Genomic DNA, 46,010 nt, shown 5'->3' on the forward strand with positions numbered 1-46,010 from the left:
TTTGAACCCCCGTCCGCCAGTACTCCGCTTTCGGGACTACATGCTTAGCCGTGTCTATTAAGTTAACCCTCTGCGACCCGACTGGCAGGGTGCGTTGGGCGAGCTGTGTAAGTTTTAGCCGATTCGTCCACAGCGTACTGCACGGCGATCCTGTTCTATATGACAATCACTTTGGGTTTACAGGCATCCCCTGGTGATTGCTGGAGCCGAAGCTACCAGAAGGAAGGCTAGCACCGCTTACGCGGCGAGAGCTTGTTCCCCGTAGGTTTCGTCATTGGCAACTATAGAAAGTTGCAACAGTGGATTTACGAGTTCTGTTACCAACTCGGCATGCCCCTAGAGTTTCATCACCGGCGTCGAATCCTAATCGGCCCCAATTCTGCTGCTCTAGCAGTCAGGCGGCGGAGTGTACCCGAGTCAATGAGATACGTCGACCATCGTGCTCGGTAGAGAGTGCTGGCTGGCCGCTGACTGACCAATCCCCGTCTTACTTGACACCACCGCCATCGCTACCCGATCCCAGCGTTTTAAGCTGAGTGATCGCTTTTTCGGTGAGGGCGATACATTCTTTGTCGTTGCCCGCTTTTTGAGCGGCTACGGCATCAGCCTGGGTTTTTTCTAGCTCCGCCTTGGTATCGGCGCTCAGGTTGGTACCCGAAGAAACCTGTGCGTCTTTTATGGTTTGCAAGTTGGCGCCACAGAGGTCTTCAGCGGCGAATGCCGGGGAACCCAGTAGTGCTGCGGTAAGGAATAAACCAGTGAGTGCAGTGCGCTTCATGTTGTATCTCCTTTAGCCTGGGGCCTCGGCGCGGCGGCTATGGAGAGCCGATGTCCGAGAACGTCAATAAGCCTCGTTATTGCGGCGGGCTTAAACAGATGGACTGTCCTCAAACGCAGGGGTTCTATCTTTTTTCAGCGATCCTATGAAAAAACCATGTCGCACATTGCGTCACAAAAAGGGGCGAACTTCGCCCCTGTGTTGCGATCAGGCGCTTTTTGGTTGAGTGACTCGATCCACCAGGTACACCAGCCCGTGGTAGTTGATGCCGCCATGTTGGGTAAGGCCGATCTCGCATGTGCGGCTTGTGGAAATACCTTCATTGCAGTACTGGACAGCGTCTTTGAGCGTGCGCAACGAGTGGGCATTAAGTTCTGGCGTGGTGAAACCTTTATCGCCCGCAAAGCCGCAGCAGTGGATGCCTTCGGGGATTACCACGTTGACGCTGCACAGCCGCGCCAGCTCAATCAACGCTTGGCTTTCGCCCAGATGTTGCGTGCTGCAGGTGACATGCACTGCGATGGCCTCCTGCTCTGGCGTGAACACCAGTTTGTCGAGCAGATGAGTACGAATAAACCGAACCGGATCATAGAGATCCAGGCGCGTGTCTTTGAGGTCTTGCACCAGCCGCAACGTGCAGGGGCTGGTGTCGCAGTAGATGGGATCGAGACCGCCACGACTGGCCTTGGTTAACGCCGCAAGCAATTGCTGGCGCTTCTCTTCGGCTTGCTCGGCGTAGCCTTTTGAAGCGAACGGTTGCCCGCAGCATAGGCTGTCCTGATCTTCCGGGAAGACCACTTGATAACCGGCTTTTTCCAACAGGCCACGGGTTTTATCCAGCAACGACATTTGTTCACGATCACCGGCCGCCGGGCCCATCACACGGGACACGCAGGCTGCGAGATAGACCACCCGTGGCCGCTGGTCTTCCACTGGAGGCGTAAAGCGAATGGCGCTTTCTGCCTGCGGCATTGCAGACGTCCATTGTGGGATGCGTCCTGCTGAAGCCTTGCTCAGCGCCGATGAAAGCTTCGCCAGCCTTGGCGCGCCGAGCAACATGCGTGCGCCGTTGGCCGCGTGCAGCGTGAAGCGTGCGCCCTGCAAGGCGGCGGTAAAGTGATGCGCCAACCAGCTGGCTGTTTTGTCATGAGTGGCGTCGCGAGCGCGAAGCTTCCTCACCAGTTCACCGGTATTAATTCCGACCGGGCAACGCTGTGCGCACAATCCGGTCGCGGCGCAGGTGTCTATGCCTTGGTAGTGATAATCGCGTTCCAGTTCGGAGGTGTCAGTTCCGGCGCGCTTTTTCGCCTGGATATCGCGCCAGATGACGATGCGCTGACGCGGGCTCAGCGTCAGCCCTTTCGACGGACACACTGGCTCGCAGAAACCACACTCAATGCACTTGTCGACGATTTCGTCGGCTGCTGGCATTGGCTTCAGGTGTTTGAGGTGGATCTGCGGATCTTCACTGAGCACCACGTTAGGGTTGAGGATCCCGTTGGGATCGAGCAGGCGTTTGAGTTGCCACATCAATTGATAGGCGTCGCTGCCCCATTCCAGCTCGACGAACGGCGCCATGTTGCGACCTGTGCCGTGCTCGGCTTTCAACGAGCCGTTGAACTCCACAGCCACCAGTTGTGTGACGTCGTCCATGAACGCCTGATAACGCGCCACCTCTTGCGGGTCATTGAAACCCTGGGTGAAAACGAAGTGCAGGTTGCCTTCCAGCGCGTGGCCGAAGAGGATCGCTTCGTCGTAATGGTGCTTGTCGAACAGCTCGATCAGGCGCCGCACACCCATCGCCAATTGCTCAACGGGGAAGGTCACATCTTCGATGATCACGGTGGTGCCGGTCTCGCGCACTGCCCCCACCGCAGGGAAAGTGTCCTTGCGGATGGCCCACAGACGAGCGTTTTCCAGCGGGTCTTCGGTGAAATCAATTTGTTTGTCGACCGGGAACTGTGCAATCGACGCCATGATCTGCGCCAGTTGTTCATGCAGCAGCGGTCGAGTCGCGGCGCGCGCTTCGATCAACAGCGCACAGGCGTTTTCCGACAGCTCGCGTACGAAAGACGGCATCCCCGGTTTGTTCTGCACCGAACGCATGCTGCGCCGGTCCAGCAGTTCCACTGCCGACACGGGCTGGGTTTTGAGCACGGTCACGGCGTTGCAGCAGGTTTCAACATCCGGAAACACAATGAGTGCTGACGCTTTGTGTGGGTGATCGACCACCGTGTCGTAAGTCACTGCGCTGATGAAGCCCAGCGTACCCTCCGAGCCCACCAGCAAATGGCTGAGAATATCCAGCGGCTCTTCGAAATCGACCAAGGCATTTAGAGATAGGCCGGTGGTGTTTTTCAGTCGGTATTTGTGGCGAATCTTGGCGGCCAGTTCGGTATTGGCGTGGGTGGTTCGGCCGAGTTCGGCAAGGCGCTCCAATAAATCGGCGTGGCTGGTGCGAAAGGCTGCGACGCTGCTGGCGTCTTCGGTGTCGATGCGGGTGCCATCGGCCAGCACCAAACGAATCCCGGCCAGTGTGTGGTAGGTGTTTTGCGCGGTGCCGCAGCACATGCCGCTGGAGTTATTGGCGACGATACCGCCGATTTTCGCAGCGTTGATCGAGGCCGGGTCAGGGCCGATCTTGCGCCCGAACGGCGCCAGCCAGGCGTTGGCCTGAGCGCCGATCACGCCGGGTTGCAGGCGAATCTGACCACCTTGCTCACGCACTTCGCGGCCGTTCCAGTTATCGCCCAGCACGATCAACACCGAATCACTAATGGCTTGCCCGGACAGGCTGGTGCCGGCGGCGCGGAAGGTCACCGGCACTTTGTCGGCTTGGGCCAGTTTGAGCAGTGCGACCACTTCGTCTTCGGATTCGACGCGGATCACCAGCTTTGGAATCAACCGATAAAAGCTGGCGTCGGTGCCGAATGCGAGCGTGGACAGTGGGTCGTCGAAGCGGCGCTCGATGGGGATCAGGCGCTTCACATCGGTCAGGAAGGAGGCGGGCAGGCTCATGCGGTCTTCCTCATGCGGTCATTCTCGTAGCGCCGCGGCATCTGGAGTGCCGCGTGCGTTATGTAGGGGGTGTGCTCAGGCGCCAAGTTCACCGACTGGAGAGGCACGGACCAGCGAGTCGCGAGTGATTTCGCTGATGGATTTGGCGCCGGTCAGCACCATGGCCACCCGCATTTCCTTCTCGAACAGATCGAGCAGGTGCTTTACCCCGGCTTCACCGTGGGTAGCGAGGGCATAAATGAACGCGCGGCCGATCAGCACAGCGTCGGCACCAAGGGCGATCATGCGCACCACATCCAGGCCGCTGCGGATGCCGGAGTCGGCGAGGATCTTGATGTCGCCCTTCACCGCGTCGGCGATGGCTGGCAGAGCGCGAGCGCTGGACAGCACGCCATCGAGCTGACGGCCACCATGGTTGGAAACGATGATGCCGTCGGCGCCGAATTTCACCGCATCGCGGGCATCTTCGGGGTCAAGGATGCCTTTGATGAGCATCGGGCCGTCCCAGAACTCGCGAATCCACTCCAGATCTTTCCAGGAAATCGACGAATCGAAATTGGCCCCCAGCCAGCCGATGTAGTCGGCCAGGCCAGTGGGGTTGCCTCGGTAGGCCGAGATGTTGCCCAAGTCATGAGGGCGGCCGTTCACGCCCACATCCCAAGCCCATTGCGGATGAGTCACGGCTTGCAGGATGCGGCGAATGGGGCCGTTCTTGCCGCTCATGCCGGAATGGAGGTCACGGTAGCGGGCGCCGGGCACCGGCATGTCGACGGTGAACACCAGAGTCTTGACCCCGGCGGCCTTGGCCCGCTCAAGGGCGTTACGCATGAAGCCGCGGTCCTTGAGCACGTACAGTTGGAACCACATGGGACGGTCAATGGCCGGAGCGACTTCCTCTATCGGGCAGAGCGACACCGTGGACAAGGTGAATGGAATGCCCTTGGCCGCTGCCGCGCGGGCAGCCTGTACTTCGCCTCGGCGGGCGTACATCCCGCAGAGCCCAACCGGGGCCAGCGCCACCGGCATGCTCAGGGTTTCGCCGAACAGCGTGGTTTGCAGGCTTAGTTCGGACATGTTCTTCAGGACGCGCTGGCGTAGGGCAATGCCAGCGAGGTCCGAGACGTTATGGCGCAGGGTGTGCTCGGCGTATGCACCACCGTCAGCGTAATGAAACAGGAACGGCGGCAGCTTGCGTTGCGCTGCGGCGCGATAGTCTGTGGCGGCAGAAATGATCATGGGGTCTCGCTACGTTGAGTGAGCGGGGGTAGCGGCCAGGCGCGCATGAGCGCACCCGGCGCTCGTCTCGTTAATGCACCAGCATACCGGTGAGCCAGTACGCTTGGACGTAGGTGATACAGCCGACGATGGTGGCAAAGAAGATGCTGTGTTTGAGGGTGAAGCGGAACAGGTCCGATTCTTTACCCACCAGACCAGTGGCCGCACAGGCGACTGCGATTGATTGTGGGGAAATCATCTTGCCAGTCACGCCGCCGCTGGAGTTGGCCGCCACCATGAGAATGTCACTGACACCCACTTGGTGCGCGGTGGTCGCTTGCAGCGAGCCGAACAGGGCGTTGGACGAGGTGTCGGAACCGGTCAGGAACACACCCAGCCAGCCAAGGAATGGCGAGAAGAACGGGAATGCCGCGCCTGTCCCCGCCAGGACCAATGCCAGTGTCGAGGACATGCCCGAGTAGTTCATGACGAAGGCAAACGCCAGCACCATGCCGATGGACACGATGGCCCAGCGCAGCTCGATCAGCGTCTCTTTAAAGGTGGTAAGACCCGTTCGTGGCGCAATGCGCAATACGATCATTGCCAGGATTGCCGAGAACAGAATCGCACTGCCGGACGCAGCGATCAGGTCGAACTTGTACACCGCGGGCATCGGCGTCGCCGCTGCTACGATGGGGGCGCCTTTAATCACCAGGTTGTTCAGCATTGGGACGGCAAAGTTCATGGTCCACGCCTCAAGCGCACCGCCCGCAGCGAACAGCGCCTTGAACGGCTTCAGCGTCCAGATCGTCACCACAACGGTAAGGATCAGGAACGGAGACCATGCCTTGAAGATAGTGCCTATTGAGTGTGGAGATTTTTGGGTCGTGCGCGGCTGACCAAAACCACCAGGGCCGCCACCGACGATCACGGCAGCGCCGCCAGCAGTGCCTGCGACTTGGATTTCACCAGCGCGCGCCGGTTGCCAGACCTTCAGGAACAATGTCAGCGAGACCAGGCTGACCAGTGCCGAGGTGATGTCGGGCAGTTCTGGGCCAATGTAGTTAGAGGTCAGGAATTGCACGACCGCGAAGCTGCCGCCAGCCACCAGTGCTGCTGGCCAGGTTTCTTTCACACCGCGTAGGCCGTCCATCATGAACATCAGCCAGAAGGGTACGAAGAGCGACAACAGCGGCAGTTGACGACCTGCCATTGCACCGATCTTGAACGCGTCGAGCCCTGATACCTGGCCGGCAACGATGATTGGAATCCCCAGTGCGCCAAACGCCACCGGTGCGGTGTTGGCAATCAGGCACAGACCCGCAGCATAGAGCGGGTTGAGTCCCAGACCTACCAGCAGCGCGGCCGTGATGGCAACCGGCGCGCCGAAACCTGCAGCACCTTCAAGGAATGCACCGAAGCAGAAACCGATCAGCAGCACCTGAAGGCGTTGGTCATCGGTGATCGACATGACGGAGCTGCGGATGATCTCAAACTGACCGCTTTTGACGGTGAGTTTGTAGAGAAACACTGCCGCGACGATGATCCATGCAATGGGCCACAAGCCATAGAAAAACCCATAAAGGGCCGATGCGATGGCCATGTCTGCCGGCATTTGGAAGGCGAAGATGGCAACCAGCAACGCAAGTACCAATGTGATGGTGCCGGCGATGTGCCCTTTGAGCCGGAACACGGCCAGAGCGAGGAAGAAAAACACGATGGGAATAATCGCAGCGAGGGCAGATAACCCAAGACTGCCGAGCGGTGTATAGAGCTGTTGCCATGTTTGCATGTGGGTGGCCCCTAGTTGTTGTTGGGTAGGCCCGGTGTCCATGTCGTACGTGCGCGGCTCCTGTAGGTGACGTCAGTTGCACTGTCATCCTGCGGGTGCTGACGAACAAGTCGCACAGCTCACCAGCTCAAGTCTTTGCCGTCGCGAGAGACTTGCGGCGAGGATGGAGGTTGACCATCAAACACCGGCATCGCAAAATTGGTAATACCAATTTACAATGTCTTGGCGCTAGGTTAAAAGCCTTGGTTTGTTGTGTCAATTTGTGGTTATAGAACTTTTGTCTCGGTCCGGCTGTTTTTTTGCTGAAGCGCCGTTTTGCGTCGTATCTGCGGCGTGAATGTATGACCGCAATCAGCCAGAATATGCACCCCCGAAAACGTTCGGCGGATGTGGAGTGATGGGGTATGGGCTTTGATCAGGTGCGTCAGCGCCGCTTGTCTGACGATATCGTTGAACAGCTCGAGCGAATGATCCTTGAGGGCACGCTCAGGGCTGGCGGGCGTTTGCCCGCTGAACGTGCGCTGGCTGAGCAGTTCGGTGTGTCGCGTCCATCCCTTCGCGAGGCGATCCAGAAGCTCACCGCCAAGGGACTGTTGATCAGCCGGCAGGGTGGCGGGAACTATGTTGTTGAAAGCCTGGGCTCGACTTTCAGCGATCCGCTTCTGTATCTGTTGGAGAGCAGCAACGACGCGCAGCGGGATTTATTGGAATTTCGCCACACCCTTGAAGCGTCTTGTGCGTATTACGCGGCCATTCGCGCGACCGATGTTGACCGCGCTCGCCTACGCGAGGCGTTCGAAACGCTGCAGGATTGCTATAACCGGGTCGATGAGGTCAGTCGAGCGGAGGAGGGCGCGGCCGATGCGAGCTTCCATTTGGCGATTGCCGAAGCCAGCCACAACGCCGTGTTACTGCATACGATCCGCGGTCTGTTCGATCTGCTGACGCGTAACGTCGTGACCAATATTGGCGGGATGTACAAGCAGCGTACGGAAACCCGTGACATGTTGATCAGTCAGCACCGCGAGTTGTATCTGGCGATTATCGAAGGCCGCGCGGATGAGGCGCGCGAAGTGTCCAGCCGGCATTTGCTGTATGTGCAGGAAGTGCTGGAGGAAGTCCGGCAGCAGGTTCAGCGCACGGCGCGGGCTGAGCGGCGTAACGGGATTTGAACCGCTACACATGGGTGCTGTAGGAGCCAACTTGTTGGCGAGAGCTTGACGCTGTGGGTCAGATCCGGCGTCTCGCCAACAAGCTCGCTCCAGAAAAATGCAGGGCGGTTCAGATCAAGGCTCTTTTCAGAGCCTAATCATCCTTGCCTTTACTGCGCACAGCGCGCTGCAGCTCACGATCCGAATCACGCTCGCGTTCGGTGTGGCGCTTGTCGTATTCCTTCTTGCCTTTGCCCAAAGCTATTTCGCACTTGATCAAGTGCTGCTTCCAGTAAAGGGAAAGAGCCACGCAGGCATAGCCTTTTTGCTGCACCGCCGTGGTGAGTTTTTCAAGCTCGCGCTGGTTGAGCAGGAGTTTACGGGTACGTGTCGGGTCAGCGATGACGTGAGTACTGGCTGTCGTCAGGGGTGAGATATGGCTACCCATCAGCCATGCCTCGCCGTCCTTGAGCAGCACGTAACTGTCCACCAGCTGCACCTTGTTGGCACGCAGGCTTTTTACTTCCCAGCCAGCCAGGACCAGACCGGCCTCGAACTTGTGTTCGATGAAGTAATCGTGACGCGCCTTTTTATTTTGCGCGATGGTCCCTGTGGGATGTTTCTTGAGCTTAGCCATAGGCGACGCATTATAGGGACTCGCCGCGTTGTCGGCTACGGTGAACCTGCGTGCTTGAGCACGTTGATTGAATCCCGGACAATGCGCGATCTTTTTTGCGTGCTGGACGTGTCAACGATGTCGACGGACAAGGTTTCTGTCCATGGTAGCTGGGCGAGTCGCTGGGTGTTCATCCTGGCCGCTACAGGTTCTGCGGTAGGCTTGGGCAGTATATGGAAATTCCCCTACATGGTCGGCGTCTATGGCGGCGGTGCTTTTGTGCTGGTGTTTCTCGCCTGCATCGCCTTAATCGGTATCCCGGTGATGATTGCCGAAACGCTGATCGGGCGTCGCTCACGGCAGAGCCCGGCCAATGCGCTAAAGGTTCTGGCCCGCGAAGCGGGGCGTTCGACCCAGTGGTCATGGGGCGCCTTTGCCGGGATGATCACGGCGTTGCTGATCCTTTCTTTTTACAGCGTGGTTGGTGGTTGGTCCCTTGAATACATCCTCGATGTGGGCAAAGGCGACTTTCAGGGCTTGTCGCCGGACAACGTGGGTGCGTTTTTCGGCGCGATGATTGCCGACCCCTGGCGGCTGGTGGGTTGGCATACGCTGTTCATGCTGTTGTCGGCGATGACCATCGACAAGGGCGTCAATGCTGGTCTGGAACGCAGTCTGCGTATTCTGATGCCACTGCTGTTCATCCTGATGGTGGTCTTGCTTGGCTACAGCCTGACCACGGGGCACTTCATGCAATGCGTGCATTTCATGTTCGACTTCAGCCCTGAGAAACTGCTGGACGGATTACTGCCAGCAATGGGGCATGCTTTTTTCTCGCTGAGTGTCGGTGTCGGATCGATCATGATCTATGGCGCGTACATGACCAGAGAGGCATCGATCAGTGCGACGGTGGTTGGCGTGGCATTGATCGATACATTTGTATCGCTGTTGGCCGGGTTGGCGCTGTTTCCAATTGTCTTCGCTGCGGGACTCAATCCGGGTGAAGGGCCGGGGCTGATGTTCGTCACGCTGCCGGTAGCGTTCGGCAACGTGGCATTTGGTCAGCTGATGGGCGTAGTGTTCTTCGTGCTGGTGGCGGTAGCGGCCTGGAGTTCAGCCATTTCGCTGCTTGAGCCAATGGTGGCTTACCTTGTTGAGCGAACCAGGGTGCGGCGCGGCTGGGTGACATTCGGGTTGTCGTTCATTTGCTGGTTCGTTGGGTTGGGCACGGTTTTCTCGTTCAACATCTGGCAGCAGGCCAAATTCTTTGTGAGCGATGGTGGCGCGTTTCATCTCTACCAGTGGGGCGCGGCCGGTGGCCTGGACTTTTTTGGGGTGATCGATTTCTTCACTTCGCGCATTATGCTGCCGCTCGGTGGCTTGTGCTTTGTGGTTTTCGCAGGTTGGGTGATGGGCCGTGAGGCGGTACGCGACGAGTTGTCGATCCGCAGCCCGGTACTTTTCGCTTTGACGTTCTTTTTGATGCGCTATGTGGCGCCGCTCGGCATTTTGATTGTATTTGCCGCTCAGCTTTGGAAATGACGCTGACATGACTACGCATATTCAACGTTCGGCCTTGCTGCCGTACCCCGCCCAGGCGCTTTATGACCTGGTCAATGACGTCTCTCGCTATTCAGAGTTTTTGCCCTGGTGTTCGGGCGCCACGGTGCTGGAGAGCGATGAAGCACAGATGCGCGCACGGGTCGAAGTGGCCAAGGGCGGTCTTAGTCAGCACTTCATCACACGCAACACGCTGACGCCTGGACACATCATCGAGATGAATCTGGAAGAGGGGCCGTTTAGCCAGTTGCACGGCATCTGGACCTTCAAGGCATTGGGAGAGAAAGCGTGCAAGATCAGCCTTGACCTGTCGTTTGATTATTCCGGGCCTATCGTTCGTGCCACCCTTGGACCGCTGTTCAATCAGGCGGCGAACACGTTGGTCGATGCATTTTGCCAACGAGCCAAAGAGCTGCATGGCTGAGGCGATGATTAGCGTCGAAGTCGTGTACGCGGCAGTCGACCGTCAGGCGCTGCTCAGCGTGGACGTTCCTGTTGGCTCGACTGTGCGTGAGGCGTTGGCGGCTAGCGGTATTGGCGCGGCCTTTCCTGAGCTGGACCTGCAACAGTGTCCGGTGGGGATTTTTGGCAAGCGCGAGAGCGATCCTCAAACACGTGTGCTGGAGAATGGCGACCGGATAGAGATTTATCGCCAGCTGCTGGCGGACCCCAAAGAGACGCGTCGTCTACGCGCAGCGAAGGCTGCTCAGGCCAAAAAAGACCAACGTGCGATTTAAGTTTTTCGTCAGATTGACATAATCAATAAAAAACCCCGGCATGCCGGGGTTTTTATGACGCTGCTTTTTACAAGGAGCAGGGTGCGGATTAACGCGGATTTGTGTCCAGTGGCTCTTGGGTCGGTACCGGAACGGTCTCGACTTTATCGACGTCATTCTGGATTTGCTCAAGCAGTGAGCCGGGCTTTGGTGGCGCTTCGGTTTTTGGCTGCTCGCCTTGATTCTCGGGAGTGGTGGCGTCACTTCCTTTGCCGAGAATCGCTTCATCGCGACTCACGCCAGGTTTGAAGTCACCGGAAAGGCTCGCGAGTTGGTCATTGCCGTTGAAGAAAAGGGCAATGCGCTCTTGCTGGCGTTCACCGCCACCAGGCTGCAGGCTGTATAGGTAATCCCAGCGATCAGCGTGAAACGTATCGGCCAGTAAAGGGTTGCCCATGATAAACCGTACTTGCCGCCGGGTCATTCCGGGCCGTAACTGGTCTATCATGTCCTGTGTCACGACATTTCCCTGCTGGATGTCGATTTTGTAAACCCCGGGGAATGAACAACCGGCGAGTGCGAGCAGTCCCACGAGGGTGAAACTGGTTAGCAGGAGCTTGGTGTTTTGCATCGGTGGGCGACTTCCACTATCTTGGCTGGGACAACGTAAACCCCGATCATACCTGCATTAAGAGAAGCTGCGAAGCAGCGTCTGCGAGAAAGCTGACCATGGTAGAAAATAGCGAACTACGCAAAGCTGGACTTAAAGTGACCCTGCCGCGGGTCAAAATCCTTCAAATGCTCGATTCTGCCGAGCAGCGTCACATGAGTGCGGAAGACGTTTACAAGGCGCTCATGGAGGCCAGCGAAGACGTCGGTCTTGCGACGGTATACCGTGTTTTGACCCAGTTTGAAGCAGCCGGATTGGTGGTTCGCCACAACTTCGACGGCGGTCATGCTGTGTTCGAACTGGCAGATGGCGGCCACCACGACCATATGGTCAACGTAGAGTCCGGAGAAGTCATCGAATTCTACGACGAAGAAATCGAGAAGCTGCAGAGGGCCATTGTCGTCAAGCACGGCTTTGAGCTGGTGGATCACAATCTGGTGCTCTACGTACGCAAGAGAAAGACGTAAGTCTTTTTTGACGCAAAACAAAGGCGACTTCGGGTCGCCTTTGTCGTTTACCGCAAAAACCTTAAGACTTTGCGGCGACGACCATCTTTTTCGCGTGCGCCAATGATTCTTTCGTCAGGTCGATGCCGCCGAGCATGCGCGCCACTTCTTCGACACGCTCATTCTTGCCAAGCTTGGACACCGCAGTGCGCGTTGCCTCCTTGTCTCGCACCTTGTGTACGAACAAATGCTGATGACCTTGTGCGGCGACTTGCGGAAGGTGGGTAACAGTCATCACCTGACCGCGCTCGCCAAGGCGGCGCAATAGTTGCCCGACGATCTCTGCGGTCGGGCCACCGATGCCAACATCAACTTCGTCGAACACCAACGTCGGGACGCGAGAGGTTTGTGCGGTGATGACCTGGATCGCCAGGCTGATGCGTGACAACTCTCCGCCGGATGCAACTTTGGCCAGCGCCTTGAGTGGCTGTCCAGGGTTGGCGCTCACCAGTAACTCGACTTGCTCCAATCCGTTCGGCAGAAGGTCCTTATCACTATTGGCGCGCAACTCAATGGTGAACCTGCCGCCAGGCATGCCCAGGCGTTGAATCTCCTGCTCGACGGCCATCGCCAGTTCAGGGGCGCAACGATGACGCAGATCGCTCAGCTCTCGCGCTTTTTCCTGATAATGACGGGCGTAGGATGATAATTCGTTTTCCAGGCGCTCAATCGCTTCGTCGTTGGCGTTGAGCGTCTCTATTTCGTCCAGCAGCTTTTGGTGCAGCGCTGACACTTCCATGGGCTGAACCCTGTGTTTGCGTGCAAGGGTGTAGATTGCATCCAGGCGTTCTTCTACTTGCTGTAGGCGGGCGGGGTCGGCATCGAAACGATCAAGGAAGCGATTGATCTCGCCGACCGCTTCCTCCACCTGGATTTGTGCGCTGGACAGCAGGTTGGTCGCTTCACTCAGGGCATCCGGTGTGTTGTCTACGCTGCTGAGGCGATTCAGGCTCGCTGTCAGTGCATTGAGCACATTGCCTGAGTCGCTTTCGCTGCATTGCTCGACGACCTGTCGGCAGATGCTCAACAGGCTTTCGGCATTGGTCAGGTTTTTTTGTTCCTGTTCCAGACGCACCAGCTCATCTTCACCCAGGCTCAGGCTTTCCAGCTCTTCCAGTTGATAGCTCAGTAACTGATGTTTTGCCCGCTGTTCATCGCCCGAGTTGGCGAGGCGCTCCAACTCCTGGCGCGTCTGACGCCAGCGCTGTGCGGCCAGTTGCACCTGACGCGCCAAGTCGTTGGCACCTGCATAGGCGTCGAGAAGGCGACGATGGGTATCGGTCTTTAGCAGCGATTGGTGCTCATGCTGGCTGTGGATGTCGATCAGCAGTTCGCCGAGGGATTTCAAGTCTCCCTGAGGGCAAGGCGTGCCATTGATATACGAACGCGAGCGACCTTCTGCGGTGATGACCCGGCGCAGGATGCAGGGACCGTCGTGGTCGAGGTCGCGTTCTGCAAGCCATGTGCGTGCTTCAGGGATATCGCTGAGGTCGAAAGTGGCGAGGATGTCCGCCTTGTCTGCGCCGGGTCGTACAACGCCGCTGTCGGCGCGATCACCCAGGGTAAGGCCAAGGGCGTCGAGCATGATCGATTTGCCCGCACCGGTTTCACCCGTGATAACACTCATACCGCGATCCAGTTCCAGATCGAGATGCTCAACGATGGCGTAATTATGTACGGACAGGTGAACCAGCATAAAGGCAGCCCCCAAACGATTTGTCTGGTTATTTATACAGTGTTTTGGATCTTGCTGGCAATGCTCGCGCTGGGCTGAATTTTATTTGCCGACATTGTTTTCTAGCACCCCTGGCGATTGCATGCGCTTTTCTTCTGGATAGAGATATGTCAGAAAATTTGTAGGGGTATTGACTCGATCCTTAAGTCGATCCCCTTGAAGCCAAAAATTACGGCCCCATATAGCCGAACAGAAGCGTGAGTTGAGCTCGCGGGCGTTATTAGAAGGAGATAACTATGGCTGACGAACAGAATTCGGATACGCAAACTCAGGATCAGGCTGGCGGAGCGTCCACTGGCGCGGAAGATTTGGCTACCCGCGTGCAGGTGCTTGAAGAGCAATTGGCTGCTGCGCAGGACCAATCTCTGCGTGTTGCTGCGGATTTGCAGAACGTGCGCCGTCGCGCCGAACAAGATGTAGAGAAGGCGCACAAGTTCGCATTGGAGAAGTTCGCCGGTGACCTGCTGCCGATCGTTGACAGTCTTGAGCGCGGTCTGGACCTCTCCAACCCTGACGACGAAAGTATTCGACCGATGCGTGAAGGCATCGAGCTGACCTTGAAGATGTTTGCAGACACACTCAAGCGTTATCAGTTGGAAGCCATTGATCCGCATGGTCAGCCGTTCAGCGCTGATCATCACCAGGCCATGGCGATGCAGGAAAGCACTGATGTCGAACCGAACAGCGTACTGAAGGTGTTCCAAAAGGGATATCAGCTCAACGGTCGTTTGCTGCGTCCGGCCATGGTCGTGGTCAGCAAGGCGCCGTCGTCTGTTGCACCGTCAATTGACGAGCAGGCTTGAAATCAGCTGAGTGGCCCCCATTTAAAGGCCATGCGTTTAAAGAGCTACCGCAATTTGTAAACGCAGTTGCGGCAACCTAATCAAAAAGTTTCAGGAGAGTCATGATGGGCAAAATTATCGGTATCGACCTGGGAACCACCAACTCCTGCGTCTCCATTCTTGAAAACGGTAACGTCAAGGTTATCGAGAACGCCGAAGGCGCACGCACTACCCCGTCGATCGTCGCTTATGCAAACGATGGCGAAATTCTGGTCGGTCAGTCGGCCAAGCGTCAGGCCGTTACCAACCCGCACAACACGCTGTATGCGGTAAAGCGTCTGATCGGTCGTAAGTTCGACGAAGAAGTCGTACAGAAAGACATCAAGATGGTTCCCTACAAAATCGCCAAGGCTGATAACGGCGATGCCTGGGTCGAAGTCAATGGCAAGAAAATGTCGCCTCCTCAGATTTCCGCTGAAATCCTGAAGAAAATGAAGAAAACCGCCGAGGATTACCTGGGTGAGACGGTGACTGAAGCCGTTATCACCGTTCCGGCCTACTTCAACGACAGCCAGCGTCAAGCCACCAAAGATGCCGGTCGCATCGCGGGTCTGGACGTAAAACGCATCATCAACGAGCCGACTGCAGCCGCTCTTGCCTACGGTATGGATAAAGCGAAAGGTGATCACACTGTCATCGTTTATGACTTGGGTGGCGGTACCTTCGACGTATCGGTTATCGAAATCGCTGAAGTGGATGGCGAGCACCAGTTCGAAGTGTTGGCGACCAATGGCGACACGTTCCTGGGTGGTGAAGACTTCGACATTCGTCTGATCGACTACCTTGTTGACGAATTCAAGAAAGAAAGCGGCATGAACCTTAAGGGTGACCCGCTGGCGATGCAGCGTCTGAAAGAAGCTGCTGAAAAAGCCAAAATCGAGCTGTCTTCGAGCCTGCAGACGGACGTTAACCTGCCGTACATCACTGCAGATGCGACCGGTCCGAAGCACTTGAACGTAAAAATCTCCCGCGCCAAGCTGGAGTCGTTGGTTGAAGACCTGGTTCAGCGCACCATCGAACCTTGCCGCATTGCCTTGAAAGACTCCGGTATCGAAGTTGGCGCGATCAACGACGTCATCCTGGTCGGCGGTCAGACCCGTATGCCGCTGGTTCAGCAGAAGGTGACCGAGTTCTTCGGCAAAGAAGCACGTAAAGACGTCAACCCTGATGAAGCGGTTGCCATGGGTGCTGCTATTCAGGGCGCGGTTCTGGCTGGCGACGTGAAAGACGTTCTGCTGCTGGACGTCAGCCCGCTGACTCTGGGTATCGAAACCATGGGTGGCGTGATGACTGCGCTGATCGAGAAAAACACCACGATCCCTACCAAGAAATCGCAAGTGTTCTCGACCGCCGATGACAATCAGGGCGCAGTGACCATCCACGTTCTGCAAGGTGAGCGTAAGCAAGCTGCTCAGAACAAATCGCTGGGCAAGTTCGATCTGGCCGAGATTCCACCGGCTCCACGTGGCGTGCCACAAATCGAAGTCACCTTTGACATCGACGCCAACGGCATCCTGCACGTCGGCGCGAAAGACAAGGCCACCGGCAAGACTCAGTCGATCGTCATCAAGGCTAACTCCGGTCTGACGGACGAAGAAATTCAGCAAATGATCCGCGACGCTGAAGCCAACACTGAAGAAGATCGCAAGTTCGAAGAGTTGGCGTCGGCCCGTAACCAGGGTGATGCGCTGGTCCACTCGACTCGCAAAATGGTCGCAGATGCTGGCGACAAAGTGACTGCCGAAGAAAAGACCTCTATCGAAGCCGCGTTGGTCGCTCTGGAAGCCGCTATCAAAGGCGACGACAAGGCCGTCATCGACGCGAAAGTCGAGGAGCTGTCGAAAGTTTCTGCACCAGTTGCTCAGAAACTTTACGCCGAGCAAGCTGAAAAACCTGAAGGCGCTGCCCACGCCGCTCAGGAAGAAGGCAAGCCCGCAGACGACGTCGTCGACGCAGAGTTCGAAGAAGTAAAAGACCACAAGTAAGCGCAGGCTCACTTGAGGGCCAGTTGGCCGCTCTTGGGCGGTCGCTGGTAGGATGTCGCCGCGCGGGAGCTTGCTCCCGCGTTGGCGTGTCTGGAACAAGCGAATCTAAGGCTCGTGGATAACGTCCGCGAGCTCCGCGGCAAAGCCGGACGCCCCTGCGCTCCGGCTTGTTCTGCCGCTTTTCTCGGTCGATAAAAAGACCGACGAACGAAAACCAGGATCGTTGAATTGACGTGAGTTGGGTCCGGGCCTGAGTGGGGTCCAACGAGTTCGGCAATCTCAGGAGGGTTTTGTCGGACGTCCTCAAGAGTGCAGAAAACATATGGCAAAGCGTGACTATTACGAAGTATTGGGGGTGGAGCGTAGCTCCAGTGAGACGGACCTGAAAAAGGCCTATCGTCGTCTCGCGATGAAATATCACCCGGACCGCAATCCGGGTGACAAGGTTTCTGAAGACTCTTTCAAAGAGGCTAACGAGGCTTACGAGATCCTTTCCGATGCCAGCAAGCGCGCGGCGTATGACCAATATGGTCATGCAGGCGTGGATCAGAGCATGGGTGGCGGCGGTGCCGGTTTCGGTGGACAGAACTTCTCTGACATTTTCGGCGATGTGTTCAGCGACTTCTTTGGCGGTGGCCGCAGCGGTGGTGGTCGTAGTGGTGCGCAACGGGGCAGTGACCTGCGCTATACGCTGGAGCTGAACCTTGAAGAGGCGGTGCGTGGCACGACGGTTAATATTCGTGTCCCGACACTCGTCAACTGCAAGCCATGCGACGGTACGGGTGCGAAAAAAGGCTCGGCGCCTGTCACCTGCCCAACCTGTGGCGGTATTGGTCAGGTTCGTATGCAGCAGGGCTTCTTTTCTGTGCAGCAGACGTGCCCTCGATGCCACGGCAACGGCAAAATCATCTCCGACCCGTGCGATTCCTGTCATGGCGAAGGTCGTGTCGAAGAATACAAAACCCTGTCGGTCAAAGTGCCGCCTGGTGTTGACACTGGCGACCGTATCCGTCTTTCCGGTGAAGGCGAAGCCGGTGCTCATGGTGGCCCAACCGGCGACCTGTATGTCGTGATCAATGTGCGTGAACACGCCATCTTCCAGCGTGACGGCAAGCATTTGTTCTGCGAGGTGCCGATCAGCTTCACTGACGCCGCGCTGGGCGGAGAGCTGGAAGTGCCGACGCTGGATGGTCGTGTCAAACTGAAAATCCCTGAAGGTACTCAGACAGGTAAGCAGTTCCGCCTCAAGGGCAAGGGTGTGGCGCCGGTTCGGGGTGGTGGTGCGGGCGACTTGATGTGCCGCGTGGCAGTAGAAACCCCGGTGAACCTGGGTCGTCGTCAGCGTGAATTGCTCGAAGAGTTTCGTGCCTCGCTGGACGGTGATAGCTCTCATTCGCCCAAGGCAAATGGCTGGTTTGAAGGCGTGAAGCGTTTCTTCGGCGATCTCTAAGGAGCAAGGCATGCGACGTATTGCTGTGATGGGGGCTGCCGGGCGTATGGGCAAAACCCTGATTGAGGCGGTCCAGGCGACGCAAGGCGCGGGCTTGACCGCCGCCATTGATCGTCCTGATAGCACTCTGGTCGGGGCGGATGCTGGCGAATTAGCTGCACTGGGTCGTATTGGTGTGCCGCTGTCGGGTGATCTGGCGAAAGTGGCCGATGAGTTCGATGTGCTGATTGATTTCACTCATCCGTCCGTGACTCTGAAAAACCTGGCGTTTTGCCGCAAGGCGGGCAAAGCCATGATCATTGGCACGACAGGCTTTAGTGCTGACGAAAAGCAGAGTCTGGTGGAGGCGGGCAAGGAAATTCCAATCGTCTTCGCGGCCAACTTCAGCGTCGGCGTTAACCTGTGCCTGAAGCTGCTCGACACCGCTGCACGGGTGTTAGGCGATGATGTCGATATCGAAATCATGGAAGCGCATCACCGGCATAAGGTTGATGCACCTTCGGGGACGGCGATGCGGATGGGAGAGGTCGTTGCCAAGGCACTGGGGCGTGATCTGAGCAAAGTGGCCGTTTATGGTCGTGAAGGCCAGACCGGCGCACGTGATCGTCAGACCATTGGTTTTGCGACGGTGCGTGCTGGCGATATCGTCGGCGATCACACCGTGCTGTTCGCAGCCGACGGCGAGCGTGTGGAGATAACCCACAAGGCATCCAGCCGCATGACCTTCGCCAAGGGTGCTGTCCGTGCCGCGCTGTGGCTAGACGGCAAAGAGCCAGGGCTGTACGACATGCAAGACGTGCTTGATCTGCGTTAAGCGCGGTGGCGATACACGCAACATTGCGGGCAGGTCAGGCGTTTTACCTGTATCCTGCCCGCAGTTTTGAACCGCTACGCGATGTCCTGTCGCATTCCCCTGCCTTTAAGGCGTTTTAGCGGTGGATTAAAAAAGCCTTTTTCTGTAAGCTACAGCTTTAGTGTGTCCACTAAAAGCGCGCAGATAATTCGATGAAAAAAGCGGGGTGACGTGTCCATACGTCATTCCGCTTTTTTACAACCTGCGAACGCCCTTTCAGGCTTTACTACGGGAGGTCTTCTTGACTAAGCCAGCCATACTCGCCCTTGCTGATGGCAGCATTTTTCGCGGCGAAGCCATTGGAGCCGACGGTCAAACCGTTGGTGAGGTGGTGTTTAACACCGCAATGACCGGCTATCAGGAAATCCTTACCGATCCTTCCTATGCCAAGCAAATCGTCACCCTGACTTACCCGCACATTGGTAACACTGGCACCACGCCGCAAGATGCCGAATCCGACCGTGTCTGGTCAGCCGGTCTGGTCATTCGTGATCTGCCACTGGTTGCGAGCAACTGGCGTAACAAGATGCCCCTGGCTGACTATCTGAAGACCAACAACACGGTCGCTATCGCCGGTATTGATACGCGCCGCCTGACCCGCATTCTGCGTGAGAAAGGTGCGCAAAATGGCTGCATCATGGCGGGCGACAACATTTCTGAAGAAGCGGCAATCGCGGCTGCCCGTGGTTTTGCCGGTCTCAAGGGCATGGATCTGGCGAAAGAGGTCAGCACCCAAAAGAGTTATGAATGGCGTTCGAGCGTGTGGGGTCTCAAGACCGACAGCAGCCCTGAGATCGCCGCTGCAGATCTGAAGTACCACGTGGTCGCCTACGATTACGGCATCAAGCTAAACATCTTACGGATGCTGGTTGCGCGCGGTTGCCGAGTGACAGTCGTGCCAGCGCAGACGCCTGCCAGCCAAGTACTCGCGCTCCAGCCGGACGGTGTGTTCCTGTCCAACGGCCCTGGGGACCCGGAGCCTTGTGACTATGCAATCCAGGCGATCAAGGATGTGCTGAAAACCGATATCCCGGTATTCGGCATTTGCCTCGGTCACCAGTTGCTGGCACTGGCATCTGGCGCGCAAACCATCAAGATGAGCCTCGGCCATCACGGCGCTAACCACCCGGTTCAGGATCTGGACACCGGCGTTGTCATGATCACCAGTCAGAACCATGGTTTTGCGGTGGATGAGGCAACCCTGCCGGGCAACCTCCGGGCGACGCACAAATCGCTGTTCGACGGTAGCCTGCAAGGTATTGAGCGCACCGATAAAGACGCTTTCAGCTTCCAGGGGCACCCTGAGGCGAGCCCGGGCCCGACCGACGTCGCGCCGCTGTTTGATCGCTTCATCACGGCCATGGCCAAGCGCCGCTAAGCGGCTCGACCATAGCGAGCGGTGACTGTGGCGCGGCGATGATTAAGTCCAACGAGCCCGCCCAGCCACCGCAGAGAATGTTCAAGACGGCTTGCCGACTGACATAGGATTTGAGTGACAACCCATGCCAAAACGTACAGACATTAAAAGTATCCTGATTCTTGGTGCCGGCCCCATCGTGATCGGCCAGGCCTGCGAATTCGACTACTCTGGCGCCCAGGCCTGCAAGGCGCTGCGCGAAGAGGGTTACCGCGTCATTCTGGTCAACTCGAACCCCGCGACTATCATGACCGACCCGTCCATGGCGGACGCGACCTATATCGAGCCGATCAAGTGGCAGACCGTTGCCAAAATCATCGAAAAAGAGCGTCCTGACGCACTGCTGCCCACTATGGGGGGCCAGACGGCGCTGAACTGCGCACTGGATCTGGAGCGTGAAGGGGTTCTGGAGAAGTTTGGCGTAGAGATGATTGGCGCCAACGCCGATACCATCGACAAGGCTGAAGACCGTTCGCGTTTCGACAAGGCGATGAAGTCCATCGGCCTTGATTGCCCGCGTTCCGGTATCGCTCATAACATGGAAGAAGCCAACACTGTGCTCGAGAAGCTCGGCTTCCCGTGCATCATCCGTCCGTCATTCACCATGGGGGGCACCGGCGGCGGTATCGCTTACAACCGTGAAGAGTTCGAAGAAATCTGCAACCGCGGTCTGGACCTGTCGCCAACCAAAGAGCTGCTGATCGACGAGTCGCTGATCGGCTGGAAAGAATATGAGATGGAAGTTGTCCGCGACAAAAAGGACAACTGCATCATCGTTTGTTCCATCGAAAACTTCGACCCGATGGGCGTGCATACGGGCGACTCGATCACTGTTGCGCCAGCGCAGACGCTGACCGACAAGGAATACCAGATCATGCGTAACGCCTCTTTGGCGGTACTGCGTGAAATCGGCGTCGAAACCGGTGGCTCGAACGTTCAGTTCGGTATCTGCCCAGACACCGGCCGTATGGTCGTGATCGAGATGAATCCGCGTGTATCGCGTTCCTCGGCACTGGCTTCCAAAGCCACTGGCTTCCCTATCGCTCGCGTAGCGGCCAAACTGGCTATCGGCTACACCCTCGACGAGCTGCAAAACGAAATCACTGGCGGCAAGACCCCGGCGTCCTTCGAGCCGTCTATCGACTACGTCGTAACCAAGCTGCCACGTTTTGCCTTTGAGAAGTTTCCCAAGGCGGACGCTCGCCTGACCACTCAAATGAAGTCGGTCGGTGAAGTCATGGCCATCGGCCGCACCTTCCAGGAGTCCTTGCAGAAAGCCCTTCGTGGGCTGGAAGTCGGCGTCAGTGGTCTTGACCCGAAGCTGGACCTTAGCAACCCGGAAAGCTTGAGCACCCTCAAGCGCGAGCTGACGGTGCCGGGCGCAGAGCGTATCTGGTACGTCGCTGATGCGTTCCGTGCTGGCATGACGGTCGAGCAGATCTTCAGCATGAACATGATCGACCCTTGGTTCCTGGTGCAGATCGAAGATCTGATCAAGGATGAAGAGAAGGTCAAGACCCTGGGCTTGTCGAGCATTGACCGCGATCTGATGTATCGCCTCAAGCGCAAAGGCTTTTCCGACTCACGTTTGGCTAAACTGCTGGGTGTGACCGAGAAAAACCTGCGCACTCATCGCCACAAGCTCGAAGTGTTCCCGGTCTACAAGCGCGTTGACACCTGCGCGGCCGAGTTCGCCACCGATACCGCGTATCTGTACTCCACCTATGAAGAAGAGTGCGAAGCCAACCCTTCGACTCGCGACAAGATCATGATCCTGGGTGGCGGGCCTAACCGCATTGGTCAGGGCATCGAGTTCGACTATTGCTGCGTGCACGCAGCTTTGGCGCTGCGTGAAGACGGGTACGAGACCATCATGGTCAACTGCAACCCGGAAACCGTATCGACAGACTACGACACCTCCGATCGCCTGTACTTCGAGCCAGTGACCCTCGAAGACGTGTTAGAAATCGTCCGCGTCGAGAAACCAAAAGGCGTGATCGTCCAGTACGGTGGTCAAACCCCGTTGAAACTGGCGCGCGCCCTTGAAGCTGCTGGCGTGCCGATCATTGGTACCAGCCCTGACGCCATCGACCGTGCCGAAGACCGCGAGCGCTTTCAGCACATGGTTGAACGCCTGAATCTGCGTCAGCCACCAAACGCTACCGTGCGCAGCGAAGACGAAGCAATTCGTGCCGCGGCCAAGATCGGTTATCCGTTGGTGGTGCGTCCTTCCTATGTGTTGGGCGGGCGCGCGATGGAGATCGTCTATGAAGAAGACGAGCTTAAGCGCTATCTGCGTGAAGCGGTTCAAGTGTCCAACGACAGCCCGGTGCTGCTGGACCACTTCCTTAACTGCGCCATCGAAATGGACGTGGATGCGGTTTGCGACGGTACTGATGTGGTGATCGGCGCGATCATGCAGCACATCGAACAGGCGGGCGTTCACTCGGGTGACTCCGCATGCTCGTTGCCGCCGTACTCATTGCCTGCGCACATTCAGGACGAAATGCGTGAACAGGTCAAAAAGATGGCCCTCGAACTGGGGGTCGTCGGACTGATGAACGTCCAGTTGGCTCTGCAAGGCGAAGACATCTACGTGATCGAGGTCAACCCGCGTGCTTCGCGGACCGTGCCGTTCGTTTCTAAATGCATCGGCGTATCGCTGGCGATGATCGCGGCGCGTGTGATGGCTGGTAAAACGTTGAAGGAAATCGGCTTCACCAAGGAAATCATTCCTAACTTCTACAGCGTGAAGGAGGCAGTCTTCCCGTTTGCGAAGTTCCCAGGTGTCGACCCGATCCTAGGCCCGGAAATGAAGTCCACCGGTGAAGTCATGGGCGTGGGCGATACCTTCGGTGAAGCATTCGCCAAGGCTCAGATGGGCGCTAGTGAGTTGCTGCCAACTGGCGGTACCGCATTTATCAGCGTGCGTGATGATGACAAGCCTCTGGTGGCTGGTGTTGCGCGTGACCTGATCAATCTGGGCTTCGAAATCGTGGCGACGGCCGGCACTGCGCGCCTGATCGAAGCGGCGGGTCTGAAGGTTCGCCGTGTAAACAAGGTGACCGAAGGCCGTCCACATGTGGTCGATATGATCAAGAATGACGAGGTCACTCTGATTATCAACACCACCGAAGGCCGGCAATCGATTGCCGATTCCTACTCCATCCGTCGTAATGCCTTGCAGCACAAGATTTATTGCACGACTACCATTGCTGCAGGCGAGGCAATCTGTGAGGCACTGAAGTTCGGCCCTGAAAAGACCGTACGTCGCTTGCAGGATCTACATGCAGGATTGAAGGCATGATCAAATATCCAATGACTATTCAGGGCGCGAAAGCCCTCGAAGAGGAACACGCTCATCTGACCAAGGTCGTCCGTCCCAAGCTTAGCCAGGACATCGGTACGGCCCGCGAGTTGGGTGACTTGAAAGAGAACGCTGAATACCACGCTGCTCGCGAGCAGCAGGGCATGGTCGAGGCGCGTATCCGTGACATCGAAGGCCGCATGCAGAATGCACAGATCATCGATGTCAGCGCGATTGCGCATACCGGCAAAGTCATTTTCGGTACGACTGTGGAAATCGCTCACGTCGAAACCGACGAGCGCGTGACATATCAGATCGTCGGTGAGGATGAGGCGGATATCAAGCTGGGCAAGATCTCCGTAGGCTCACCAATCGCTCGCGCCTTGATCGCCAAGGAAGAGGGTGACGTAGTCGCGGTGAAAACCCCGAGCGGTGTGATCGAGTATGAAATTGTAGAAGTCCGTCACGTTTGATGTGCACTCCGCATTGCGCGGATGCGATCTCGGGTCGCCAATCTGTTCAGGATTGACGACCCGATGTCACGGCTACAGCAGGCGTCGCGTTCCGAAGGGGCATTCCATTCGGTCGGCTATGTCGGTACGCGCAGAGCGCGCCGCTGAGAGCTTGCTTCAAGCAAATCGATGGACGTTCGACAGCTGCTTGTTTACCTTGGCGCTCTTGCGATAAATGAGCGCCATTTTGCCGATGACTTGCACCAGATCCGCATGACCAGCCTTGCACAGTTGTGCAATGGCTTCCAGGCGGCTCTCGCGTTCGAGGATGTTGAGCTTGATCTTGATCAGCTCGTGATCGCTCAGTGCGCGCTCCAGTTCGGCCAACACACCTTCAGTCAGACCATTGTCAGCCACAGTCAACACCGGTTTCAGATGATGGCCAATGGATTTGTATTGTTTCTTCTGCTCTTGAGTGAGCGGCATAATCTGACCTCTGTGTCTGATCTTGTAAAAAGCGGCGGCCAGTTTACCCGAGCGAGTCCGGGACCGCCCAGTTAATCGCGACTCGTCCAATTTGAGGTGTTACGCGTGGCCCGTTCCAAAACCAGTCATAACTGGCTGAAAGAGCATTTCGACGACAAGTACGTCAAGATGGCGCAAAAGGACGGCTACCGTTCACGTGCCAGCTACAAGCTGCTTGAGATTCAAGAAAAGGACAAAATCATTCGTCCTGGCATGACGGTGATCGATCTCGGCGCTGCGCCAGGTGGTTGGTCGCAGGTGACCAGTCGTCTGATTGGTGGTCAAGGTCGATTGATTGCGTCCGACATCCTCGAAATGGATAGCATCCCGGATGTGACCTTTATTCAAGGGGACTTCACCGAGGATGCCGTCCTTACACAAATCCTCGAGGCTGTTGGTAATACGCAAGTAGACCTTGTGATTTCCGATATGGCCCCCAATATGAGTGGATTGAGCGCTGTCGATATGCCACGCGCAATGTTTCTCTGCGAGCTGGCACTTGATCTTGCCGGGCGAGTGTTGCGACCGGGTGGTGATTTCTTGATCAAGGTTTTCCAGGGTGAAGGCTTTGATGTGTACCACAAAGACATCCGCAAGCTGTTCGACAAGGTTCAGATGCGCAAGCCGTTGTCATCGCGTGACCGTTCCCGTGAGCAGTATCTGCTGGGGCGCGGCTTTCGCGGCGTTGACGGCTCCGCGAGCGATGAGCGGCTTTGAACAACGGCAATAGCTTTTTTCAAATGGTCTTATTGATGAAGCATAACCAACATCCTGTAGTCAAAGTTTCACAAAGGGTTACAGACGCCGCCTGCCACGTCTGTAGGATATGTAGTAAGTTAGGCCGGTGAATATCATGCGAGGCACGCTCCAGCCTGGGGCTTGCTTCAGAGGGTAGCTAATTGAACGACATGGCAAAGAATTTGATCCTGTGGTTGATCATCGCCGCTGTCCTTGTGACGGTGATGAACAACTTCTCCAGCCCGAACGAGCCGCAGACCCTCAACTACTCTGAGTTCATCCAGCAAGTGAAGGATGGCAAGGTCGAGAAAGTTGCCGTTGACGGTTACGTCATCACGGGCAAACGCAGTGATGGCGACACCTTCAAGACCATACGTCCAGCCATTCAGGACAACGGCCTGATTGGTGATCTGGTCGACAACAATGTCGTGATTGAAGGCAAGCAGCCTGAACAGCAGAGCATTTGGACTCAACTGCTCGTCGCAAGCTTTCCGATATTGGTGATTATTGCGGTCTTCATGTTCTTCATGCGCCAGATGCAGGGCGGCGCGGGGGGCAAAGGCGGGCCGATGAGTTTTGGCAAGAGCAAGGCCAGGCTGCTGTCCGAGGACCAGGTCAAGACCACGTTGGCTGACGTCGCGGGTTGTGACGAGGCTAAAGAAGAGGTAGGGGAGCTGGTTGAGTTCCTGCGCGATCCGGGCAAGTTCCAGCGTCTGGGCGGTCGTATTCCGCGCGGCGTACTGATGGTCGGTCCTCCAGGTACGGGTAAAACCCTGCTGGCGAAAGCCATCGCGGGTGAAGCCAAGGTTCCGTTCTTTACTATTTCCGGTTCTGATTTCGTTGAAATGTTTGTGGGTGTCGGTGCAAGCCGCGTCCGAGATATGTTCGAACAGGCGAAGAAGCATGCGCCGTGCATCATTTTCATCGACGAAATCGACGCCGTGGGTCGCCATCGTGGTGCTGGCATGGGCGGTGGCCATGACGAGCGCGAGCAGACTCTCAACCAATTGCTGGTGGAGATGGATGGTTTCGAAATGAACGACGGCATCATTGTGATTGCCGCGACCAACCGTCCAGACGTCCTTGACCCTGCGCTGTTGCGTCCAGGTCGTTTCGACCGTCAGGTGGTTGTAGGTTTGCCGGACATTCGTGGTCGCGAACAGATTCTTAAAGTCCACATGCGCAAAGTGCCTATGGGTGACGACGTTGCTCCAGCGGTTATCGCTCGTGGCACACCAGGTTTCTCTGGTGCGGATCTGGCTAACCTGGTTAACGAAGCGTCGTTGTTCGCTGCCCGTACAGGTAAACGCGTCGTTGAGATGAAAGAGTTCGAGCTGGCTAAAGACAAGATCATGATGGGCGCCGAGCGCAAATCCATGGTCATGTCCGAGAAAGAAAAACAGAACACGGCTTACCACGAAGCGGGTCATGCCATTGTCGGTCGCGTTGTGCCTGAGCATGATCCGGTCTACAAGGTTTCGATCATTCCACGTGGTCGTGCGCTGGGCGTCACGATGTTCCTTCCCGAGGAAGACCGCTACAGCTTGTCCAAGCGTGCATTGATCAGCCAGATATGTTCTCTCTATGGCGGTCGTATCGCCGAGGAAATGACACTGGGCTTCGACGGTGTTACCACCGGTGCTTCCAACGACATCATGCGTGCCAGTCAGATTGCGCGGAACATGGTCACCAAGTGGGGCCTTTCGGAGAAGCTGGGTCCACTGATGTATTCAGAAGATGAAGAGGGTGGTTATCTTGGGCGTGGCGGTGGTGGTCAGAGTGCGAGCCTGTCGGCTGATACCGCGCGTTTGATCGACTCCGAAGTGCGCAGCATCATTGATCAGTGCTACGGCACGGCCAAGCAGATTCTGACCGACAATCGCGACAAGCTGGATGCGATGGCTGATGCCTTGATGAAATACGAAACCATTGATGCCGAGCAAATCGACGACATCATGGCCGGGCGCACACCTCGTGAACCGCGTGACTGGGAAGGTGGTTCTGGCACATCAGGTACTCCAACGGCGCCTGTAGATCCTCGTCCGGAAGCTTCGATTGGCGGCCCCGCTGCTGATCACTAAGGTCTGATATGACTTCTACGCTGTACCCGACCCGGTTGCCTTGTGGCAACCGGGTTCTTGATTTAGCCCGTACGCACATTATGGGCATATTGAATATCACCCCTGATTCGTTTTCCGATGGTGGTCGCTTCGCGCAGCGAGATGCTGCACTACGTCATGCTGAAGTAATGGTGTCGGCGGGAGCGACCCTCATTGATGTGGGTGGAGAGTCGACAAGGCCAGGCGCACGCTTCGTATCGCCAGTTGAGGAGTTGGAGCGCGTGGCGCCCGTCGTCGAGGCGCTTAGCAGGGAGCTCGACGTCATCATCTCGGTGGACACGTCCACGCCTGCCGTCATCCGCGAAACGGCGCGCTTGGGCGCAGGGTTAATCAATGACGTGCGCTCGTTGCGTCGTGAGGGCGCGCTGGAGGCGGCAGTCGCCACCGGATTGCCGGTGTGCCTAATGCATATGCGGGGCGAGCCCACCGATATGCAAGATGACCCACGCTACGATGATTTGGTGGGCGAAGTCAGTGCGTTTCTGCAGGGCCGGATGGGCGAGTGCGTTACTGCCGGAATTGCCCGGGAGAAAATCATTCTCGATCCGGGTTTTGGTTTTGCCAAGACACTCGATCATAATCTGAGCCTGTTTAAGCATATGGGGGCGCTTCATGCTTTGGGGCGTCCATTGCTGGTAGGCGTTTCACGCAAAAGCATGATTGGTAAGGTGCTTGATCGTCCGGTAGGCGGCCGTCTTTATGGTGGCTTGGCGCTGGCCGCAATGGCAACGATCCAGGGCGCTCGAATCCTGCGTGTGCATGATGTCGCCGAAACGGTCGATGTGGTGCGCATGCTTGCCGCTGTCGAATCGGCAAAATAAGAATGATGGAGCTTCCATGACAACCAAGAAATACTTCGGAACCGATGGCATACGTGGTCGTGTTGGTCAATTTCCGATCACTCCCGATTTCATGCTCAAGCTTGGCTGGGCTGCCGGCATGGCGTTTCGAAAAATGGGCGCGTGCCGGATACTGGTCGGCAAAGACACTCGAATTTCTGGCTATATGTTCGAATCTGCTCTTGAGGCGGGGCTCTCGGCAGCAGGCGCCGACGTTATGTTGCTGGGTCCCATGCCAACACCCGCAATCGCCTATTTGACCCGAACCTTCCATGCTGAAGCCGGTATCGTAATCAGTGCATCGCACAACCCGCATTACGACAACGGCATCAAGTTCTTCTCGGGGCAGGGCACCAAGTTGCCCGACGACATCGAGATGATGATTGAGGAGTTGCTTGATACGCCTATGACGGTTGCTGAGTCTGAGAAGCTCGGCAAGGTTTCGCGTATCAACGATGCCGCGGGGCGGTACATTGAGTTTTGTAAAAGTAGCGTGCCGACCAGTACCGATTTCGCTGGCTTGAAGCTGGTCATCGATTGCGCTCACGGGGCCACCTATAAAGTGGCGCCGAACGTGTTCCGAGAGCTGGGTGCTCAGGTCACTGTTTTGTCGGCCGCACCTAACGGGCTGAACATCAACGACGACTGTGGCTCGACCCACATGGGCGCCCTTCAGGCGGCCGTGATCGCTGAGAAGGCAGATCTGGGTATCGGTTTTGACGGGGACGGCGATCGGGTATTGATGGTTGATCACACTGGCGCGATTGTCGACGGCGACGAGCTGCTGTTCATCATTGCTCGGGACTTGCACGAGCGCGGGCGCCTTGAGGGCGGCGTTGTCGGAACGCTGATGAGCAATCTGGGCCTTGAACTCGCCCTTGGCGAGCTGAATATTCCGTTTGTTCGGGCCAATGTCGGTGACCGTTATGTCATTGCCGAGTTGTTGGAGCGTAACTGGCAGGTGGGGGGTGAGAACTCGGGGCACATTGTCTGCTTCCAGCACACCACCACAGGTGACGCTATTATCGCTGCGCTTCAGGTATTGCTGGCACTTCGTCGTAGCGGTGAAAGCCTTGCTCAGTCGAGGCAAGCGTTGCGCAAGTGCCCTCAGGTTCTGATTAATGTGCGTTTCAGTGGTGGTGATTTCGATCCTATCTCACACCCTGCGGTCAAGGAGGCGTGTGAGCGCGTGACGACGGCCATGTGTGGTCGTGGTCGAGTACTGTTGCGCAAGTCAGGTACTGAGCCGTTGGTGCGGGTGATGGTTGAGGGCGAGGACCAAGCGCTGGTTAGTGGTTATGCCGATGAGTTGGCGAAACTGGTTGCTGAGGTTTGCGCCTGATTTCGGCTTGCCAGTGTTGAAACTGTTGGGTAACATCTGCGCCCACTTTGACCGACGAGGTATAGCATGCGTCGCCCTATGGTAGCTGGTAACTGGAAGATGCACGGTACCCGCGCCAGCGTCGCTGAGCTGATCGAGGGTCTTGATAATTTGTCCCTCCCTGGCGGTGTTGATGTTGCGGTATTCCCATCGAGTCTGCATATCGGGCAGGTGGTGGGTCGATTGCACGGAACATCGATTCTTATCGGTGCGCAAAATTGCGCGCATGAAGCCGGGCAGGGTGCATTGACCGGTGAAATAGCGTCGAGTCAATTGGCTGATGCAGGTTGCAAGCTGGTACTTGTGGGGCACTCGGAACGTCGCCAGATCATGGGTGAACGTAATGAGGTTCTAAACCGCAAGTTCGCTGCTGCTCAGGCAAGTGGGCTGATACCTGTGCTTTGCATCGGTGAAACCCGTGAAGAGCGCGAAGCAGGCAAAACACTGGAAGTTGTTGGGCGGCAGCTCGATAGCATCATTGAAGAGCTGGGTATTGGTGCTCTCGTCAATGCGGTTGTTGCTTACGAGCCGGTCTGGGCTATTGGTACCGGGCTGACTGCTTCGCCTCAACAAGCTCAAGATGTGCATGCAGCCATTCGTGCGCAGTTGGCAAAAGAGAATGCTGAGGTCGCACAAGGCGTGCGGCTTCTTTATGGCGGCAGCGTGAAGGCGGCCAATGCGGCCGAACTGTTCGGCATGCCGGATATCGATGGGGGGCTCATTGGTGGTGCCTCCCTGAATGCAGATGAGTTCGGTGCGATCATTCGCGCCGCGGGAAACTGAAAAAATGCTGGAAACAGTCGTAGTCGTTTTTCATCTGCTGGGCGCTTTGGGCGTTGTCGCTCTGGTATTGCTTCAGCAGGGCAAGGGTGCGGACGCTGGTGCGTCGTTCGGAGCTGGTGCGTCAAATACTGTCTTCGGGGGGCAAGGTTCCTCTACCTTTCTCAGCAAGTTTACTGCTATACTTGCCGCCTGTTTCTTCATAACCAGCTTGGGGTTAGGTTACTTTGCTAAAGAGAAAGCTCATCAGCTAACTCAAGTAGGTTTACCTGATCCAGCAGTGTTGGAAGTAAAGCAAAAACCGGCGGCAGATGATGTTCCGGTGCTAGAAGGGCAGCAGAAGCCAGCCGCTACTCCAGCCGCTACTCCAGCTGACGTTCCACAAGCTCCGCAGCAGAAGTAACACAGGATTCGCAGTCGATATTGGGGCTGCAAAAGAGTTGTAATGCCGAGGTGGTGGAATTGGTAGACACGCAACCTTGAGGTGGTTGTGCCCATAGGGTGTAGGGGTTCGAGTCCCCTTCTCGGTACCAATTAACAAGGCAGCCCGCAGTAGCGGGCTTTCTTGTCGGTGGATGTTGGATTGATTCCTCTGGGGATCAGTCGTATACTTCCGCCCCCAGCTTTGTCGCGGGGTGGAGCAGTCTGGTAGCTCGTCGGGCTCATAACCCGAAGGTCGTTGGTTCAAATCCAGCCCCCGCAACCAGTTTTAGCGGAGCCCCTTTTCAGGGGCTTTTTGTTAGCTGGACACTTTATTACGCCGCTGTTCAACGGCGTTTTCATGGATGGGCGCTTTGCCCATTTTTTATTTGCACAGCATGCACGAGGGGGTTCAGGTGTCGAGCAAGCTAGAACAGTTGCAGGCCTTGTTGGTCCCGGTGGTCGAGGGTCTTGGCTATCAATGTTGGGGGATCGAATTCATCTCTCAGGGCCGACATTCACTGCTGCGTATTTATATCGATAAAGAAAACGGCGTTCTGGTTGAGGACTGCGAAATAGTCAGTCGTCAGGTCAGCGGTATTCTGGATGTGGAAGATCCGATCAGCGCTGAGTACACGCTTGAGGTTTCTTCGCCTGGCATGGATCGCCCTCTGTTCACACTTGAACAGTTTGCTTTGCATGCAGGGGCACAAGTGAAGATAAAGCTGCGTTCACCGTTTGATGGTCGACGCAACTTTCAGGGCCTTCTCCGCGGGGTGGAGGAGCAGGACGTGGTGGTCCATGTTGAAAACCACGAATACCTGTTGCCGATCGACTTGATCGACAAAGCCAACATTATTCCCACGTTTGACTGAGACGTGCCAGATACTGCGGATCCCGCGGATCCAATGGCTTGCGAAGGGCGAGGCGTACGATGAGCAAAGAAGTACTGCTGGTTGTTGAGTCGGTATCCAATGAAAAGGGCGTACCGGCAGGTGTAATTTTCGAAGCACTGGAGCTGGCTCTGGCCACCGCTACCAAAAAACGTTTCGAAGACGAAGTTGAACTGCGTGTGGAGATCAATCGCCAGACAGGTAACTACGAAACCTTCCGTCGCTGGACGGTCGTCGAAGACGAAGATCTCGATGATCCAGCGTATGAGCTGGCGGTCGATCAGGCCCAGGAGAAAAAGCCTGGCGCAGTGGCTGGCGATCTTATCGAAGAAAAGATCGACTCCATTGAATTCGGTCGGATCGCTGCGCAGACCGCTAAACAAGTTATCGTGCAGAAAGTCCGTGAAGCCGAACGCGCCCAGGTTGTGGATGCATATCGTGAGCGTCTCGGCGAAATCATTTCTGGCACTGTTAAAAAGGTGACACGTGACAATGTCATTGTGGACCTGGGCAACAATGCTGAAGCATTGCTGGCTCGTGAAGACATCATTTCGCGGGAAACTTTCCGTGTAGGTGTTCGCGTTCGTGCATTGCTTAAAGAGATTCGCACTGAAAACCGTGGTCCTCAGCTGATCCTGTCGCGTACTGCGCCAGAGATGCTGATCGAGCTGTTCCGTATTGAAGTTCCGGAAATTGCCGAAGGTCTCATTGAGGTGATGGCTGCCTCTCGTGACCCGGGTTCGCGTGCAAAGATCGCTGTTCGCTCCAAAGACAAACGAATCGACCCACAAGGCGCCTGTATCGGCATGCGTGGTTCGCGCGTTCAAGCTGTTTCGGGCGAGTTGGGTGGCGAGCGTGTGGATATCGTGCTGTGGGATGACAACCCGGCGCAGTTTGTGATCAATGCCATGTCCCCAGCTGAAGTGGCGGCGATTATCGTTGATGAAGATGCCCATGCAATGGACATCGCTGTCGGCGCAGACAACCTGGCCCAGGCCATTGGTCGTGGCGGTCAGAACGTGCGTCTGGCCAGCCAACTGACGGGCTGGACCTTGAACGTGATGACCGAATCGGACATCCAGGCTAAACAACAAGCAGAGACCGGCGACATCCTGCGCAACTTTATCGACGAGCTGGAAGTCGACGAAGACCTGGCACAGGTGCTGGTAGATGAAGGTTTCACCAGCCTGGAAGAGATTGCCTACGTTCCGGTGGAAGAAATGCTCAACATCGATGGCTTTGACGAAGATACCGTCAACGAGCTTCGCGCTCGGGCCAAGGATCGTTTGTTGACTAAAGCCATCGCTACTGAGGAAAAGCTGGCAGACGCCCATCCGGCCGAAGACCTACTCTCGCTTGAGGGTATGGACAAGGATTTGGCGATGGAACTGGCGGTGCGCGGCGTAATTACCCGCGAAGACCTGGCCGAGCAGTCTATTGACGATCTGCTCGACATCGACGGCATTGACGATATTCGTGCCGGCAAGTTGATCATGGCCGCCCGAGCCCATTGGTTCGAGTAAGTAGGCGCGGCCTGAGGAGAGAAGTGCATGACGCAAGTCACGGTGAAAGAACTGGCCACAGTGGTCGACACACCGGTAGAGCGCCTGTTACAGCAGATGCGTGAGGCAGGTCTGCCGCACACCGCCGCCGAGCAAGTTGTGACCGATAACGAAAAACAAGCCCTTTTGACGCACCTGAAAAGCGGTCACAAGGTTAAGGTGGAAGAACCGCGCAAGATCACTTTGCAGCGCAAAACCACCAGTACACTGCGTGTTGCTGGCAGTAAGAGCATCAGTGTCGAAGTTCGTAAAAAGAAGGTTTTCGTACAGCGTAGCCCCGAAGAAATCGAGGCTGAGCGCAAGCGTGAACTAGACGAGCGTCGTGCGGTAGAAAATGCCGCACGCCAAAAGGCTGAACAAGAAGCCCGTGCGCGTGCTGAAGAAGAAGCCCGCCGTCAGCCCGCTGGTGCTCAGCCATCGTCTGATGCAGCTGCCGCTGTTGCCGCGCCTGCGCCGGAGTCAACCCCAGTGGTTGCTTCCGAGCCTGTTCGGGAAGCGCCAGTTGCCGCGCCTGTTCCAACGCTTGACGCGCGCAAGCGCGAAGAACCGCGTCGGCCGGATAAACCGCGCAGCGATGACAACAGTCGTCGTGGCGGTGGTGGCGACGGCGAGCGTAAAAACGCTCCGCATCGTGCGTCGGTCAAGGAAAAAGCGCCTGCTCCACGCGTTGCGCCACGTACTACCGACGAAGAAAGCGACGGCTTCCGCCGTGGTGGTCGCGGCAAGGCCAAGCTGAAGAAACGCAACGCCCACGGTTTCCAGAGCCCAACCGGTCCTGTCGTGCGTGAAGTGAAGATCGGCGAGACCATCACTGTTGGCGATCTCGCTCAGCAGATGTCGGTCAAGGCTGCTGAAATCATCAAGTTCATGTTCAAGCTGGGCACTCCAGCCACCATCAATCAGGTACTGGATCAGGAAACTGCCCAACTGGTTGCTGAAGAGCTGGGCCACAAAGTGACCCTCGTCAGCGATACCGCCCTGGAAGATTCCCTGGCCGAGTCGCTGAAGTTTGAAGGTGAGGCATTCTCTCGTGCTCCAGTCGTGACCGTAATGGGCCACGTTGACCACGGTAAGACTTCGCTGCTCGACTATATCCGTCGTGCCAAGGTTGCAGCTGGCGAAGCCGGTGGTATCACTCAGCATATTGGTGCTTACCACGTTGAAACCGAGCGTGGCATGGTGACCTTCCTCGACACCCCTGGTCACGCCGCGTTTACGGCAATGCGTGCTCGTGGTGCCAAGGCGACGGACATCGTGATCCTGGTCGTTGCTGCTGACGACGGCGTGATGCCGCAGACCATCGAAGCCGTGCAGCACGCAAAGGCCGCTGGTGTTCCGTTGGTCGTTGCCGTGAACAAGATCGACAAGCCGGGTGCTGACCTCGATCGTATTCGCAGTGAACTATCGGTTCACGGTGTGACGTCCGAAGAGTGGGGTGGTGACACGCCGTTCGTTTCGGTCTCCGCGAAAGTCGGTACCGGTGTAGACGCATTGCTGGAAGCTGTTCTGTTGCAGGCTGAAGTCCTGGAACTGACAGCTACGCCATCGGCGCCTGGTCGTGGTGTGGTGGTTGAATCGCGCCTTGATAAAGGCCGTGGTCCGGTTGCTACTGTCCTGGTTCAGGACGGTACGCTGCGTCAGGGCGACATGGTGCTGGTCGGTTCGAACTATGGCCGTGTTCGTGCCATGCTTGACGAGAACGGCAAGCCTATCAAGGAAGCCGGTCCTTCCATTCCGGTCGAGATCCTCGGCCTGGACGGTACACCGGACGCCGGCGATGAGATGAGCGTGGTTGCCGACGAGAAGAAAGCCCGTGAAGTGGCTCTATTCCGTCAAGGCAAGTTCCGTGAAGTCAAACTGGCTCGTGCTCACGCAGGCAAGCTGGAAAATATCTTCGAAAACATGGGGCAGGAAGAGAAGAAGACGCTCAACATCGTCCTCAAATCCGACGTCCGTGGTTCTCTAGAAGCTTTGCAGGGCGCTCTGAATGGCCTGGGCAACGACGAAGTGCAAGTACGCGTGGTCGGCGGCGGTGTCGGTGGTATCACCGAAAGCGACGCTAACCTGGCGCTGGCTTCCAATGCTGTACTGTTCGGCTTCAACGTGCGTGCCGATGCTGGCGCTCGCAGGATCGTCGAGCAGGAAGGTCTGGATATGCGTTACTACAACGTGATCTACGACATCATCGAAGACGTCAAGAAGGCCCTCACCGGTATGCTTGGCAGTGACGTCCGGGAGAACATCCTCGGTATCGCCGAAGTGCGTGACGTGTTCCGTTCGCCGAAGTTTGGCGCGATCGCAGGTTGCATGGTTATTGAAGGTGTTGTCTTCCGTAACCGTCCAATTCGCGTACTGCGTGAAGACATCGTTATCTTCGAAGGCGAGCTGGAATCTCTGCGCCGCTTCAAGGATGACGCGTCTGAAGTACGTGCCGGCATGGAGTGCGGTATTGGCGTCAAGAGCTACAACGACGTCAAGGTCGGTGACAAGATCGAAGTCTTCGAGAAGGTCCAAGTGGCTCGCAGCCTCTAATTCGCGAGCTTCAGGAGCAATGGTGAGCGCCGCATGCAAATGCCCGGCGCACGTCATGGACTCTAAACGCAACGCCCGGTCCGGCTTCTGCCAGGCCGGGCGTTTGCCGCTTTCAGACTGCATGGCTTTTGCCATGAGTCAGCAACAGGTAACGATACATGGCAAAAGAATATAGCCGTACCCAACGTATCGGCGATCAGATGCAGCGTGAGCTAGCACAACTGATCCGTCGTGAAATCAAGGACCCTCGCGTCGGCCTGGTCACCATCACGGCCGTTGACGTCAGTCGTGACGTTGGCCACGCCAAGATTTTCATAACGGTGATGGGCCAGGACAGCGCTGAGGACATCGCGCAATCGATCAAGGTGCTCAACTCTGCCGCAGGCTTCCTGCGCATGCAGCTGGCCCGTGAGATGAAACTGCGTAGCGTGCCCCAGTTGCACTTCCACTACGACGAAAGCGTCGTGCGTGGGGCGCATCTTTCTGCGTTGATCGAGCGAGCGGTGGCCGAAGACGGTCAGCACCCGCAAGGCGAAAAGCCAGACGGTTCCGAGGAGTAAGGCGTGGCTCAGGTCAAGCGTATTCGCCGGAATGTCAGCGGCATCATCCTGCTCGACAAACCGCTGGGTTTCACCTCCAACGCCGCCCTGCAAAAGGTCCGTTGGTTGCTCAACGCCGAAAAGGCCGGTCACACCGGTAGCCTCGATCCCCTGGCCACTGGCGTATTGCCGTTGTGCTTCGGTGAGGCGACAAAGTTCTCCCAGTACCTGCTCGATTCAGACAAGGGGTATGAAACCCTGATGCAGTTGGGCAAGACCACCACCACGGCGGATGCCGAAGGTGAGGTTTTGCAGACGCGTCCGGTGACCGTTGGTCGTACCGAAATCGAAGCGGTTTTACCTGGTTTTCGTGGTGAAATCAGTCAGATACCGCCGATGTACTCAGCCCTCAAGCGTGATGGCCAGCCGCTGTATAAACTGGCGCGTGCAGGGGAAGTGGTGGAGCGCGAGGCGCGTTCTGTTACTATTGCGCGCCTGGAATTACTGGCCTGTGAAGGGGAAACTGCGCGGCTGTCGGTTGATTGCACCAAGGGCACTTATATTCGCACCTTGGTGGAGGATATCGGCGAGCAATTGGGCTGTGGTGCCTACGTTGCTGAGTTGCGTCGTACACAAGCGGGCCCTTTCGATCTTTCCCAGACAGTGACTCTGGAAGAGTTGGAAGCCGTGCATGCCGAAGGTGGCAATGAAGCGGTCGATCGCTTCCTTATGCCATCGGACAGCGGTTTGTTGCACTGGCCGCTGCTACAGTTTTCCGAGCACAGTTCGTTTTACTGGCTGCATGGTCAGCCAGTCAGGGCACCGGATGCGCCGCAATTTGGCATGGTTCGGGTGCAGGATCATGAAGGACGCTTCATCGGAATCGGTGAAGTGAGTGAAGACGGGCGAATCGCGCCGCGTCGACTGATTCGGTCAGAATGACCGGACACACCGAGGCAGGGTTTACCTTGTTTCAGTGATATGAGGGTGGCTGTTAACAGGCATGGTCACTCCTCACTTTTTAATACGAGAGTTTGCTCTCGGCCTGTTGAAGTCGTTTCTCTGAAACGGTTTCCTGATAAAAGGATTGCCCACATGGCACTCAGCGTTGAAGAAAAAGCTCAGATCGTAACCGACTACCAGCAAGCTGTTGGTGACACTGGTTCGCCAGAAGTGCAAGTTGCACTGCTGACCGCCAACATCAATAAACTGCAAGGTCACTTCAAGATCAACGGTAAGGACCACCACTCTCGTCGTGGTCTGATCCGTATGGTAAACCAGCGTCGCAAGCTGCTGGATTACCTGAAGGGTAAGGACGTTAGCCGTTACAGCGCCCTGATCGGTCGTCTGGGTCTGCGTCGCTAATAACGACGTTGCGAGAGGTTGGCTGTCTGCTGTGGTGCATCAGGTTCGCTTGATGTGTCCGGCAGGCTCCCAGCCTCAAGTTTTATCTGGACTGCCGACGGGTCCGATTCCCGCCGCTGCCCAAGAATTCGCAAGAAACCAGTTCCCCCAAGAGCCACAAAGAAGGTAGGAAACCGTGAACCCGGTAATCAAGAAGTTTCAATTCGGTCAATCGACCGTAACCCTCGAGACAGGCCGTATTGCCCGTCAAGCATCTGGTGCAGTATTGGTCACCGTTGACGACGACGTCACCGTTCTCGTGACTGTGGTCGGCGCCAAGCATGCAGACGCCAGCAAAGGCTTCTTCCCCCTTTCCGTGCATTATCAAGAAAAAACCTACGCCGCAGGCAAGATTCCTGGCGGTTTCTTCAAGCGTGAAGGCCGTCCTTCCGAAAAAGAAACCCTGACCTCGCGTCTGATCGACCGTCCGATCCGCCCACTCTTCCCTGAAGGCTTCATGAACGAAGTGCAGGTTGTCTGCACCGTCGTTTCCACCAGCAAGAAAACCGATCCGGACATCGCTGCGATGATCGGTACTTCGGCAGCGCTGGCGATCTCCGGCATTCCGTTCGACGGCCCTATTGGTGCTGCGCGCGTGGCTTTCCACGAAAGCACCGGCTACTTGCTCAACCCGACTTACGAACAACTGAAAGCCTCGAGCCTGGATATGGTCGTTGCCGGTACGTCCGAAGCGGTATTGATGGTTGAATCGGAAGCCAAAGAGCTGACTGAAGACCAAATGTTGGGCGCTGTGCTGTTTGCCCACGACGAGTTCCAGTCAGTCATCAACGCCGTTAAAGAATTGGCTGCCGAAGCTGCCAAACCTACTTGGGCATGGGCGCCGAAGCCTGAAGCCACTGCTCTGCTGGGCGCTATCCGCTCCGAGTTCGGCGACGCGATTTCCCAGGCTTACACCATCACTGTCAAAGCCGACCGCTACGCGCGTCTGGGCGAGCTGAAAGACCAGATCGTTGCCAAACTGGCTGTTGAAGAAGGCAGCCCGTCTGCCAGTGAAGTCAAAGCCGCTTTTGGCGAGATCGAATACCGCACCGTTCGCGAAAACATCGTTAACGGCAAGCCGCGTATCGACGGTCGCGACACTCGCACTGTACGTCCGTTGAACATTGAAGTCGGCGTTCTGCCGAAGACTCACGGTTCGGCGCTGTTCACCCGTGGCGAAACTCAGGCACTGGTCGTTGCGACCCTGGGTACTGCGCGCGACGCACAACTGCTCGACACCCTTGAAGGCGAGAAAAAAGACCCCTTCATGCTGCACTACAATTTCCCTCCGTTCTCGGTGGGCGAATGTGGTCGTATGGGCGGCGCGGGTCGCCGTGAAATCGGCCATGGTCGTTTGGCTCGTCGTTCGGTTCAGGCCATGCTGCCTGCTGCTGATGTGTTCCCGTACACCATCCGCGTGGTTTCGGAAATCACTGAGTCCAACGGTTCGAGCTCCATGGCGTCGGTCTGCGGTGCCTCTCTGGCGCTGATGGACGCTGGTGTTCCAATGAAAGCACCTGTTGCCGGTATCGCCATGGGTCTGGTTAAAGAAGGCGAGAAGTTCGCCATCCTGACCGACATCCTGGGTGACGAAGACCACCTCGGCGACATGGACTTCAAAGTAGCCGGTACCGCCAAGGGTGTGACCGCGCTGCAGATGGACATCAAGATCAAAGGCATCACCGAAGAAATCATGGAGATCGCTCTGGGCCAAGCCCTGGAAGCTCGCCTGAACATTCTCGGTCAGATGAACAAGATCATTGGCCAATCGCGTACCGAGCTGTCGGAAAACGCTCCGACCATGATCGCGATGAAAATCGACACCGATAAAATTCGTGACGTCATCGGTAAAGGCGGCGCGACCATTCGTGCGATCTGTGAAGAGACCAAGGCTTCGATCGACATTGAAGACGATGGCTCGATCAAGATCTTCGGCGAAACCAAGGAAGCCGCTGAGGCAGCACGTCAGCGCGTTCTGGGTATCACTGCTGAAGCCGAGATCGGCAAGATCTACGTTGGTAAGGTTGAGCGCATCGTCGACTTCGGCGCATTCGTCAACATCCTGCCTGGTAAAGACGGTCTGGTTCACATCTCCATGCTGAGCGACGCTCGTGTAGAGAAAGTGACCGACGTGCTGCAAGAAGGTCAGGAAGTCGAAGTGCTGGTGTTGGACGTGGACAACCGCGGTCGTATCAAGCTGTCGATCAAAGACGTAGCAGCAGCGAAGGCGTCGGGCGTTTAATCGCACCTAGCCTGTTCGTTGTAGAAGGACCCCTTCGGGGTAATGCCGGTCAGTTACGCTGACTGGCATTTTTTTTATCCGCGTTATTCCCAAAACCGACGTCTAAAGTCACCTGGTTATTGCATGGCGGTATTCGCCAACCCGAAACAGACTGGTAGAGTGCCCCGAACGGCGCACCAAGAATGCAGTCCTATCAACAGGTGTCCGCGCCACAGTGAGGAACGCATGAAAACGCGCATTTGGCGTTTGGCAGGTATCAGCTTGTTGTCGTTGAGCATCAGCGCTCAGATTTTGGCTGACGATAACAACCCACGTGATTCGATCCGTGGCAGCTCCAACGATGGGCAACAACAGCATTACCAACAGCAACGCCAGCAACAAGAGGGACAACAGCAGCAGTATCAGCAACGTGAACAGCAGCAACAACAACAGCAACGGGTCAATCAGCAGCAGGACCAGCAAGAGCGCCAGCAGCAACAGCAGCGCCAAGTGCAGCAGCGTCAAGAACAACAGCAACAACAGCGCCAAGTGCAACAACAGCAACAGCAACAGCAACAGCAACAACAGCAACAGCAACAGCAACAGCAACAGCAACAGCAACAGCGTCAGACTCAGGAGCGCCAGTTGCAGGATCGTCAGAGCAATCTACCGATTCAGAGTCGTCCCAACGAGGCACGTCAAAGTCAGTCGCCGCGTCAGGGCTATTACGAAGACATCCCTCGTGGTAACCAGAATCAATCCTGGCGCGCCGGTAATGACCGTCGTCCGGACAATGGGCATGGCAACGGCTGGGGCTCAGGCCCGCAATATCGCCCAGGTCATGAAATAGACCGGATACCCGGCGGCTATTCACGCGTGCCTTATCGCGGCCAGGATTATTTCTATTCGGGTGGCTATTGGTATCGCCCGCAAGGCCCGCGTTATATCGTCGTCGAGCCGCCGCGTGGCGTTCGTGTACGCTACCTGCCGGACTACGCGCAGCAAGTGTGGCTTGGCAGCGCGTTGTTTTTCCTCGCCGCGGGTACGTATTACACCTACGAGCAGAGTACTCAGGAATATGTAGTGGCCGAGCCGCCTGTGAACGTTGAGCCGGTCTATTCGCCCAACCAGCCGCCACAACAGCAACAGGCCGACCCATATGACGTAGCCGCTTACCCGGCCAATGGTCAGGGGCCGGAGCAAATTCAGCAGGACCACTACGATTGTTATCGTTACGCCGTGCAGCAAAGTAACTTCGACCCTGCTGCCGCGACTTACGCGCCAGCACCCCAAGTGGTGGGCCTGTATCGGCAAGCGATGGCAGGTTGCCTGGTCAGCCGTGGCTACACCGTCAATTAACGATCAGACGGCAATCTGTTTGATGAATTCCTTAGGGTCGGCGTGTACCAGCACTTCGGCCCTAGGGAATTCCCGGTTGATGGCATGTTCCACCTCGTCGCACAGTGCATGCGCGTCCGACAGCGTCAATGATCCTGGCAGTTCAAGGTGCAATTGCACGAACCAGTGCGTGCCGGAAATCCGCGTGCGCAGGTCGTGGGCACCAAGAACGCCGGGCACGTTTTTGGCCAACGCCAGCATGCGTGTGCTGACATCCACTGGCAGCTCTGCATCCATTAGTACCGACACCGTTTCTCGCGCTATCGAGATAGCGCTCCAAAGGATATACACCGCGATAGCCAGCCCGAACCAAGCGTCCAAATGTGCATAACCGAAGTACGCAAGACCCAGCGCCAGCAGGATGCTGGCGTTGAGCAACAGGTCCGAGCGATAGTGCAGCGAGTCGGCGCGGATAGCCGCCGAGTCGGTCTCCTTGACCACTTTGTGTTGCAGTATCAGGAGCGCGACGGTGAGTGCGATCGACAACAGCATCACCGCAATACCCAGGCCGGGCGCGCCGACGGGTTCCGGGTGCAGGATGCGTTCGACGGCCTGGAAGCCGATCAAAAATGCACTCACCGCAATGAACAATGCCTGCGCCATGCCTGACAGTGCTTCGGCCTTGCCGTGACCGTAGCGATGATCATCGTCGGCCGGACGCAATGCGTAATGCACTGCCAGCAGATTGAGGAACGACGCTGCGCCATCAAGCAGCGAATCGGTCAACCCAGCCAATAAACTGACCGAGCCGCTGAGCCACCATGCAATGGCTTTTGCGACGATCAACGTGCAGGCGACAGCCAGCGAGGCTCGCGTCGCCAAGCCCAACAAACGGGTGTGTTCGGGACTGCTAGTCATGGTGCTTCCTTCAAATCGAGACAGGCTCGCAAGCCTTTGAGCATCAGGCGGCGGGGACCAGGCCCAGGCTCGCCAGTTGTTCTGGGCTGCCTTTATGTTGAATCAGGCGCGGATCGTCCAGTGGCAGGCTACGGCCCAGCTCGGTTTGAATGATGGCTTGCAGTTTGGCGTTGTCGACGCTGCCGTCAGCGCGAACCGCTGGTTGCAGTTTTTGTGGGTCGATCTGTGCGTGATTACCGCTGGGCAGGTAAATCGCGCCAGTGGCGAAGTCGACCGCGAAGGCGATCACACCGGGGATGATATAGAACAGCAGGCCGACGGCGTCGAGGACGACAATCGCCGGGTCCATTCTGCCGCTGCCTTGAATCTGCCCGCGACGATCAGGATAGAAAATGCTGCCGCACGCGGTGAGTTGGGTGAGCAGGGTGGCGACCAGAACGCCGCCGATCAAACGGGAAGGAATGCGCATGAATATCTCCGGAAAGAAGTCGCAACTATACAAGGCAAATGCCTAATCACTAAGACTATCCGAGCTGTAAGACGGTTCGTTGCGCGTGTAGCTTTTCTGCTTATGTATTTGCGCATCAAGCAGGGCGTATCAGCCGACAAAGCAGGCCTCTATCTGCGCTGAGTCATCCAGGAAAAATCAGACTAAACGTCGTGACATGCCCCGGTTCACTTTCGACGGCTACACGGCCCTCATGCAGGCTCATGATGGAACGCACGGTGGCAAGCCCGAAACCTGTGCCTCCCTGTTGTCGGGAACGGCTCACGTGAATCCTGTAGAAACGATCAGGCAAGCGAGGCAGGTGCTCAGCTCCGATACCTTCTCCAGCGTTGCACACGGCCAGCGAAACCTCATTCAACTGAGTTAGAGAGGGTGAGCGTGACGGTGCTGCCTGGCGAGCCATAGTGGATGGTATTGGACAAAAGATTCGAAATTGCCCTTTGGATCATCAATCTGTCCCCCAGGACGCGTGACTCGCCTTGAACGTGCGCTGATATTTTCTTTTCCTTGGCTGACAACTGAGAGCAGCTCAGCCTTCTTCCATTGATCGAGCTATCTGTGTAAGTCTGGGGATGGTTCCCAAGGCTTCGAATGCAGTAGAGGCTGAGCGGAACGCTGAGTCACGACAAAAAAATAAATAAAAGAGCACTGTGCCGACGACCACCCTGATAATGTCAAGGGCAGTCCATCGGACGGTGTGACTATAAAATTACAGATAACCTCGTTCAGCCAGCGATACGCAGCCTTCATGACCTACAACGATGTGATCCAACGTCTGGGTGCCAATTATGCTGAGGGCATTCTTGAGTGCCAGGGTTAGCGTGCGATCGGCTTGGCTGGGTTCAGGGTCGCCGGATGGATGGTTATGTACCAGAATCACCGCTGCCGCATTGTGCTCTAACGCAATCTTGACCACTTCTCGCGGGTAGACGCTGGCGCCATCCAGCGTGCCTCTGAATAGCTCCTTGAAGGCAATCACTCGGTGTTTGTTGTCGAGCAGTAGTAGTGCAAAGACTTCATGCTCATGGTATTGCAGCAGTGTTTGCAGGTGGCTAAAAACCTGCTTTGGTTCAGTCAATGCTCGGCCTTTAGACAGACGACTCATGGCCAGTTGTCGCGCCATTTGCAGGATGTCAGCCTCGGTAACTGGGGATTCCATGACATAGGTACCGGTTGTTTCACCGGCTATCAGCTTGTGATATTTCATACGGGGATTCCTGAGCGAATAGGGGAGAGCGCAGAAGAGTTGGTGGCTACTGAGCCAAAGGCCTGCCTTTGTGCCGCGAGGCTCGCGACTCCAGCTTTTGGGCGAGTGATGGTTTGTCAGGCGCTGCCAGTTGGGTTTTGATCTCTATACGCCTGGGCTGATCTTCAATGACAGGGAAGAACTCCTCGACGATGGCACCGGTGTCCTCCACGGTGTCCTCAAAGGCCCCATTGTTAAAACCTTGCCGAGCCGCTTGATCCAAGGCACTCTGGTCAAAGCCTGCGGCTTGACGGGTCTCCTCCAATTGCTTGGCTGCAAGTAAGGCATCCTCCATGCCTAGGCCACTGCGTACCGTGATGTCTACATAGAAAATCGGTGCACCGTGGCTTTGGCGGGTGGACTTACCGCGAAGACGCAACTCCAGCGGCAGGCAGGCCAGTCGATCACCGGAGATGGCTTGCAGATAATGCAGTCGCGCTGCCAAGGTGCGGATGCTGTTGTAGCCTGTGGTACGAAAGACAAAACTGCCCAGTGGATCGTCATCGCCAATCACCACGTTGAGCCGGCCGTAAGGTTTGCAGGCATTGCCTTGAGCCAGTGAACAGCCATCCGGTGAAGGGCAGGGCATTGACTGGATACCATCCTTGGTCAGACGCTTGCAGGTCTCACCATTGCCGACGCACAGCGGCCGGCCGGTGTTACGGTCGAACAGGCTGTAGTCAGCCCGAAAGTTGAGGTCAGGTTCGTTGAACAGCAGCCGGATCGGAATGCTGCGCAGCTTGCCGTCCTGGCCATTGCGCAGTTCTTCGTTAAGGGGATGCAGCAACCAGCCGTCACGGCTCTGCACTTGGGAGGTGAGGGTGAATTGATCGTCCTTTTCCGGCAGACGCTTGCCGTTCTTTTCGACGACCTTGCCGATGGATATTCGGCCCAAAATCGGTGGCGTGATGGCTAAACCTTTGAGCATGGGAGTTCTCCTGTAACTGAAATAAAAACGCCACCGAGACCGAACTAGCAGGAGGGTAGCGTTGGAGAGAAAGGGCAGGTGAATAGATGAGGAGCGAACGATCGTTCAGGCCAGCAGAAAACGTCGACTGCCGGCTTTGGTTGTCGAGTAGCGAACTTGCAGATGAGGCTTTTCTTTTAGCAGGCGGGGGATATCCAGGGCCGCGCTGTCTTTGGCTTTCCTCCACGTGATGCTGCCGGTTGCGAAGGTCGCCCGACTGGCATCGCCCATGGCTTGTTGCAGCGTTTGCTTGAGTTGAGCCTCCTGCGCCTCCTGCTGAGCAATCGACTTGCGCACATTCTGCAGTTCGGTAAAGGCCGTGCAGAGCAGTGTGTCCTGGCTAAAGTCCAGGGTTTGTCCATTGTCTTGCGGATACAGACAGCGCAAAGATTGCTCCGCTGAGGCCGAACCGTCTGCTGGTGGCGGGGTGTCACTGACGACGTAATCCCAGAAGAGCTGTTCCAGGTCGATGAGCCGAGCTATCAGTGACTCATCGCGTTCAATGCGATGGATTTCCAGGTGTTGACCACCGAGTAGTACCGCCACATCCGCGGCCTGCTTGCCAGTCACGGCCAACTGGTGCATGACCTGCAACTGCACATACTCGGGCACGCCTTCTTTCCATAGACGCGCGCCGTTTATGCCGGCGGTTTTGCATTCGAGAATCTGCACTTCTGACGCACCGATAACCTCACGGTCGATGTTGGCCAGCATCCAGGCCAGCTTGGGATCAGGATGCTGCAGAACCGCATTGACCCGGCGGACCCGATGACCGCTGCGCCGGGTGTAATGGGATGCGACAATCGGCTCCAGAATGTTGCCCCAGTACGCGGGGCTTTCCTCATCCTGCGGATCGAGCATGGGCAGTAAGGTGTCACGCCCGGTTTTCTCCATCCACAGCTCCAACTGTGATTTATAAGGGTTCAGGCCCACAGCGGCTGCGGCATCCGAACTGCCGATGCCTTGCTTGCGCACGGTCAACCAGTCCTCACGCGGCAGTTGTTTGGTGCCGACCA

General features: G+C 56.7%; 39 protein-coding genes, 2 tRNA genes, 1 other RNA gene and 1 pseudogene. 28 read left to right on the plus strand and 15 right to left on the minus strand.

Annotated features, from left to right (window positions below):
- The 5 genes from ssrA to VGC62_RS25910 form a co-directional block, all read right to left on the minus strand.
- Positions 1-375: a transfer-messenger RNA gene (gene ssrA / locus VGC62_RS25890) on the minus strand; the annotation flags it as partial.
- A 112-nt stretch (positions 376-487) separates the two neighbouring features.
- The gene (locus tag VGC62_RS25895; RefSeq protein WP_331189930.1) at positions 488-778 is read right to left on the minus strand and encodes a hypothetical protein; all 291 of its coding nucleotides are present in this window, start codon (positions 776-778) and stop codon (positions 488-490) included.
- A gap of 207 nt (positions 779-985) precedes the next feature.
- Positions 986-3,796: an FAD-binding and (Fe-S)-binding domain-containing protein gene (locus VGC62_RS25900; RefSeq protein WP_331189931.1), complete on the minus strand. Its 2,811-nt coding sequence runs from the start codon at positions 3,794-3,796 to the stop codon at positions 986-988.
- Between the two features lie 75 nt (positions 3,797-3,871).
- The gene (lldD, locus tag VGC62_RS25905; protein ID WP_331189932.1) at positions 3,872-5,032 is read right to left on the minus strand and encodes an FMN-dependent L-lactate dehydrogenase LldD; all 1,161 of its coding nucleotides are present in this window, start codon (positions 5,030-5,032) and stop codon (positions 3,872-3,874) included.
- A 70-nt stretch (positions 5,033-5,102) separates the two neighbouring features.
- Complete coding sequence (locus VGC62_RS25910) at positions 5,103-6,803, minus strand: lactate permease LctP family transporter (protein WP_331189933.1); 1,701 nt, start codon at positions 6,801-6,803, stop codon at positions 5,103-5,105.
- 404 nt (positions 6,804-7,207) lie between these two features.
- Here VGC62_RS25910 and VGC62_RS25915 point away from each other — a divergent pair, with 404 nt between their 5' ends.
- The gene (locus VGC62_RS25915) at positions 7,208-7,975 is read left to right on the plus strand and encodes a GntR family transcriptional regulator (protein WP_331189934.1); all 768 of its coding nucleotides are present in this window, start codon (positions 7,208-7,210) and stop codon (positions 7,973-7,975) included.
- 133 nt (positions 7,976-8,108) lie between these two features.
- Here the strand turns inward: VGC62_RS25915 and smpB are convergent, their stop codons facing one another.
- Positions 8,109-8,591: an SsrA-binding protein SmpB gene (smpB, locus tag VGC62_RS25920; protein ID WP_331189935.1), complete on the minus strand. Its 483-nt coding sequence runs from the start codon at positions 8,589-8,591 to the stop codon at positions 8,109-8,111.
- Positions 8,592-8,708: 117 nt separating this feature from the next.
- Here smpB and VGC62_RS25925 point away from each other — a divergent pair, with 117 nt between their 5' ends.
- The 3 genes from VGC62_RS25925 to VGC62_RS25935 are packed head-to-tail and all read left to right on the plus strand — an operon-like array spanning position 8,709 to position 10,867.
- Entirely contained in the window at positions 8,709-10,112 is a 1,404-nt protein-coding gene (locus VGC62_RS25925; RefSeq protein ID WP_331189966.1) for a sodium-dependent transporter, read from the plus strand.
- A gap of 7 nt (positions 10,113-10,119) precedes the next feature.
- Positions 10,120-10,554: a type II toxin-antitoxin system RatA family toxin gene (locus tag VGC62_RS25930; RefSeq protein ID WP_331189936.1), complete on the plus strand. Its 435-nt coding sequence runs from the start codon at positions 10,120-10,122 to the stop codon at positions 10,552-10,554.
- Positions 10,547-10,867, plus strand: coding sequence for an RnfH family protein (locus VGC62_RS25935; RefSeq protein ID WP_331189937.1), 321 nt, complete (start codon positions 10,547-10,549; stop codon positions 10,865-10,867). The genes VGC62_RS25930 and VGC62_RS25935 overlap by 8 nt, the downstream gene beginning before the upstream one ends.
- A gap of 88 nt (positions 10,868-10,955) precedes the next feature.
- Here VGC62_RS25935 and VGC62_RS25940 read toward each other — a convergent pair whose 3' ends face one another.
- Positions 10,956-11,477 (minus strand): outer membrane protein assembly factor BamE, encoded by a 522-nt coding sequence (locus VGC62_RS25940; protein WP_331189938.1) that lies wholly within the window; start codon positions 11,475-11,477, stop codon positions 10,956-10,958.
- A 98-nt stretch (positions 11,478-11,575) separates the two neighbouring features.
- Here VGC62_RS25940 and fur point away from each other — a divergent pair, with 98 nt between their 5' ends.
- Positions 11,576-11,983 carry a ferric iron uptake transcriptional regulator gene (gene fur / locus VGC62_RS25945; protein ID WP_331189939.1) on the plus strand — a complete coding sequence of 136 codons (408 nt, stop codon included), beginning with the start codon at positions 11,576-11,578 and terminating at the stop codon, positions 11,981-11,983.
- Between the two features lie 61 nt (positions 11,984-12,044).
- Here the strand turns inward: fur and recN are convergent, their stop codons facing one another.
- Entirely contained in the window at positions 12,045-13,718 is a 1,674-nt protein-coding gene (gene recN, locus VGC62_RS25950; protein WP_331189940.1) for a DNA repair protein RecN, read from the minus strand.
- Positions 13,719-13,993: 275 nt separating this feature from the next.
- Here recN and grpE point away from each other — a divergent pair, with 275 nt between their 5' ends.
- The 7 genes from grpE to greA all read left to right on the plus strand — a co-directional run bounded on the left by grpE (position 13,994) and on the right by greA (position 24,084).
- On the plus strand, positions 13,994-14,560 hold the full coding sequence (gene grpE, locus VGC62_RS25955) for a nucleotide exchange factor GrpE (protein WP_331189941.1): 567 nt from the start codon (positions 13,994-13,996) through the stop codon (positions 14,558-14,560).
- 104 nt (positions 14,561-14,664) lie between these two features.
- The gene (gene dnaK / locus VGC62_RS25960; protein WP_331189967.1) at positions 14,665-16,584 is read left to right on the plus strand and encodes a molecular chaperone DnaK; all 1,920 of its coding nucleotides are present in this window, start codon (positions 14,665-14,667) and stop codon (positions 16,582-16,584) included.
- 322 nt (positions 16,585-16,906) lie between these two features.
- Positions 16,907-18,034, plus strand: coding sequence for a molecular chaperone DnaJ (gene dnaJ / locus VGC62_RS25965; protein ID WP_331189942.1), 1,128 nt, complete (start codon positions 16,907-16,909; stop codon positions 18,032-18,034).
- A gap of 10 nt (positions 18,035-18,044) precedes the next feature.
- Entirely contained in the window at positions 18,045-18,848 is an 804-nt protein-coding gene (gene dapB, locus VGC62_RS25970) for a 4-hydroxy-tetrahydrodipicolinate reductase (protein ID WP_331189943.1), read from the plus strand.
- Between the two features lie 280 nt (positions 18,849-19,128).
- On the plus strand, positions 19,129-20,265 hold the full coding sequence (gene carA, locus VGC62_RS25975) for a glutamine-hydrolyzing carbamoyl-phosphate synthase small subunit (RefSeq protein WP_331189944.1): 1,137 nt from the start codon (positions 19,129-19,131) through the stop codon (positions 20,263-20,265).
- A 124-nt stretch (positions 20,266-20,389) separates the two neighbouring features.
- Positions 20,390-23,611, plus strand: coding sequence for a carbamoyl-phosphate synthase large subunit (gene carB, locus VGC62_RS25980; protein WP_331189945.1), 3,222 nt, complete (start codon positions 20,390-20,392; stop codon positions 23,609-23,611).
- Positions 23,608-24,084 carry a transcription elongation factor GreA gene (gene greA, locus VGC62_RS25985; protein ID WP_331189946.1) on the plus strand — a complete coding sequence of 159 codons (477 nt, stop codon included), beginning with the start codon at positions 23,608-23,610 and terminating at the stop codon, positions 24,082-24,084. Before carB ends, greA begins: the two co-directional genes overlap by 4 nt.
- Before the next feature lie 156 nt (positions 24,085-24,240).
- Here greA and VGC62_RS25990 read toward each other — a convergent pair whose 3' ends face one another.
- The gene (locus tag VGC62_RS25990; RefSeq protein ID WP_331189947.1) at positions 24,241-24,549 is read right to left on the minus strand and encodes a YhbY family RNA-binding protein; all 309 of its coding nucleotides are present in this window, start codon (positions 24,547-24,549) and stop codon (positions 24,241-24,243) included.
- A gap of 105 nt (positions 24,550-24,654) precedes the next feature.
- On the opposite strand from VGC62_RS25990, the gene rlmE reads away from it, so the two are divergent.
- The 16 genes from rlmE (at position 24,655) to VGC62_RS26070 (ending at position 41,376) form a co-directional block, all read left to right on the plus strand.
- Positions 24,655-25,305 (plus strand): 23S rRNA (uridine(2552)-2'-O)-methyltransferase RlmE, encoded by a 651-nt coding sequence (gene rlmE, locus VGC62_RS25995; RefSeq protein ID WP_331189948.1) that lies wholly within the window; start codon positions 24,655-24,657, stop codon positions 25,303-25,305.
- A 191-nt stretch (positions 25,306-25,496) separates the two neighbouring features.
- On the plus strand, positions 25,497-27,407 hold the full coding sequence (gene ftsH, locus VGC62_RS26000; protein ID WP_331189949.1) for an ATP-dependent zinc metalloprotease FtsH: 1,911 nt from the start codon (positions 25,497-25,499) through the stop codon (positions 27,405-27,407).
- Positions 27,408-27,415: 8 nt separating this feature from the next.
- The gene (gene folP / locus VGC62_RS26005) at positions 27,416-28,267 is read left to right on the plus strand and encodes a dihydropteroate synthase (protein WP_331189950.1); all 852 of its coding nucleotides are present in this window, start codon (positions 27,416-27,418) and stop codon (positions 28,265-28,267) included.
- 16 nt (positions 28,268-28,283) lie between these two features.
- On the plus strand, positions 28,284-29,627 hold the full coding sequence (glmM, locus tag VGC62_RS26010; protein ID WP_331189951.1) for a phosphoglucosamine mutase: 1,344 nt from the start codon (positions 28,284-28,286) through the stop codon (positions 29,625-29,627).
- Between the two features lie 66 nt (positions 29,628-29,693).
- Positions 29,694-30,449, plus strand: a complete 756-nt coding sequence (gene tpiA / locus VGC62_RS26015; protein WP_331189952.1) for a triose-phosphate isomerase — start codon at positions 29,694-29,696, stop codon at positions 30,447-30,449.
- A 4-nt stretch (positions 30,450-30,453) separates the two neighbouring features.
- Positions 30,454-30,849, plus strand: a complete 396-nt coding sequence (gene secG, locus VGC62_RS26020) for a preprotein translocase subunit SecG (protein WP_331189953.1) — start codon at positions 30,454-30,456, stop codon at positions 30,847-30,849.
- Between the two features lie 44 nt (positions 30,850-30,893).
- Positions 30,894-30,979 (plus strand) — tRNA-Leu (locus VGC62_RS26025).
- A gap of 96 nt (positions 30,980-31,075) precedes the next feature.
- Positions 31,076-31,152 (plus strand) — tRNA-Met (locus VGC62_RS26030).
- A gap of 130 nt (positions 31,153-31,282) precedes the next feature.
- On the plus strand, positions 31,283-31,741 hold the full coding sequence (rimP, locus tag VGC62_RS26035) for a ribosome maturation factor RimP (protein ID WP_331189968.1): 459 nt from the start codon (positions 31,283-31,285) through the stop codon (positions 31,739-31,741).
- 59 nt (positions 31,742-31,800) lie between these two features.
- Positions 31,801-33,282, plus strand: a complete 1,482-nt coding sequence (gene nusA, locus VGC62_RS26040; RefSeq protein WP_331189954.1) for a transcription termination factor NusA — start codon at positions 31,801-31,803, stop codon at positions 33,280-33,282.
- Positions 33,283-33,309: 27 nt separating this feature from the next.
- Positions 33,310-35,853: a translation initiation factor IF-2 gene (gene infB, locus VGC62_RS26045; protein ID WP_331189955.1), complete on the plus strand. Its 2,544-nt coding sequence runs from the start codon at positions 33,310-33,312 to the stop codon at positions 35,851-35,853.
- Positions 35,854-36,011: 158 nt separating this feature from the next.
- The gene (gene rbfA / locus VGC62_RS26050) at positions 36,012-36,413 is read left to right on the plus strand and encodes a 30S ribosome-binding factor RbfA (RefSeq protein WP_331189956.1); all 402 of its coding nucleotides are present in this window, start codon (positions 36,012-36,014) and stop codon (positions 36,411-36,413) included.
- A 3-nt stretch (positions 36,414-36,416) separates the two neighbouring features.
- Positions 36,417-37,334 carry a tRNA pseudouridine(55) synthase TruB gene (gene truB, locus VGC62_RS26055; RefSeq protein ID WP_331189957.1) on the plus strand — a complete coding sequence of 306 codons (918 nt, stop codon included), beginning with the start codon at positions 36,417-36,419 and terminating at the stop codon, positions 37,332-37,334.
- Positions 37,335-37,487: 153 nt separating this feature from the next.
- On the plus strand, positions 37,488-37,757 hold the full coding sequence (gene rpsO, locus VGC62_RS26060) for a 30S ribosomal protein S15 (protein WP_331189958.1): 270 nt from the start codon (positions 37,488-37,490) through the stop codon (positions 37,755-37,757).
- Positions 37,758-37,932: 175 nt separating this feature from the next.
- On the plus strand, positions 37,933-40,038 hold the full coding sequence (gene pnp, locus VGC62_RS26065; RefSeq protein ID WP_331189959.1) for a polyribonucleotide nucleotidyltransferase: 2,106 nt from the start codon (positions 37,933-37,935) through the stop codon (positions 40,036-40,038).
- A 225-nt stretch (positions 40,039-40,263) separates the two neighbouring features.
- Positions 40,264-41,376, plus strand: coding sequence for a DUF6515 family protein (locus VGC62_RS26070; protein WP_331189960.1), 1,113 nt, complete (start codon positions 40,264-40,266; stop codon positions 41,374-41,376).
- A 3-nt stretch (positions 41,377-41,379) separates the two neighbouring features.
- Here VGC62_RS26070 and VGC62_RS26075 read toward each other — a convergent pair whose 3' ends face one another.
- The 6 genes and pseudogenes from VGC62_RS26075 to VGC62_RS26100 all read right to left on the minus strand — a co-directional run.
- A complete protein-coding gene (locus tag VGC62_RS26075; RefSeq protein ID WP_331189961.1) occupies positions 41,380-42,273 on the minus strand; it encodes a cation diffusion facilitator family transporter in 894 nt (297 codons plus the stop codon).
- Positions 42,274-42,316: 43 nt separating this feature from the next.
- Positions 42,317-42,742 (minus strand): polyribonucleotide nucleotidyltransferase, encoded by a 426-nt coding sequence (locus VGC62_RS26080; RefSeq protein WP_331189962.1) that lies wholly within the window; start codon positions 42,740-42,742, stop codon positions 42,317-42,319.
- Between the two features lie 163 nt (positions 42,743-42,905).
- Positions 42,906-43,296, minus strand: a pseudogene (locus VGC62_RS26085) (sensor histidine kinase); the annotation flags it as partial.
- Between the two features lie 194 nt (positions 43,297-43,490).
- Positions 43,491-43,988, minus strand: a complete 498-nt coding sequence (radC, locus tag VGC62_RS26090; RefSeq protein ID WP_331189963.1) for a RadC family protein — start codon at positions 43,986-43,988, stop codon at positions 43,491-43,493.
- 46 nt (positions 43,989-44,034) lie between these two features.
- On the minus strand, positions 44,035-44,955 hold the full coding sequence (locus VGC62_RS26095; protein ID WP_331189964.1) for a hydrolase or metal-binding protein: 921 nt from the start codon (positions 44,953-44,955) through the stop codon (positions 44,035-44,037).
- 105 nt (positions 44,956-45,060) lie between these two features.
- Positions 45,061-46,010 (minus strand): lambda-exonuclease family protein (locus tag VGC62_RS26100; RefSeq protein WP_331189965.1); only part of this gene is annotated, 950 nt, incomplete at its 5' end.

The sequence above is a fragment of the Pseudomonas sp. genome (genome assembly GCF_036404235.1).
In the GTDB taxonomy this organism is placed as follows: Bacteria; Pseudomonadota; Gammaproteobacteria; order Pseudomonadales; family Pseudomonadaceae; genus Aquipseudomonas.

Excerpts from the sequence above, each read along its gene's own strand:
- VGC62_RS25895 (WP_331189930.1), bottom strand. The coding sequence starts at position 778 with ATGAAGCGCACTGCACTCACTGGTTTATTCCTTACCGCAGCACTACTG.
- VGC62_RS25900 (WP_331189931.1), bottom strand. The coding sequence starts at position 3,796 with ATGAGCCTGCCCGCCTCCTTCCTGACCGATGTGAAGCGCCTGATCCCC.
- lldD (WP_331189932.1), bottom strand. The coding sequence starts at position 5,032 with ATGATCATTTCTGCCGCCACAGACTATCGCGCCGCAGCGCAACGCAAG.
- VGC62_RS25910 (WP_331189933.1), bottom strand. The coding sequence starts at position 6,803 with ATGCAAACATGGCAACAGCTCTATACACCGCTCGGCAGTCTTGGGTTA.
- VGC62_RS25915 (WP_331189934.1), top strand. The coding sequence starts at position 7,208 with ATGGGCTTTGATCAGGTGCGTCAGCGCCGCTTGTCTGACGATATCGTT.
- smpB (WP_331189935.1), bottom strand. The coding sequence starts at position 8,591 with ATGGCTAAGCTCAAGAAACATCCCACAGGGACCATCGCGCAAAATAAA.
- VGC62_RS25925 (WP_331189966.1), top strand. The coding sequence starts at position 8,709 with ATGTCGACGGACAAGGTTTCTGTCCATGGTAGCTGGGCGAGTCGCTGG.
- VGC62_RS25930 (WP_331189936.1), top strand. The coding sequence starts at position 10,120 with ATGACTACGCATATTCAACGTTCGGCCTTGCTGCCGTACCCCGCCCAG.
- VGC62_RS25935 (WP_331189937.1), top strand. The coding sequence starts at position 10,547 with ATGGCTGAGGCGATGATTAGCGTCGAAGTCGTGTACGCGGCAGTCGAC.
- VGC62_RS25940 (WP_331189938.1), bottom strand. The coding sequence starts at position 11,477 with ATGCAAAACACCAAGCTCCTGCTAACCAGTTTCACCCTCGTGGGACTG.
- fur (WP_331189939.1), top strand. The coding sequence starts at position 11,576 with ATGGTAGAAAATAGCGAACTACGCAAAGCTGGACTTAAAGTGACCCTG.
- recN (WP_331189940.1), bottom strand. The coding sequence starts at position 13,718 with ATGCTGGTTCACCTGTCCGTACATAATTACGCCATCGTTGAGCATCTC.
- grpE (WP_331189941.1), top strand. The coding sequence starts at position 13,994 with ATGGCTGACGAACAGAATTCGGATACGCAAACTCAGGATCAGGCTGGC.
- dnaK (WP_331189967.1), top strand. The coding sequence starts at position 14,665 with ATGGGCAAAATTATCGGTATCGACCTGGGAACCACCAACTCCTGCGTC.
- dnaJ (WP_331189942.1), top strand. The coding sequence starts at position 16,907 with ATGGCAAAGCGTGACTATTACGAAGTATTGGGGGTGGAGCGTAGCTCC.
- dapB (WP_331189943.1), top strand. The coding sequence starts at position 18,045 with ATGCGACGTATTGCTGTGATGGGGGCTGCCGGGCGTATGGGCAAAACC.
- carB (WP_331189945.1), top strand. The coding sequence starts at position 20,390 with ATGCCAAAACGTACAGACATTAAAAGTATCCTGATTCTTGGTGCCGGC.
- greA (WP_331189946.1), top strand. The coding sequence starts at position 23,608 with ATGATCAAATATCCAATGACTATTCAGGGCGCGAAAGCCCTCGAAGAG.
- VGC62_RS25990 (WP_331189947.1), bottom strand. The coding sequence starts at position 24,549 with ATGCCGCTCACTCAAGAGCAGAAGAAACAATACAAATCCATTGGCCAT.
- ftsH (WP_331189949.1), top strand. The coding sequence starts at position 25,497 with ATGGCAAAGAATTTGATCCTGTGGTTGATCATCGCCGCTGTCCTTGTG.
- folP (WP_331189950.1), top strand. The coding sequence starts at position 27,416 with ATGACTTCTACGCTGTACCCGACCCGGTTGCCTTGTGGCAACCGGGTT.
- glmM (WP_331189951.1), top strand. The coding sequence starts at position 28,284 with ATGACAACCAAGAAATACTTCGGAACCGATGGCATACGTGGTCGTGTT.
- tpiA (WP_331189952.1), top strand. The coding sequence starts at position 29,694 with ATGCGTCGCCCTATGGTAGCTGGTAACTGGAAGATGCACGGTACCCGC.
- secG (WP_331189953.1), top strand. The coding sequence starts at position 30,454 with ATGCTGGAAACAGTCGTAGTCGTTTTTCATCTGCTGGGCGCTTTGGGC.
- nusA (WP_331189954.1), top strand. The coding sequence starts at position 31,801 with ATGAGCAAAGAAGTACTGCTGGTTGTTGAGTCGGTATCCAATGAAAAG.
- infB (WP_331189955.1), top strand. The coding sequence starts at position 33,310 with ATGACGCAAGTCACGGTGAAAGAACTGGCCACAGTGGTCGACACACCG.
- rbfA (WP_331189956.1), top strand. The coding sequence starts at position 36,012 with ATGGCAAAAGAATATAGCCGTACCCAACGTATCGGCGATCAGATGCAG.
- rpsO (WP_331189958.1), top strand. The coding sequence starts at position 37,488 with ATGGCACTCAGCGTTGAAGAAAAAGCTCAGATCGTAACCGACTACCAG.
- VGC62_RS26070 (WP_331189960.1), top strand. The coding sequence starts at position 40,264 with ATGAAAACGCGCATTTGGCGTTTGGCAGGTATCAGCTTGTTGTCGTTG.
- VGC62_RS26075 (WP_331189961.1), bottom strand. The coding sequence starts at position 42,273 with ATGACTAGCAGTCCCGAACACACCCGTTTGTTGGGCTTGGCGACGCGA.
- VGC62_RS26080 (WP_331189962.1), bottom strand. The coding sequence starts at position 42,742 with ATGCGCATTCCTTCCCGTTTGATCGGCGGCGTTCTGGTCGCCACCCTG.
- radC (WP_331189963.1), bottom strand. The coding sequence starts at position 43,988 with ATGAAATATCACAAGCTGATAGCCGGTGAAACAACCGGTACCTATGTC.
- VGC62_RS26095 (WP_331189964.1), bottom strand. The coding sequence starts at position 44,955 with ATGCTCAAAGGTTTAGCCATCACGCCACCGATTTTGGGCCGAATATCC.